This is a genomic window from Bifidobacterium asteroides (assembly GCF_003202695.1).
Classification (GTDB): Bacteria; Actinomycetota; Actinomycetes; order Actinomycetales; family Bifidobacteriaceae; genus Bombiscardovia; species Bombiscardovia asteroides_G.
The window spans coordinates 1-56621 of sequence record NZ_QGLL01000009.1; the positions used below are offsets into that span (position 1 = coordinate 1).

At 60.7% G+C, this 56621-nt stretch carries 57 protein-coding genes, 4 tRNA genes and 1 pseudogene; 11 read left to right on the forward strand and 51 right to left on the reverse strand.

Annotated features, from left to right (window positions below; genetic code table 11):
- Positions 1 to 58: 58 nt before the first annotated feature.
- The 30 genes from DKK75_RS06140 to DKK75_RS06285 form a co-directional block, all read right to left on the reverse strand.
- Positions 59 to 421 carry a hypothetical protein gene (locus tag DKK75_RS06140; RefSeq protein ID WP_110452574.1) on the reverse strand — a complete coding sequence of 121 codons (363 nt, stop codon included), beginning with the start codon at positions 419 to 421 and terminating at the stop codon, positions 59 to 61.
- Positions 422 to 911: 490 nt separating this feature from the next.
- Positions 912 to 2924 carry an ABC transporter ATP-binding protein gene (locus DKK75_RS06145; protein ID WP_110452575.1) on the reverse strand — a complete coding sequence of 671 codons (2013 nt, stop codon included), beginning with the start codon at positions 2922 to 2924 and terminating at the stop codon, positions 912 to 914.
- A complete protein-coding gene (locus tag DKK75_RS06150) occupies positions 2917 to 4722 on the reverse strand; it encodes an ABC transporter ATP-binding protein (protein ID WP_258333183.1) in 1806 nt (601 codons plus the stop codon). Before DKK75_RS06150 ends, DKK75_RS06145 begins: the two co-directional genes overlap by 8 nt.
- 335 nt (positions 4723 to 5057) lie before the next feature.
- Entirely contained in the window at positions 5058 to 5630 is a 573-nt protein-coding gene (locus DKK75_RS06155) for an adenylate kinase (protein ID WP_110452577.1), read from the reverse strand.
- Between the two features lie 251 nt (positions 5631 to 5881).
- Entirely contained in the window at positions 5882 to 7210 is a 1329-nt protein-coding gene (gene secY / locus DKK75_RS06160; protein ID WP_110452578.1) for a preprotein translocase subunit SecY, read from the reverse strand.
- Between the two features lie 184 nt (positions 7211 to 7394).
- Positions 7395 to 7859 carry a 50S ribosomal protein L15 gene (rplO, locus tag DKK75_RS06165; RefSeq protein WP_110452579.1) on the reverse strand — a complete coding sequence of 155 codons (465 nt, stop codon included), beginning with the start codon at positions 7857 to 7859 and terminating at the stop codon, positions 7395 to 7397.
- A 2-nt stretch (positions 7860 to 7861) separates the two neighbouring features.
- The gene (gene rpmD / locus DKK75_RS06170) at positions 7862 to 8047 is read right to left on the reverse strand and encodes a 50S ribosomal protein L30 (RefSeq protein ID WP_110452580.1); all 186 of its coding nucleotides are present in this window, start codon (positions 8045 to 8047) and stop codon (positions 7862 to 7864) included.
- Complete coding sequence (gene rpsE / locus DKK75_RS06175) at positions 8047 to 8808, reverse strand: 30S ribosomal protein S5 (RefSeq protein ID WP_110452581.1); 762 nt, start codon at positions 8806 to 8808, stop codon at positions 8047 to 8049. Before rpsE ends, rpmD begins: the two co-directional genes overlap by 1 nt.
- Entirely contained in the window at positions 8805 to 9176 is a 372-nt protein-coding gene (gene rplR, locus DKK75_RS06180) for a 50S ribosomal protein L18 (RefSeq protein WP_015022343.1), read from the reverse strand. The genes rpsE and rplR overlap by 4 nt, the downstream gene beginning before the upstream one ends.
- Before the next feature lies 1 nt (position 9177).
- Positions 9178 to 9717, reverse strand: a complete 540-nt coding sequence (gene rplF, locus DKK75_RS06185; protein ID WP_110452582.1) for a 50S ribosomal protein L6 — start codon at positions 9715 to 9717, stop codon at positions 9178 to 9180.
- A 16-nt stretch (positions 9718 to 9733) separates the two neighbouring features.
- Positions 9734 to 10132 carry a 30S ribosomal protein S8 gene (rpsH, locus tag DKK75_RS06190; RefSeq protein ID WP_024626787.1) on the reverse strand — a complete coding sequence of 133 codons (399 nt, stop codon included), beginning with the start codon at positions 10130 to 10132 and terminating at the stop codon, positions 9734 to 9736.
- 80 nt (positions 10133 to 10212) lie between these two features.
- On the reverse strand, positions 10213 to 10398 hold the full coding sequence (locus DKK75_RS06195; RefSeq protein ID WP_015022346.1) for a type Z 30S ribosomal protein S14: 186 nt from the start codon (positions 10396 to 10398) through the stop codon (positions 10213 to 10215).
- 1 nt (position 10399) lies between these two features.
- The gene (rplE, locus tag DKK75_RS06200; RefSeq protein WP_024626788.1) at positions 10400 to 10972 is read right to left on the reverse strand and encodes a 50S ribosomal protein L5; all 573 of its coding nucleotides are present in this window, start codon (positions 10970 to 10972) and stop codon (positions 10400 to 10402) included.
- Complete coding sequence (rplX, locus tag DKK75_RS06205; protein WP_110452583.1) at positions 10969 to 11304, reverse strand: 50S ribosomal protein L24; 336 nt, start codon at positions 11302 to 11304, stop codon at positions 10969 to 10971. The genes rplE and rplX overlap by 4 nt, the downstream gene beginning before the upstream one ends.
- Position 11305: 1 nt before the next feature.
- Positions 11306 to 11674 (reverse strand): 50S ribosomal protein L14, encoded by a 369-nt coding sequence (rplN, locus tag DKK75_RS06210; RefSeq protein WP_015022349.1) that lies wholly within the window; start codon positions 11672 to 11674, stop codon positions 11306 to 11308.
- A 79-nt stretch (positions 11675 to 11753) separates the two neighbouring features.
- Positions 11754 to 12020: a 30S ribosomal protein S17 gene (rpsQ, locus tag DKK75_RS06215; RefSeq protein ID WP_015022350.1), complete on the reverse strand. Its 267-nt coding sequence runs from the start codon at positions 12018 to 12020 to the stop codon at positions 11754 to 11756.
- Positions 12021 to 12022: 2 nt separating this feature from the next.
- Positions 12023 to 12286 (reverse strand): 50S ribosomal protein L29, encoded by a 264-nt coding sequence (gene rpmC / locus DKK75_RS06220; protein ID WP_015022351.1) that lies wholly within the window; start codon positions 12284 to 12286, stop codon positions 12023 to 12025.
- Positions 12286 to 12705: a 50S ribosomal protein L16 gene (gene rplP / locus DKK75_RS06225; RefSeq protein WP_110452584.1), complete on the reverse strand. Its 420-nt coding sequence runs from the start codon at positions 12703 to 12705 to the stop codon at positions 12286 to 12288. Before rplP ends, rpmC begins: the two co-directional genes overlap by 1 nt.
- A gap of 3 nt (positions 12706 to 12708) precedes the next feature.
- The gene (rpsC, locus tag DKK75_RS06230; RefSeq protein ID WP_110452585.1) at positions 12709 to 13554 is read right to left on the reverse strand and encodes a 30S ribosomal protein S3; all 846 of its coding nucleotides are present in this window, start codon (positions 13552 to 13554) and stop codon (positions 12709 to 12711) included.
- Positions 13554 to 13913, reverse strand: coding sequence for a 50S ribosomal protein L22 (rplV, locus tag DKK75_RS06235; RefSeq protein WP_110452586.1), 360 nt, complete (start codon positions 13911 to 13913; stop codon positions 13554 to 13556). The genes rpsC and rplV overlap by 1 nt, the downstream gene beginning before the upstream one ends.
- Positions 13914 to 13934: 21 nt before the next feature.
- Positions 13935 to 14213 (reverse strand): 30S ribosomal protein S19, encoded by a 279-nt coding sequence (gene rpsS, locus DKK75_RS06240; RefSeq protein ID WP_015022355.1) that lies wholly within the window; start codon positions 14211 to 14213, stop codon positions 13935 to 13937.
- A 15-nt stretch (positions 14214 to 14228) separates the two neighbouring features.
- Positions 14229 to 15059 carry a 50S ribosomal protein L2 gene (gene rplB / locus DKK75_RS06245; protein ID WP_110452587.1) on the reverse strand — a complete coding sequence of 277 codons (831 nt, stop codon included), beginning with the start codon at positions 15057 to 15059 and terminating at the stop codon, positions 14229 to 14231.
- 35 nt (positions 15060 to 15094) lie between these two features.
- Entirely contained in the window at positions 15095 to 15397 is a 303-nt protein-coding gene (gene rplW / locus DKK75_RS06250; RefSeq protein ID WP_110452588.1) for a 50S ribosomal protein L23, read from the reverse strand.
- A gap of 5 nt (positions 15398 to 15402) precedes the next feature.
- Complete coding sequence (gene rplD, locus DKK75_RS06255) at positions 15403 to 16077, reverse strand: 50S ribosomal protein L4 (RefSeq protein WP_110452589.1); 675 nt, start codon at positions 16075 to 16077, stop codon at positions 15403 to 15405.
- A gap of 4 nt (positions 16078 to 16081) precedes the next feature.
- Positions 16082 to 16735 (reverse strand): 50S ribosomal protein L3, encoded by a 654-nt coding sequence (gene rplC, locus DKK75_RS06260; RefSeq protein ID WP_015022359.1) that lies wholly within the window; start codon positions 16733 to 16735, stop codon positions 16082 to 16084.
- 16 nt (positions 16736 to 16751) lie between these two features.
- Entirely contained in the window at positions 16752 to 17060 is a 309-nt protein-coding gene (rpsJ, locus tag DKK75_RS06265) for a 30S ribosomal protein S10 (protein ID WP_006295278.1), read from the reverse strand.
- A 286-nt stretch (positions 17061 to 17346) separates the two neighbouring features.
- Positions 17347 to 20130: a bifunctional acetaldehyde-CoA/alcohol dehydrogenase gene (adhE, locus tag DKK75_RS06270; protein ID WP_309146229.1), complete on the reverse strand. Its 2784-nt coding sequence runs from the start codon at positions 20128 to 20130 to the stop codon at positions 17347 to 17349.
- A 286-nt stretch (positions 20131 to 20416) separates the two neighbouring features.
- Positions 20417 to 20908, reverse strand: coding sequence for a 30S ribosomal protein S9 (rpsI, locus tag DKK75_RS06275; RefSeq protein WP_110452591.1), 492 nt, complete (start codon positions 20906 to 20908; stop codon positions 20417 to 20419).
- A 20-nt stretch (positions 20909 to 20928) separates the two neighbouring features.
- Positions 20929 to 21378, reverse strand: coding sequence for a 50S ribosomal protein L13 (gene rplM / locus DKK75_RS06280; protein WP_046323307.1), 450 nt, complete (start codon positions 21376 to 21378; stop codon positions 20929 to 20931).
- Between the two features lie 203 nt (positions 21379 to 21581).
- Positions 21582 to 22214 (reverse strand): AbrB family transcriptional regulator, encoded by a 633-nt coding sequence (locus DKK75_RS06285; protein WP_110452592.1) that lies wholly within the window; start codon positions 22212 to 22214, stop codon positions 21582 to 21584.
- A 108-nt stretch (positions 22215 to 22322) separates the two neighbouring features.
- Between DKK75_RS06285 and DKK75_RS06290 the strand changes: the two genes are divergently transcribed.
- Positions 22323 to 22985, forward strand: a complete 663-nt coding sequence (locus tag DKK75_RS06290) for an IMPACT family protein (protein WP_110452593.1) — start codon at positions 22323 to 22325, stop codon at positions 22983 to 22985.
- 210 nt (positions 22986 to 23195) lie between these two features.
- Here DKK75_RS06290 and DKK75_RS06295 read toward each other — a convergent pair.
- Positions 23196 to 23285, reverse strand: a tRNA-Ser gene (locus DKK75_RS06295).
- 226 nt (positions 23286 to 23511) lie between these two features.
- Between DKK75_RS06295 and dinB the strand changes: the two genes are divergently transcribed.
- Entirely contained in the window at positions 23512 to 24783 is a 1272-nt protein-coding gene (gene dinB, locus DKK75_RS06300) for a DNA polymerase IV (RefSeq protein ID WP_110452594.1), read from the forward strand.
- Here dinB and dapC read toward each other — a convergent pair.
- The 4 genes from dapC to DKK75_RS06320 all read right to left on the reverse strand — a co-directional run bounded on the left by dapC (position 24767) and on the right by DKK75_RS06320 (position 29660).
- Entirely contained in the window at positions 24767 to 25933 is a 1167-nt protein-coding gene (dapC, locus tag DKK75_RS06305) for a succinyldiaminopimelate transaminase (RefSeq protein ID WP_110452595.1), read from the reverse strand. The two genes, dinB and dapC, sit on opposite strands and share 17 nt — an antisense overlap.
- 70 nt (positions 25934 to 26003) lie before the next feature.
- Positions 26004 to 26321 carry a ferredoxin gene (fdxA, locus tag DKK75_RS06310; RefSeq protein ID WP_110452596.1) on the reverse strand — a complete coding sequence of 106 codons (318 nt, stop codon included), beginning with the start codon at positions 26319 to 26321 and terminating at the stop codon, positions 26004 to 26006.
- A gap of 56 nt (positions 26322 to 26377) precedes the next feature.
- Positions 26378 to 27901, reverse strand: coding sequence for an amino acid permease (locus DKK75_RS06315; protein WP_110452597.1), 1524 nt, complete (start codon positions 27899 to 27901; stop codon positions 26378 to 26380).
- A gap of 529 nt (positions 27902 to 28430) precedes the next feature.
- The gene (locus DKK75_RS06320; RefSeq protein ID WP_110452598.1) at positions 28431 to 29660 is read right to left on the reverse strand and encodes an FAD-binding protein; all 1230 of its coding nucleotides are present in this window, start codon (positions 29658 to 29660) and stop codon (positions 28431 to 28433) included.
- A 352-nt stretch (positions 29661 to 30012) separates the two neighbouring features.
- Here DKK75_RS06320 and DKK75_RS06325 point away from each other — a divergent pair, with 352 nt between their 5' ends.
- From DKK75_RS06325 to DKK75_RS06345, 5 genes are all read left to right on the forward strand, one after another.
- Positions 30013 to 31077, forward strand: coding sequence for a uroporphyrinogen decarboxylase family protein (locus DKK75_RS06325; protein ID WP_110452599.1), 1065 nt, complete (start codon positions 30013 to 30015; stop codon positions 31075 to 31077).
- A gap of 50 nt (positions 31078 to 31127) precedes the next feature.
- Positions 31128 to 32318: an ABC transporter substrate-binding protein gene (locus DKK75_RS06330; protein ID WP_258333185.1), complete on the forward strand. Its 1191-nt coding sequence runs from the start codon at positions 31128 to 31130 to the stop codon at positions 32316 to 32318.
- 9 nt (positions 32319 to 32327) lie between these two features.
- Complete coding sequence (locus DKK75_RS06335) at positions 32328 to 34148, forward strand: ABC transporter permease (protein WP_110452600.1); 1821 nt, start codon at positions 32328 to 32330, stop codon at positions 34146 to 34148.
- Entirely contained in the window at positions 34145 to 35926 is a 1782-nt protein-coding gene (locus DKK75_RS06340) for an ATP-binding cassette domain-containing protein (protein WP_110452601.1), read from the forward strand. Before DKK75_RS06335 ends, DKK75_RS06340 begins: the two co-directional genes overlap by 4 nt.
- A gap of 141 nt (positions 35927 to 36067) precedes the next feature.
- Positions 36068 to 37399, forward strand: coding sequence for an O-acetylhomoserine aminocarboxypropyltransferase/cysteine synthase family protein (locus DKK75_RS06345; RefSeq protein ID WP_110452602.1), 1332 nt, complete (start codon positions 36068 to 36070; stop codon positions 37397 to 37399).
- 146 nt (positions 37400 to 37545) lie between these two features.
- On the opposite strand, the gene rpmG is transcribed toward DKK75_RS06345, so the two are convergent.
- The 13 genes from rpmG to DKK75_RS06410 form a co-directional block, all read right to left on the reverse strand.
- Positions 37546 to 37713, reverse strand: a complete 168-nt coding sequence (rpmG, locus tag DKK75_RS06350) for a 50S ribosomal protein L33 (protein WP_015022386.1) — start codon at positions 37711 to 37713, stop codon at positions 37546 to 37548.
- A gap of 46 nt (positions 37714 to 37759) precedes the next feature.
- Positions 37760 to 37833: transfer RNA gene (locus tag DKK75_RS06355), tRNA-Met, on the reverse strand.
- A gap of 4 nt (positions 37834 to 37837) precedes the next feature.
- Positions 37838 to 37909, reverse strand: a tRNA-Thr gene (locus DKK75_RS06360).
- Position 37910: 1 nt separating this feature from the next.
- Positions 37911 to 37992 (reverse strand) — tRNA-Tyr (locus DKK75_RS06365).
- 116 nt (positions 37993 to 38108) lie between these two features.
- Complete coding sequence (nrdF, locus tag DKK75_RS06370) at positions 38109 to 39104, reverse strand: class 1b ribonucleoside-diphosphate reductase subunit beta (protein WP_029678084.1); 996 nt, start codon at positions 39102 to 39104, stop codon at positions 38109 to 38111.
- Positions 39105 to 39273: 169 nt separating this feature from the next.
- Positions 39274 to 41469, reverse strand: a complete 2196-nt coding sequence (gene nrdE, locus DKK75_RS06375; protein ID WP_110452603.1) for a class 1b ribonucleoside-diphosphate reductase subunit alpha — start codon at positions 41467 to 41469, stop codon at positions 39274 to 39276.
- 51 nt (positions 41470 to 41520) lie between these two features.
- Entirely contained in the window at positions 41521 to 42018 is a 498-nt protein-coding gene (gene nrdI / locus DKK75_RS06380; RefSeq protein ID WP_110452604.1) for a class Ib ribonucleoside-diphosphate reductase assembly flavoprotein NrdI, read from the reverse strand.
- Positions 42019 to 42192: 174 nt separating this feature from the next.
- Positions 42193 to 43188 (reverse strand): class 1b ribonucleoside-diphosphate reductase subunit beta, encoded by a 996-nt coding sequence (nrdF, locus tag DKK75_RS06385; RefSeq protein WP_258333201.1) that lies wholly within the window; start codon positions 43186 to 43188, stop codon positions 42193 to 42195.
- Positions 43189 to 43253: 65 nt separating this feature from the next.
- Positions 43254 to 43742 (reverse strand): class Ib ribonucleoside-diphosphate reductase assembly flavoprotein NrdI, encoded by a 489-nt coding sequence (nrdI, locus tag DKK75_RS06390; RefSeq protein WP_110452606.1) that lies wholly within the window; start codon positions 43740 to 43742, stop codon positions 43254 to 43256.
- A 178-nt stretch (positions 43743 to 43920) separates the two neighbouring features.
- Positions 43921 to 45021, reverse strand: coding sequence for a histidinol-phosphate transaminase (locus tag DKK75_RS06395; protein ID WP_110452818.1), 1101 nt, complete (start codon positions 45019 to 45021; stop codon positions 43921 to 43923).
- Positions 45022 to 45167: 146 nt separating this feature from the next.
- Positions 45168 to 45461, reverse strand: coding sequence for a co-chaperone GroES (gene groES, locus DKK75_RS06400; protein ID WP_015022393.1), 294 nt, complete (start codon positions 45459 to 45461; stop codon positions 45168 to 45170).
- Positions 45462 to 45636: 175 nt separating this feature from the next.
- Positions 45637 to 47016 (reverse strand): hypothetical protein, encoded by a 1380-nt coding sequence (locus DKK75_RS06405; RefSeq protein ID WP_110452607.1) that lies wholly within the window; start codon positions 47014 to 47016, stop codon positions 45637 to 45639.
- A 76-nt stretch (positions 47017 to 47092) separates the two neighbouring features.
- Positions 47093 to 47746: a GNAT family N-acetyltransferase gene (locus DKK75_RS06410; protein ID WP_110452608.1), complete on the reverse strand. Its 654-nt coding sequence runs from the start codon at positions 47744 to 47746 to the stop codon at positions 47093 to 47095.
- Positions 47747 to 47825: 79 nt separating this feature from the next.
- Here DKK75_RS06410 and DKK75_RS06415 point away from each other — a divergent pair, with 79 nt between their 5' ends.
- The 4 genes and pseudogenes from DKK75_RS06415 to mscL all read left to right on the forward strand — a co-directional run bounded on the left by DKK75_RS06415 (position 47826) and on the right by mscL (position 50358).
- Complete coding sequence (locus DKK75_RS06415) at positions 47826 to 48503, forward strand: 5-formyltetrahydrofolate cyclo-ligase (protein WP_110452609.1); 678 nt, start codon at positions 47826 to 47828, stop codon at positions 48501 to 48503.
- Positions 48504 to 48604: 101 nt separating this feature from the next.
- Positions 48605 to 48811: an FmdB family zinc ribbon protein gene (locus DKK75_RS06420; RefSeq protein ID WP_110452610.1), complete on the forward strand. Its 207-nt coding sequence runs from the start codon at positions 48605 to 48607 to the stop codon at positions 48809 to 48811.
- Between the two features lie 301 nt (positions 48812 to 49112).
- Positions 49113 to 49184 (forward strand): annotated as a pseudogene (locus tag DKK75_RS08405) (hypothetical protein); the annotation flags it as partial.
- A gap of 646 nt (positions 49185 to 49830) precedes the next feature.
- Positions 49831 to 50358: a large conductance mechanosensitive channel protein MscL gene (gene mscL / locus DKK75_RS06430; protein WP_110452611.1), complete on the forward strand. Its 528-nt coding sequence runs from the start codon at positions 49831 to 49833 to the stop codon at positions 50356 to 50358.
- Positions 50359 to 50367: 9 nt separating this feature from the next.
- Here mscL and DKK75_RS06435 read toward each other — a convergent pair whose 3' ends face one another.
- The 3 genes from DKK75_RS06435 to DKK75_RS06445 are packed head-to-tail and all read right to left on the reverse strand — an operon-like array spanning position 50368 to position 55888.
- A complete protein-coding gene (locus tag DKK75_RS06435) occupies positions 50368 to 50601 on the reverse strand; it encodes a hypothetical protein (protein ID WP_110452612.1) in 234 nt (77 codons plus the stop codon).
- Positions 50601 to 54311 (reverse strand): helicase, encoded by a 3711-nt coding sequence (locus DKK75_RS06440; RefSeq protein WP_110452613.1) that lies wholly within the window; start codon positions 54309 to 54311, stop codon positions 50601 to 50603. The genes DKK75_RS06435 and DKK75_RS06440 overlap by 1 nt, the downstream gene beginning before the upstream one ends.
- Before the next feature lie 8 nt (positions 54312 to 54319).
- Complete coding sequence (locus DKK75_RS06445) at positions 54320 to 55888, reverse strand: variant leucine-rich repeat-containing protein (protein ID WP_110452614.1); 1569 nt, start codon at positions 55886 to 55888, stop codon at positions 54320 to 54322.
- Positions 55889 to 56621 lie beyond the last annotated feature (733 nt).

Consider the following 56621-nt stretch of genomic DNA (forward strand, 5'->3'; position numbering starts at 1 on the left):
GCGATCCGGCGCAGGGGAGCCAACAAGCACTGACAGGAAGAACGGCCTGGCTGGCCAGTCACTGAAAAGACCAGCCAACCAGGCCATGAACACCAGCAACAACGCTGTTCCCGCAAATACATGAGAACCGGCCGAATCCCCCAACCAGGGATCCGGCCGATTCTTTTATTACCTCGGGATCGATTCTCTGGCACGTGTTGAAATCCTTGGAGCCCAGATACCGGTGGGTGCTGGCCTGAAGGGCCCGTGCCTCCGGATATTCGTTCAGATTCTGCAGATCCAAGAAGACGAGCAGGAGCCGACCCTTCCCGCAACGGCATTCCAGCAGCTGCGTCATGGGTCGCAGGTAGGCGTAGCTGTCCGTCTTGGTGATGATGGACTGGTAGCGCTCGGACAGGACGATGGCCCGCTGGACAGCCATGGGCCACCACTGCCGGTCAGCGTACGAGTCAGTAGGAAAATCGGCGAAAACAGGTGATCGGCCTGAATGAACTACCCCATGGTGCCGCTCTGGTCCTTGAATATCTCCACTGAACAGAAGTCCGTGGAGATCGGATTCTTGTCCGGTTTTTCAATCCCATGAGATGGAATCGTAAGCTCTGTGTAACCTTTACTGTGCGCCCATAGTCATCAGCCACTTGTCGGCTCAGTAAAACTGTATATATTCGCTCTCGGTTCATAGGCGGAATCGGCCCTCAGAACTGTATGAATTATTTAAAAATACTAAAAATTGCTCCTAGGTCAGTACGTCTGACCAGCACTTGTTGGACTCGGGATGACTGGAGAAAATGGCCGAATACCTACCACGAAAGGGTCGGCCCATCGAAGGACCGACCCCTACACTGGCTTTCGCTTAATGCTGGATCATGCCTTCCTGCGTCTTCTTCCACCGTCAGGCATTCCTGGTGAGCCTATTCCAGTTCCAGGGCTCCGGTGTAGAGCTGGTAGTACTCACCATGCCTGGCTATCAGCTCATCATGGTTGCCGCGCTCGATGATCCGCCCATGATCCAGAACCATGATCACATCGGAGTTGCGGACCGTGGAGAGTCGGTGGGCGATGACGAAGACCGTTCGGCCGCGCATCAGTGCATCCATGCCTTGCTGGACCACTTCCTCGGTCCTGGTGTCGATCGAGGAAGTGGCTTCGTCCAGGATCATGGCCGGGGGATCCGCCACAGCCGCCCTGGCAATGGAAATCAGCTGGCGCTGACCCTGGGACAGTCCGCTTCCATCCCCCTCAAGAACCGTCTGGTAGCCCTGGGGAAGCATGCGGATGAAGCTGTCTGCGTTGGTCATCCTGGCCGCTTCGATGCACTCCTCGTCCGTGGCATCCAGGCGCCCATAGCGGATGTTGTCCAGGACGGTGCCGGTGAAGAGGTTGACATCCTGAAGGACGATGCCCAAGGAGCGGCGGAGGTCAGGCTTGCGGATGTTTTTCACATCGATACCGTCATAGAGGATCTGCCCCTGCTGGATGTCGTAGAAGCGGTTGATCAGGTTGGTGATCGTGGTCTTGCCGGCACCAGTGGCACCGACCAGCGCCACCTTCTGCCCGGGCTTGGCGAACCAGGTGATGTCGTGCAGAACAGGCTTGCTCGGATCATACCCGAAGCTGACGTCAGTGAATCGCACATCCCCCTGGAGGAGGGTGTATCGCCCGTCAGGGGATGTGATGGCCTGATCCTTGGCCTTCAGAGCCACATCGCGCGCATCGCCTGGAAGCTTCATGGCGGCCTCCAGCGAGCGCCTGCCATCGTCATCGGCCTCGCGCTTCCAGGCCCAATGCCCTGTTTCATGGTCGACGGGGGTCATGGTCCGGCCGTCCGAGGCCAGTTTGACGCTGACCAATCTGACCGTGCCCTGGTCGGACTCGACAGGCTGGTCCATCAGGTCGAAGATCCGGGAGGCGCCGGCCAGGGCCATCATGACCATGTTGAACTGCATGGAGACCTGGCCGATCGGGTTGATGAAGGAGCGGGAAAGGGTCAGGAGGGAGACGATGGTTCCCAGGGTCAGCGGCCCTGCCCCGGTCAGTCCTACGTTGCCCATGCCCGCGATGCCGGCCAGACCGCCGACGATGGCCAGGATGACATAGAGCAGGTAGCCCATATTGCCCACGACCGGCATAGTGACGTTGCCGTAGGTGTTGGCCTGGGCCGAGGCCTGGAAGAGCTCCTCGTTCCTCTCCTCGAAGACTTTGGCAGTGGCATCCTCGTGGTTGAAGACCTTGATGATCTTCTGTCCGTTGACGGCCTCTTCCACGAAAGCGTTCACCTGGCCCAGATAGCGCTGCTGGTGAACGAAGTACCGGCCGCTTCGGGTGACCAGAACCCGGACCACCACAATCAGGACCGCCGCGAAAACCAGTGTCAGAACGGTGAGGGGGATGGAAAGCCAGAGCATGGAGATCAAAGCGGCCAAGGCGGACAGTACCGAGGAGACCATCTGCGGGAAGGACTGAGAGATGGCCTGACGGAGGGTATCCGTGTCATTGGTGTAGCGGCTCATGGTGTCGCCGTGCTCATGGGTGTCGAAGAAGCCGATGGGCAGCTCCTGCTGGTGGGCGAACATCTGGTCGCGGATGGTCTTCAGGGTGCCCTGTTCCACCTTGACAATCAGCCAGTTCCAGAACCAGGAGCAGAAGGTTCCCACCGCATAGAGGCAGCCCATCAGGATCAGCGTCCTCATCAACGGTCCCCAATCGGGGTCAGCGGCCCCAACCAGCGGCAGAATATAGTGATCGATCAGCGGCTGAAGGAAGAAGGCCGATGCGGCCTGGGCTCCGGCGCTGATGATGATGCAGACCACGATCACCGCCAGCTGCCAACGGTAGGCCAGCAAATAGCTCAGGATCCGACGGGTCGTTCCCGGAGCGGCCTTGTCCAGGCGGGGCTTGCGGTCCTTGAATGATCCGTCACTCATGGTCCTTGTCCTCCTCGCCCTGGTTCCTGGTCTGTGATTCGTAGATGGATCGGTACTCCTGACATGTTCGCAGGAGCTCCTGGTGCGTGCCCTGGTCGAGAATCCTGCCCTCCTCCAGGACCACTATCAGGTCGGCATCCTCCACAGAGGCCAGACGCTGGGAGATGATGATCTTGGTGGTGTCTGGGATTTCCTGGCTGAAAGCACGGCGGATCAGCTGGTCGGTCTTGGTATCCACGGCGCTGGTTGAGTCATCCAGAATCAGAATGTCGGGTTTCTTCAGAAGGGCCCGTGCTATGCATAGACGCTGTCGCTGGCCGCCAGAGAGGTTGGTGCCGCCCTCGTCCAGGTAGGTCTGATAGCCATCGGGAAACTCCCTGACAAAACCGTCGGCCTGAGCCAGGGTGCAGGCGCGCACCAGCTCTTTGTCCGTGGCTTGGGGATTGCCCCAGCGCAGGTTCTCGGCGATGGTCCCGGTGAAGAGGACATTCTTTTGGAGCACCATCGCCACCTGGTCGCGCAGGACGGTCAGGTCGTACTGGCGTACATCCACCCCGCCCACCTGGAGGGACCCCTCGGTCACGTCGTAGAGACGAGGGATGAGCTGGACCAGGCTGGACTTGGAGGAGCCGGTCCCGCCCACGATGCCCAGGGTGGAGCCCGAGGGAACGTCCAGATTGATATGGCTCAGAACGGGACGTTCGGACCCATTCGAGTAGCGGAAGGTCACATCCTGGAAGCTGATGGAGCCGTCGGCCACCTTCATCACCGGCTTGGCGGGATCATGCACGGTGCTGACCTCGTTCAGCACCTGGCAAATGCGCTCCGCCGAGGCCTGGGATATAACGACCATGACCACGATCATGGAGACCATGTTCATCGCCATCATGATCTGGATGGCATAGGTGACCAGGGCGGTCAGATCGCCTGTGGTCAGCCCCAGAGCGGCATTATTTCCTGATGCCACAATCTGGGAGGCGCCCATCCAGGATATGACCAGCAGAGAGGCGTAGATGCAGAAGTTCAACAGCGCCGGGTTCAGGCTCATGATCCGCTCGGCCTTGCAGAAGGCCCGGTAGATGGCCATGGAAATACCGTTGAATTTGTGCTCCTCGTAGTCCTCCCGGTTGTAGGACTTGACCACTCTGATGCCCTGAAGGTTCTCGTCCACCACGTTGTTGAGATGGTCGTAGGTGTGGAAGACGCGCTCGAAGATAGGGTGAACCAGCAGGGACAGACCAATCAGACCGAAGCCCAGGATGGGAATGGCGATCAGGAAGACCAGGGATATGGGCTTGGAGATCTTATAAGAAAAGAGCCAGGCCACGATGACCATGATCGGCGCCCTGACCCCGACCCTGATGACCATCTGATAGGCGTTCTGCAGGTTGGTCACATCGGTGGTCAGCCTGGTGATGATGGATCCGATGGAGAAACGGTCGATGTTGGTGAAGCTGAAGGACTGCACCTTGGCGAACAGATCGCTGCGGACATTCTTGGCCAGTCCGGAAGAGGCGATAGCCGCATACCGACCGGACATGAACCCGGAGAACAGGGAGACGGCCGAGCAGGCCAGCAATATCAGCCCGAACTTGAAAATGGCCGGCATGGACCTCCCCGAGACTCCCTGGTCGATCAGGGATGCCATGATGGTCGGGATTACAATCTCAAGGACGCTCTCAAGAAAGACGAAGGCCGGAGCCAGAAAGCTGGCCTTCCGATATTCGCGCAAGGAGCGCAGAATGGTTCGGATGGTATGCTTCGAACGCGCTGGTTCCTGTTTATCCGATCTGACCACGGATGCCGTAGACCCCTTCAAATGGACCTCTTCTGTTTCTGAACTGAATGCTCTATCTTTTGCAGCCAATCACCGACATACAATACCCTCGAAAGAGGGTCTGAATGCACCTAGGCTATCATCCTGTCCGCCAGGGATGGGCGGACGCGCGGGGATTTCCGCCCTGCACAAAAAGAAGCTGTCACGCCCCTTGGGGTCATGCAGCTTCTATGCTCCTGCGAGTCTTACCAGCGAGTCTTATCAGTGTGTTGCGAACAAGGCATTCACAGTCTTGCTCATTGCCTAGCATCGGTTGATTGAGCCAGTGGCAGGCATCTTATCTGACAGGCTGTAAATTAGCGCTCGTCCAACTTGGTGATGATCTCCTTGGAGATCTGGTCGACCTCGCCCTGGCCATCCACTGCGACTAGAAGGCCGCGGGACTTGTAGGTGTTCAACAGGGGGGCAGTCTCCTTGGCATAGATATCCAGACGCTTGGCAATCGCCTCGGGGGTATCGTCTGCCCGCCCCTCTTCCTTGGCCCGCTTGGCGATGCGTTGCATGAGCACGTCATGGTCAGCATCCAGGGCCACCACAGCCGTCAGCGGAGTGTCCAGCTCCTGGAGCATCTGGTCCAGCGCCTCGACCTGGGAGGCCGAACGGGGGTAGCCGTCCAGAATCCAGCCCTGGGCGACATCATCCATACCAAGACGGTCCTTGACGATCTTGTTGGTCAGCTCGTCTGGCACCAGCTCACCCTTGTCGGTGTAGGCCTTGGCCTGTTTGCCCAGTTCGGTTCCGTTCTTCAAGTTGTAGCGGAAAATGTCGCCGGTGGAGATGGCCGGAATCCCGTAATGCTTGCTGAGCAAGGCCGCCTGAGTGCCCTTGCCAACACCTTGAGGTCCCATGATCAACAGTCGCTGTGCCATTCCCAATCCTTTGTTCAATGTTTGACGCTCTTGACTCTCCGGTCCCGGACGGTCTTAGCAGTCTTAGCCGCGCAGAACCCTCATTTATGTATGCTAGCGGCTACCTGACCCAATACAGCCTCCACTCGCTAAACCCATGCAAACTATCTTTCCGAGACAAAAAGAATCCGGCCCCATGCCACCAAGGACCAGGGCCGGACCTTCATCTGTTTTAGTCTGACACCACTTGCTGATGTTTGAGCGCAGTGTCCTCAGCCTTCCTTGTGGTCGCCCTCCAGAAGGAAGCCGGCGTATTGGAACTGCTCCGTCTGCGCCCTGGCCTGGCGCAGAGTATCCAGGCCGACGCCAGCGATGATCAGGATAGTGGTGCCGCCGAAGGGCAGCTTGGAGTTGATCTTCAGCAGCATGATCAGCACCGTGGGGATCATAGCTACAAAGAGCAGGTAGATGGCACCCACCGTGTTCAGCCGGTTCATTACGTAGGACAGATACCGACTGGTGGCACGCCCCGCCCTGATGCCCGGAATGAAGCCGCCATACTGCTTCATGTTGTCAGCCGTCTCATCAGGATTGAAGGTGATCGAAGTGTAGAAGAAGCAGAAGAAGACGATCATGACCGAGTAGAGCACGATGTACCAGACCGAGGTCGTGTTGGCCATGTTGTCGTTGATCCACTTGACCCAGCCCTGATCGGGCTTGCCGAACTGGGCAATAAGTGTAGGGATAGCCAGAATGGAGGAGGCGAAGATTGGTGGAATCACGCCTGACATATTGATCTTGAGCGGCAGATAAGTGGAGGATCCACCATACATCTTGCGACCGATCATCCTACGGGTGTACTGGACGGGAATGCGGCGCTGGGCCAGCTCCACGTAGTCGACCAGAATCAGAATGACCACCAGGACGGTCACGACAATGCCGAATTTGACCCAGTCGCCGTTCTTGCCGTTAGTCCCCCAGCCGATGTTCCAGAGCTGGGGCAGGAAGCCGGAGCAGATGGAGGTGAAGATCAGGACGGACATGCCGTTGCCGATCCCCTTGTCGGTGATCAGCTCGGCCATCCACATAATCAGACCGGTGCCGCCGGTCATGATCAGAACCATGACCACCAGATTCCAAACGGAGCTGTCAGGAATGACCTGCTGCTGGCACGCCCCATTGAAGAGCGCCCCGTTGCGGGCCGTGACCAGAATAGTCGTGGACTGCAGCACGGCCAGGCCGATGGTCAAATACCTGGTGTACTCAGTCAGCTTGGCCTCGCCGGACTGGCCTTCCTTGTGCAGGGCCTCGAAGCGGGGAATGACCACGCGCAGCAGCTGTACCACGATGGATGCGGTGATGTAGGGCATGATGCCCAGCGCGAAGATGGACAGCTGCAGCAGAGCACCGCCTGAGAATAGATTGACCAGGCCGATGAAGTCCTCATTGCCGGCCGTAGTGATGCACTTCTGTACGGAAGGATAATCCACGCCTGGGGTAGGTATGAACGACCCTATGCGATAGATGATGATGATACCAAGAACGAAGAGGATTTTCTTCCTCAGCTCCTTGGTCTTGAAGGCCTGGATTAACGTCCTCACCTAAGTTCCCTCCCTACGCGCCCGCGCGTTGGTCCCGGTGCATCGCACCTTCTTGCTCCGACCAGCTTAACCGATGGCTCCGTCAAATTCCGACGGCACCCGAGTCGGAAACGAATTCCGGCCCCGCCCGCTTGGAGCGGGGAGGGCCGGAATCATCTGCCTTGCGGTCTGTCCCCTCTGAGCATCAGTCTTCGGAAACGGATCCGCCTGCGGCTTCTATCTTGCTTTTTGCCGATGCCGAGGCCTTGACGCCCTTAAGGGTGAAAGCAGCCTTGACGTCGCCGTCACCCAGGATCTTGACAGGATGGCCCTTGCGGACCGCTCCCCTGTTGACCAGATCCTCGACGGTAACCTCGCCGCCCTTGGGGAAGAGCCCTTCCAGAGCGCCCAGGTTGACCACCTGGTACTCCTTCTTGAAGGGGCTCCTGAACCCGCGCAGCTTGGGCAGCCTCATGTACAGGGGCAGCTGGCCGCCTTCAAAGCCCGGGCGGACCTGGTAGCGGGCCTTGGTGCCCTTGGTGCCACGACCGGAGGTCTTGCCCTTGGACCCCTCGCCACGACCCACACGGATGCGGTCGCGCTTGGCGCCCGGAGCCGGACGCAGGTCATGCATCTGCAGGATGGTGGGCTCTTGCTTGTCGCTGGCCATAATCAGTCTGCCTCCTCTACGTTCACCAGGTGGCGGACCTTGTCGGCCATCCCCCGGTAGACGGGGGTGTCCTCACGCAGGACTGTCTGGCCGATTTTGTGAAGGCCCAGAGACCTGACGTTCTCCTTCTGGCGCTCGGTGGCATGAGCCACGCCCTTGACCAGGGTGATCTTGATCTGCTTGGTCATCACTCACCTGCCTTCGACTGCTCGTCAGCCTTGGCCTTGGCCTCTTCGCGCTCCTTGCGCTCGTCGGCAATGCCGGCTGCACGTGCACGCAGGAGGGAGTCAGGGGCGACCTCCTCCAAAGGCAGACCGCGGCGTGCTGCGATCTCCTCGGGCTCCTCAAGTTGCTTCAGAGCAGCCACAGTGGCCCGCACCATGTTGACGGCCGTGGCCGACCCCATGGACTTGCTGAGAATATCGGTGATGCCAGCGCACTCCAGGACTGCGCGAACCGGACCACCGGCGATAACACCGGTGCCTGGTGCTGCAGGCCGCAGGAGAACAGTTCCCGCCGCATCGTGGCCGATCACCGGATGGGTGACAGTGCCACGGATCCGGGGAACAGTGAACATGTGCTTTTTGGCGTCCAGCTGACCCTTGGAGATGGCTGCGGGAACCTCGCGGGACTTGCCGTAGCCAACGCCCACGGTGCCTTTGCCGTCGCCCACGACCACCAGGGCCGCGAAGCTGAAGGTTCGCCCGCCCTTGTGAACCTTGGACACACGGTTGATGGTCACGACCCTGTCGAGCATGTCGTCACGGTCATCGCGGTCACGACGACCACGACGGCCATCCCTGCGGCCGTCACGGGAACCGCCCCGACGACCACCGCGGCGATCATCGTTCCGGTCGTTCCGGTCCCTTCTGCCACCCTGGCTGGACTGAGCGTTTGTTGAATCTTCAGTCACCTGGGTTGTTTCCTTTGTCGTTACGTTGTCGCTCACAGTGCCAAACCTCCCTCACGGGCGCCTTCCGCAACCGCTGCGACCCTTCCGTGGTACTTGTTGCCACCACGGTCGAAGACCACGGTGGTGATGCCAGCCTTCTTGGCCTTGGCCGCAATCTGCTCGCCCACCTTGCGGGCGGCTTCGGTCTTGGTGCCCTTGAAGGAGCCATAGTCCGAAGCCATAGTCGACTCGCTGACCAGGGTGACGCCCCTGGTGTCGTCGACGATCTGGGCGATCATATTGCGGTTGGTCCGAGTGACCACCAGACGGGGACGCTCTGCCGTGCCGGAGACGTGCTTGCGCAGACGGGCATGGCGGCGCAGACGGGCGATCTTCTTGCCTTTGCCTAGTATCGAGACCGTCATATCACTTACCAGCCTTTCCAGCCTTGCGCAGGATGTGCTCATCGGCGTACTTGATGCCCTTGCCCTTGTAAGGCTCGGGAGCACGCAGGGCGCGGATATTGGCCGCAGCCTGGCCGACAGCCTGCTTGTCGATGCCGGAGACGACCACTTCGTTGGCGTTCGGCGTCTCGAAGGTGATGCCCTCCGGGGGGTCGACAGTGATGGTGTGCGAGTAGCCCAGCGAGAACTCAAGGGACTTGCCCTTGGCAACCACGCGGTAGCCGGTGCCGACGATCAGCAGGTGCTTGCTATAGCCCTTGGAGACGCCTTCGACCATGGAAGCCACAATGGAGCGGCTCAGTCCGTGCTTGGCCTTGGTAGGGCGGTCCTCGTCGGCGGGGGTCATGATGATCTCATTGCCCTCGACCTTGCCGGTGATGCCCTCAGGCAGCGTGTACTCGTCGGAGCCCTTGGGACCCTTGGCGGTGAATTCCTGGCCCTTGAAGGCCACCTCCACACCTGCCGGAACGGCGATGGGGAGCTTACCAATATGCGATGCCATGTTCAGCTCTCCTTTCTCACCATACGTAGGCGACGATTTCGCCGCCGATGCCCCTATCGAGGCATTCCTTCTGGGTCATCAGTCCCGAGCTCGTCGAGATGATGGCGATTCCCAGCCCGCCCAGGGGCATAGGCAGGGAATCCGACTTGGCGTAGCGGCGCAGGCCGGGCTTGGAGACGCGCTTGATTCCCTGAATGGACTGGCGTCCATCGGGACCGTACTTGAGCGTGATCTCCAGATCCTGCCCGACGCGCGCCTCCTTGGCGCGGTAATCGGCGATGAAACCTTCGCGCTTGAGAATCTGCGCGATGTTCGCCTTGAACTTGGAGTACGGCATGTCGACTGTTTCATGCTTGGCCGCACTCGCATTACGCAGACGCGTCAGCATGTCTGCGATGGGATCTGTCATTGTCATGTGGGCTTATGCCCTTCCTCGCCGTGGTTTCCGCCACCGGGCAGCAATCTGCCCCGGCCGCGGACCTTCAGCGTCGATCTTTACCAACTGGACTTCGTCACACCCGGCAGCTCGCCGCGATGGGCCTTCTCGCGAAGGCAGATGCGGCACAGGCCGAACTTGCGATAGACGGAATGAGGACGACCGCAGACCTGGCAGCGCGTGTAGCCACGCACCTTGAACTTCGGCTTGCGTGCCGCCTTGTTTCTCAGAGCGGTTTTTGCCATATCAGTTCTCCTTGAAGGGGAAGCCCAGCTGCTTGAGCAGCGCCCGGGCCTCCTGATCGTTCTTGGTGGAGGTCACCACGGTGATATCCATACCACGCTGGTGATCGATCTGATCAGGATCGATCTCGTGGAACATGGACTGCTCCGTGAGACCGAAATTGTAGTTGCCCTGGCCGTCAAACTGACGGTCGCTGATGCCGCGGAAGTCGCGGATGCGGGGCAGAGCCAGGGTCAGCAGTCGATCCAGGAACTCCCACATGCGCACGCCGCGCAAGGTAGCGAAGGCGCCGATGGCCTGTCCCTCGCGCAGATGGAACTGCGCCACGGACTTCTTGGCCTTGGTGATCTTGGGCTTCTGGCCAGTGATGGCCGTCAGGTCCTTGACCGCACCCTCGATCAGCTTGGAGTCGCGTGCAGCGGCTCCTACGCCCATGGAGACCACGACCTTCTCGATCCTGGGCACCTGCATGGGGTTGGAGAACTTGAACTCCTTCTCCAGCTCGGGCACAATGCTCTCGCGATACTGCTGCAGCAAACGAGGGACTGCCGGTGCTTCAACGGTGGTATCGCTCATGACAGCTCCTTGCCTGACTTCTTAGCGAAGCGGGTGCGCACGACCTTGACCTTGCCGTCACGCGCCTCCTCCTTGATGTTCACGCCGATGCGGGTCGGCTTCTTGGTCTCCGGGTCGATGACCATCACATTGGAGCGATGGATAGGCGCCTCGGTCGGGACGATGCCCGACTCCTGACCCTGCTGGGTTGCCCGCACATGCTTCTTGACGATCTGTATACCCTCGACGATCAGACGGTCCTTGGGCAGAATCCGCAGGACCTTGCCCTCCTTGCCGCGATCCTTGCCGCGGATGACCTTGACCTGGTCGCCTGTCTTGATCTTGGCTACCACTTCAGATCACCTCCGGTGCCAGGGACACGATCTTCATGAAGCGCTTGTCGCGCAGCTCACGACCAACCGGTCCGAAGATACGAGTGCCGCGGGGCTCACGACCGGTGCCGAGGATGACTGCCGCGTTCTCGTCGAACTTGATGTAGGAGCCATCGTGACGACGATGCTCCTTGACCGTACGGACGACGACCGCCTTGACGACCTCGCCCTTCTTGACCGACCCGCCGGGAATGGCATCCTTGACGGTGGCGACGATCACATCGCCAATGCCGGCATAGCGTCGCTTCGACCCGCCGAGCACGCGGATGGCCAGGATCTCCTTGGCACCCGTGTTGTCGGCGACCTGAAGCCGCGATTCCTGCTGAATCATTGATTCTCCTTAGCCGCGCTGGTTCTCCGCAGACACCCCACGCCAGGGCGGGATGAAATGCGGAGCCTGGCCGAACTTGTTACTTGGCGCGCTCGACGATGGAGTCGAGACGCCAGCGCTTGGTCTTGCTCAGAGGACGGGTCTCCATGATACTCACGAAGTCGCCCACATGGGCCTCGTTCTTCTCATCATGGGCCTTGACCTTGCGGTTGCTGCGGACGACCTTGCCGTACAGGGGATGGGTCGAACGCTGCTCCAGCTCTACGGTGATGGTCTTGTCCATCTTGTCGGACACGACATAGCCGCTGCGAACCTTGCGGAAGTTGCGCTCCTGCTTGTCAGCCATGCTTACTTCTCCTCAGCTTTGCTCTCGGCCTTTGCTTCGGCGGGCTCCTGGCTGATGCCCAGCTCGCGCTCGCGCAGGACGGTGTACATCCTGGCAATGTCGTGCTTGACGGCCTTGAGGCGGGAGGTGTTCTCCAGCTGACCGGTGGCCGACTGGAAGCGCAGGTTGAACAGCTCTTCCTTGGACTTCTTCAGGAAATCCTCGATCTCCGCATTGGTCTTTTCATTCAGATTCTTGATGGAATACTCGGCTGTTCCGACTGACATCAGATGTCACCGCCTTCACGTGCAATAATCCGGCACTTCATGGGAAGCTTGTCAGTAGCGCGGCGAAGGGCCTCACGGGCCACATCCTCGCTCACGCCGCCGATTTCGAAGAGCACCCGGCCAGGACGGACATTGGCCACCCAGAACTCGGGCGCACCCTTGCCGGACCCCATTCGGGATCCCAGGGCATGCTTGGTCAGGGGGCGATCCGGGAAGACCGTGATCCAGACGCGGCCACCACGCTTGATGTACCGGGTCATAGCGATACGGGCCGCCTCGATCTGCCGGTTGGTCAGGTAGGCCGGAGCCAAGGCCTGGATGCCGTAGTCGCCGAAAGCGATCTGGTTGCCGCCCTTGGACATGCCCGAACGGCCTGGACGATGCTGCTTGCGGTATTTAGTCCTCTTTGGGATAAGCACGGCTCACTCCTTTGCTTCGGTTGCGACGGGGGCCGAGGCGGTCTGCTCCTGAGCCGCCGCCGGCGGCACGGCCACACCGCTGTTCTGCTTGGCTGCATCCTGCTCGCGGCGGGTGCGTCCCTCGGAGGGACGGACGCCACGACGTGGACGACGATCGCCGCGCCGACCGGGACGGTTGTTCTGCTGAGCCTGCTGCTCCTCGAACTGACGCTCGGTCATATCGCCCTTGTAGATCCAGACCTTGACGCCGATGCGGCCGTAGGTGGTCCTGGCCTCAAAGAAGCCATAGTCGATCAGGGCGCGCAGAGTCTGCAGGGGCACACGGCCCTCGCGGTAGAACTCCGACCGGCTCATCTCGGCTCCGCCCAGACGGCCGGACAGCTTGATCCTGATGCCCTTGGCACCGGCCCGCATGGCGTCCTGCTGAGCCTTGCGCATAGCTCGGCGGAAGGTGACGCGGTTGGTCAGCTGCTCGGCAATGCCCTGAGCCACCAGCTGGGCATCGATGGAGGCGTTCTTGACCTCGAAGATGTTCAGCTGGACCTGCTTGCCGGTGATCTTCTCCAGCTTGGCGCGCACGCGCTCAGCCTCGGCTCCGCGACGACCGATGACAATGCCCGGCCGGGCGGTGTGGATGTCGACGCGCACACGGTCACGGGTCCGCTCGATGACGATCTTGGAGACGCCTGCGCGCTCCAGATCCTTGTTCATCTCCTTGCGGATCTTGTCGTCCTCAAGTACGAAGTCGCTATAGCGCTCCCCCGCCTTGTTGGAGTCGGAGTACCACTTGCTGCGGTGCTCCTCGGTGATGCCGAGTCGGTACCCAAACGGGTTGATCTTCTGCCCCATTATCGGGCTCCTTCCTTGTCGGCCACCACGACGGTGATATGGCTGGTCCGCTTGTTGATGCGGGCCGCACGACCCTGGGCGCGGGCGCGGAACCGCTTCAGGGTGGTGCCCTCATCCACGTAGGTCTCCCGAACCACCAGCTCATGCTCGCGGAAGGGCTGGTTGGCCTTGTCCGCCTTGACACGCGCGTTGGCGATGGCGCTCTCCAGGCACTTGCGGACCGGAACGGCCGCGTCCTGGGGGGCGAATTTCAGAATAGTCACGGCCTCGGTCGCCTGCTTGCCTCGGATGAGGTCGACGACGCGGCGAGCCTTGCGAGGCGTCACGCGAACGTGACGTGCAATTGCCTTAGCTTCCATGTGTCTCTACTCTCCCTCGCCTCAGCGGCGTGCTTTCTTGTCGTCCTTCACGTGACCCCTGAAGGTCCTGGTGGGGGCGAACTCGCCGAGCTTGTGGCCGACCATGGCCTCGGTGACGAAGACCGGGACATGCTTGCGACCATCGTGCACAGCAAACGTGTGCCCGATGAAGTCCGGGGTGATCATGGAACGACGGGACCAGGTCTTGATGACGTTCTTGGTGCCCTTCTCGTTCTGCTCGTCGACTTTCTTCTGCAAGTGGGCGTCGACGAATGGGCCCTTCTTGATGCTACGAGTCATCTTTCCGACACTCCCTTACTTGCGGTTCTTACCATTTGGACGACGACGCACAATCATCTTGTTGGAGGCCTTCTTGGGCCTGCGGGTGCGGACCTCGCCCTTGCCCCAGGGAGACACTGGCGGCTTGCCGCCGCGAGTGCGTCCGCCATGCGGGTGGTCGACCGGGTTCATGGATTCACCACGGGTGATGGGTCTGCGTCCCATCCAGCGAGCACGTCCAGCCTTGCCTAGCTGGATGTTGGCGTGATCGTTGTTGCCGACCTCGCCCACCGTTGCACGGCAGCGGGAATCGACGTTGCGAATCTCACCGGAGGGCATACGCAGCTGGGCGTACGCCCCGTCCTTGGCCACCAGCTGGACGGCAGCACCGGCCGAGCGGGCGATCTTGGCGCCGCCCAGGGGCCGCAGCTCGATGGCGTGGACGATAGTGCCGGTGGGGATGTTGCGCAGAGGCAGGTTGTTGCCAGGCTTGATGTCGGCCTGAGGGCCGGTCTCTATGACATCACCCTGCTTGATGCCCTGCGGCGCAATGATGTAGCGCTTCTCGCCATCTGCAAAGTGCAGAAGGGCAATGCGGGCCGAGCGGTTGGGATCGTATTCGATCTCAGCCACCTTGGCGGGCACGCCGTCCTTGTCCCAGCGGCGGAAGTCGATGAGGCGGTACTGGCGCTTGTGCCCGCCGCCGCGGTGACGGCTGGTGACGCGACCATAGGAGTTGCGTCCGCCGGTCTTGCTCAGCTTGCGAACCAGCGACTTCTCGGGCTTGGAGCGCGTGATTTCGGCGAAGTCCGAAACCGAGGCGTTGCGACGGCCCGCGGTCGTCGGCTTGTATGTACGGATAGCCATAATCTAGTTCTTCCTTAACTTTTCTCGGCTAGCCTTCAGTTGTTGGTACCGAAGACATCGATCGACTGGCCCTCGGCCACCTTGACGATGGCGCGCTTCTCGGCGTTGCGACGACCCCAGCCCGTACGGGTCCGGGTTCGCTTGCCTTGCCGATTCAGGGTGTTGACCGATGTGACCTTCACATTGAAGATCTGCTCGATGGCCTGCTTGATGGCGACCTTGTTGGCATCAGGGTCCACCACGAATGTGTACTGGCCGCGATCCGAGTTGGCGTAGCTCTTCTCGGAGACGACCGGACGCAGAATGATGTCGTGCGCTGGCTTGTGAATAGCTGCCATGAAATTCAGGCCTCCTTGACGGTCTCGGACTTGGCGCCGCCCTTGACGGCCAGGAAGGCATCGAAGCCATCCTTGCTGAAGACGACATCCTCGGCAGTGACCACATCGTAGGTATTGAGCTGATCGGCGAAGAGAACGTGGACGGTGGGCAGGTTCCTCACGGAGAGCCACTCGTTGATGTTCTCACGGGACAGCACGACGGTGGTGAATCTGTTGTCGACCAGAGGCAGCAGGGCTGCCTTGGCGGCCTTGGTGGACGGGGTCTCGCCAATGCCGAAGTCGACCACGTGCACACGTCCGGCGTTGACCCGGTCGGACAGGACGTAGCGCAGGGCTGCAGCCTTCATCTTCTTGGGGGTGCGCTGGAAGTAGTCACGCGGCTGCGGACCGTGGACAATGGCGCCGCCGGTCCACTGGGGAGCGCGGATGGAGCCCTGACGAGCACGACCGGTGCCCTTCTGCTTCCAAGGCTTGCGGCCGCCGCCGGAGACGGTGGACCGGGTCTTGACCGAATGCGTGCCCTGGCGGGCTGCAGCCAGCTGGGCGACGACCACCTGGTGGATCAGCGGCACATGCGAGCGGACATCCTCCTCGGCGATGCCGAAGATCTGCTCGGGTGCATCCACGGTCCCGGTGTTCTTGCCCTGGGCGTCGGTGATGTTCAGAGTCAACTTAGCCATGGTTTCAGGCTCCCTTCACTGCCGAACGAACCAGGACGATGGCGCCGCGAGGCCCGGGCAGGGCACCCTTGATGGCGATGACGCCCTTCTCGGCATCTGCGGAGACGATGGTCAGATTCTGGACGGTCGAAGTGTCGTGACCCATGCGGCCAGCCATCCGCTTGCCCTTGAGGATGCGGCTGGGCGTGGCGCAGGCGCCCACTGAACCGGGACGACGCTCGTTCTTGTGCGAGCCGTGGGTGCGGCGGTAGGACTTGAAGCCCCAGCGCTTGATGGTGCCAGCGAAGCCCTTGCCCTTGGTGGTGCCGGTCACGTCGACCTCGCTGCCCTCAGGCAGCAGGTCCAGGCCCAGCTCCTGGCCGGGCTGATAGCTGTCGGCATCGGCGGTGCGGACCTCGACCAGGTGACGACGCGGGGTCACTCCGGCCTTGGCGAAGTGCCCAGCCAGCGGCTTGGTCACCTTGGTGGGGTCGATCTGCCCGTAGCCGATCTGGATGGCCTGGTAGCCGTCCTTCTCCTGGTTCTTGACCGCGGTCACCACGTTGGTGGACACGTCCACCAAGGTCACCGGGACGAAGAAGCCGTTCTCGTCCCAGACCTGGGACATGCCCAGCTTGCGGCCCAGGAGAGCCTTGCGGTTCCTCTGCTCTTCAGCCATGCGGTTTCCTCCTCCCCTACAGCTTGATCTCGATATTGACGTCCGCCGGCAGATCGATATGCATCAGCGAATCCACAGCCTTGGGCGTGGGATCCACGATGTCAATCAGGCGCTTGTGGGTGCGCATCTCGAAGTGCTCGCGGGAGTCCTTGTACTTATGAGGAGAACGGATGACGACATACACGTTCTTCTCAGTCGGCAGCGGAACGGGGCCAACCACAGTTGCGCCCGCGTTCGTCACCGTCTCGACGATTTTCTTCGCCGATTGGTCGATGACCTCATGGTCATAGGACTTTAGCCTGATGCGGATTTTCTGTCCCGCCATTGCCGTCCGCCCTTTCTAGCGATCTATGAACTGATTACCCAGTCTGTTTCGAGGGCACGGAACGACGGCCACGAGGAGACATTTCTCCCGACAGGCCTCAGCCGGATCCATGCGCAGCCGTGGAGAATCCCGTGGGGATGGGACTCCTCGCTGCACCCGCTATTGTGATTGACAAAATGCGAGCCCAAAACAGGCAACTTTCTTATTAAAGCACGAGGGTTCCCCTAGAAGAATCCGGGCGTGTCGCGCCACTTCCAGGTAGACCCTCGGCGTAATTATGCCCCCTTCAGGCCCGCTGCGAGGCCTCCTGGACTACTTCCTCGCCCTGTCGGGAAACCCTCAACCGGCGGCCCTCCTCCTGGCTTACCCCATAGTAGGCGGCCACGGCAATGTCCTTCATGTCCTCAATCAGCGGAATGCGGGGGTTGGCGGGCGTGCACTGGTCCTCATAGGCGCGCATGCCGATCTGATCCAAGGACTGCCAGTAGAGGTCCTCGTCCACTCCGGCAGCCTGGAAGGAGGAATCCATGCCCAGGCGTTCGTCCCTGTATGATTCCACGGCACTGGCCAGGAGCTCCACGCCCTCCTCGGGAGTAGCGGATTCGATGCCCAGCACATGGGCCATCTGCCTGTAGCGCTCCGGGGCCACATACTCGCTGTATTTGGGCCAGCTGGTCGGCTCGTCCGGGATCCGTCCATTATAGCGGATCACATAGGGCAGGAGGATGGAGTTGGCCCGCCCATGGGCCACATGGCAGAGGGCTCCGATGGTATGCGCCATGCCGTGGCACATGCCCAGGAAAGCCGACCCGAAGGCCATGCCGGCCATGGTTGCCGCATTGTGCATCTTCTCCTGGGCGCGTACCTTGGCCTCGCCGCCGGCGGTGCCCACGGCAGGCTCCAGGTTGTCCCAGATCAGCTTGGCTGCGTGCAGGGCCATGGCGTCGGTGTAGTCATTGGCATAGACCGAGACGAAGGCCTCCATGCAGTGCGTCAGGGCGTCAAAGCCCGAGTCGCAGGCCAGCCGCTTGGGCTGGGTACGGGCCAGAACCGGGTCCACGATGGCCACGCTAGGGGTCAGGGCGTAGTCGGTGATGGGGTACTTGTATCCGGTCTTATGGTCGGTGATGACCGCGAATGGCGTGACCTCCGACCCCGTGCCCGATGAAGTGGGAATGCAGACCAGCCTGGCCTTGGTGCCCAGGGGCGGAATTTTGAAGGCCCGCTTGCGGATGTCGAAGAACTTCTCCCGAACATCGGCAAAGGAGATCTCCGGATGCTCATAGAGCAGCCACATGATCTTGGCTGCGTCCATGGGGCTGCCGCCGCCCACGGCAATGATGGTGTCGGGGCCGAACTCATCACGCATCATGGCTGCGCCGCGCTCCACCGTCTCGACGCTGGGCTCCGGCTCTACGTAGTCGATGATGCGGAAGGTGACCGGCTCAGGCCGAGACCGCAGCTGATCGATGACCTTGTCGACGATCCCCAGCTGCTCCATGACCTTGTCGCAGACGATGACGGCCCGGCGGATGCCGAACATGTCGCGCAGGTAGCGGACGGAATCGGGCTCGAAGTAGGTTTTGGCCGGCACCTTGAACCACTGCATGTTATTGTTCCTCCGCGCGATCCGCTTGATGTTGATCAGATTGACCGCCTGGACGTTGCCCGAGACCGAATTGCCCCCGTAGGAGCCGCAGCCCAGGGTCAGAGAAGGGGCGATGGCATTGTAGATGTCGCCGATGCCGCCCAGGGAGCTGGGCTGATTCCAGATGATCCGGCAGGCGTGCATGCGCTGGCCATACTCGCGCACCAGCCTCTCATCATCGGTGTGGATGGCTGCCGTATGCCCGGCGCCGTAGCGCAGCATCTGCTCGCAGAGGGTGAAACCCTCTTCCTTGTTGCGAGCCTTGAGCACGGCCTGCACCGGAGCCAGCTTCTCCAAGGTCAGGGGTTCCATGGGGCCGACCTGGTCGCATTGGGCTGCCAGGATGGTCGCATCCTCAGGTATCTCGAAGCCGGCCTGACGGGCGATGAACTGGGGGGACTTGCCCGGAACCTCGGAGTTGAGCCTTGGAGCGGGAGCGTCGACACCGGCATGGGCCCGCACGCCGAACATGTACTCCTCCAGCCTGGCCTTCTCCTCAGGGTTGACGAAGTAAGCCTTGCGCCGCTTCATCTCCTCGATTACCCGGTCATGCACATCCTGATGGGCGATGATGGCCTGCTCCGTGGCGCAGATCATGCCATAGTCGAAATGCTTGGACAGGATCAGGTCGTTGACGGCCCGAGGCACGTTGACTCTGCGGTCCACATATGCAGGGGCATTGCCGGCTCCTACACCCAAGGCAGGCTTGCCCGAGGAGTAAGCGGCCTTGACCATGCCGGGACCGCCGGTGGCCAGTATGGTGGCCACGCCTGGGTGCTGCATCAGGGCGCCGGTGGCCTCCACTGAAGGGTGCTCGATCCACTGGATGCAATCCTGCGGAGCGCCTGCCTCGATGGCTGCGTCGCGGACAATACGGGCCGCCTCCACCGAGCAGCGCTGAGCATAGGGATGGAATCCGAAAACGATGGGACAGCGGGTCTTCAGAGCCAGGAGCGATTTGAAGATGGCAGTCGAGGTGGGGTTGGTCACCGGAGTCACGCCAGCCACGACTCCTACCGGCTCGGCTACCTCGATGATGCCATCCACGTCGTTCTCCCTGATGATGCCCACAGTGCGCTGCCTGGCCAGGTAGTTGGTTACGTGCTCGCAGGCGAAGATGTTCTTGGTAGCCTTGTCTTCCACCAGGCCGCGTCCGGTCTCCTCCACGGCCATCTGCGCCAGGGACAGGTGCTTGTTCAGGGCTGCGATCGAGGCCTTGGCCACGATCCGATCCACTTGGCCCTGGTCGAGCTTTTCAAAGGCGCGTAAAGCCGTCTGCGCTCGGACGACCAGGGCGTCCACCTCCATCCGGGCTAGTTCACCGCTGTCGGCCCGGCCGCCTCCCCTGCTAGCCTCCGACTCTTTCACTTGATATTGATGCTTCTGCTTCTGCGTTCCAGCCAAGATACTGGCCCTCCTCATGTTCACCGGATTCCGATGAGGACCAGCAGACGGTCTCAGACCATGATGGTCCACAAAGGACATCCGTCATAACGTGACGAAAATCACAATATAGACCGGAGGGGGAACCATTGAGCTCCAGGATGAGCGAACGTTCGCTTGTCGCGTGTCGTGTGGGAATTCGTGGTTTTTCTGGTCATTTTGCGCACTCCAACGTGCGCTTTGCCGTTCGCTTCGGACGAGGGCGTCAAGACATGAAAAATCCCCGAGGTCCATGAGAGCCTCGGGGATATAGAAACTGCGAGCGTCAGCGCTTGGAGAACTGCGGGGCGCGACGGGCCTTGTGCAGACCGGCCTTCTTGCGCTCCACGACGCGGGCGTCACGGGTCAGGAATCCGGCCTTCTTCAAGGCGGGGCGGTTTGCGTCCCGGTCAATGGCGTTCAAGGCGCGTGCAACGCCCAGACGGACTGCACCGGCCTGGCCGGTCACGCCGCCGCCCTCGACGCGCACAACCACGTCGAACTTGTCCTCGAGCTTGAGCAGCACGATGGGCGAGTTGACCTCGCGCTGGTGTAGCTTGCTGGGGAAGTACTCCTCCAGCGTGTGCCCGTTGATGCTCCACTTGCCAGAGCCCGGAATCAGACGAACGCGAGCGACTGCCTCCTTGCGGCGACCGGTGCCGTAGCCCGGCTCGATAGCGGAGGTGCCGGTGCCTGCACCGGCGTTGGTTTCGGAAGTGTAGGAAGCGCTGGTCTCCTCGGCATCAAGAACCGCGGAGCTGTTGTTGTTGTCAGCCATGGTGATTATCTCCTCTGGTCCTACTTGGCCTGCTGGGCGACCTGATGGATCTTGTACTCAATGGGCTGCTGCGAGGTGTGAGGATGCTCCTCGCCTGCGAAGACCCGCAGCCTGGTCAGCTGGACCTTGGCCAGCTTGTTCTTGGGCAGCATGCCCTTGACCGCCGTCATGATGATGCGCTCGGGATTGTGCTCCATCAACTGTCCGTAGGAATCGCGACGCAGACCGCCAGGACGGCCTGAGTGGGTGTAGAGCACCTTGTCGTTCTTGTTGCCCGTCAGCACCATCTTGGACGCGTTGATGACGATGACGTTGTTGCCGGAGTCGGCGTAGGGCGCATAGGTGGGCTTGTTCTTGCCGCGCAGCAGATCGGCCACCTGGGCTGCCAGACGCCCCAGCACCACACCGGAGGCGTCGACGATATACCAGTCATGTGTCAGATCGGCTGGTTTCGGGGTGAAAGTCTTCACGATTCAACCTTTTCCTTGCATTGTGTTTCGGGCTCTCCGCGCCGCATGCTGCCATGCTGGCGGAAAGCCGTGTATTCCGTGGGCTCCCTGAAAGTCCTAGACGGCGAGTGGGAAAAGCGCTTTGAGGACCCCTTAGGGAAACACAACAATCCATTATTGTAACGCCTGAGTGCTGTTCGTCAAAATTCGCGTCGGCCCCAGTCTCAGCGGGAGTCGGCTGCCCGTGCCACCTGTCCGTCCGGGTCCTTGCGCAGGGCCTCAAGAGTCGCCTGCCCGGTATTGGGATTCAGGGCCACGGCCCGGCGAACCATGGCTGCCAGCACATGGGGGGCGTCCTGCTCATCACGAGTGCCCAAAGCTGCCAGAAAATCCAGGGTATCGGCATCGGTGCGCTCGTCCTGGGCGCCCTCCAGACGCATCTTCCAGGAGGTCATGGGATTGGTCAGCGCGGCAGCTCTGACACCGGCGTCCTCGTCCTTGGTGAGCAGACCGGCCAGCCAGTTCTTGTCGTCCTTGTTGGCGGCCACCGCCCGGCGGACCTCCGGGCTGGAATCCTGGGAGAGCTTGACCAGAATGTTGGGGAAAGGCATGGTCTGCGCCAGATATACCCTGTCTTCCACCGGCGTGTGCTCGTTGCCGGCTACAGCTTCCAGCAGTGCCGTGAAACGGGAGAAGGCAGCCTGGTCGGACCTGTCAGGCAGGGGGCTGCGGGCGAATTCGTGCAGCTCGGCCGTATCCGTGGAATGCCTGAGCCTTTCATAGAAAACGGTCAGGGCCTCGTGGGGCTTGCCGGATGGCGGGGATTCGGTTTCCGGTTGGTCCTGGGGATTGGTCATGCGGCCAGCTTAGGTCGCCTCCTTGATATCAGACTCAGCCCAGGACCCCCTCTAGCATGGAGACAGCGCAGGGCACTGAGGAAACGAAAGGCATAGGAGGCAAGCCGATTGCTCACCATACTGGATACGCCGCAGAAACCGGCCACAGGCTCCCTGGCCGAGAGGAAGTCGGAGTTCATCGGTCAGGCATGCCATGTGGAGGAGCAGGAGGCAGCCATGGCCTTCGTCCAAGAGGTCCGCTTGCAGAACCCAAAGGCCCGCCACGTCTGCTACTGCGCGATCTGGGGACCGGAGGGCCGCACCAGCGAACGCATGAGCGATGACGGAGAGCCCTCCGGGACGGCCGGCAAGCCCATACTTGAGGTCATGCGTCGGCAAGGGCTGACCGACTGCGTTCTGACTGTGACCCGATACTTCGGAGGGGTCCTTCTAGGGTCGGGTGGATTGATCCGGGCCTATTCCTCAGCAGCTTCGCTGGCGCTCAAGACGGCAAGATCTGCACGTGTGCTCCCGACCCAGCGATTCACGATCACCGTGGACTATCCCGAGTACGATCCCCTGCGCCGTCTGATCCGGACCTCTGGAGGGCACGTGGAGACCGAGGACTTCGCTGATCGGGTCCAGCTGACTTACGACCTGGAGCCAGCAGCGGTGTCGGTCTTTCATAGTCGGCTGGACGACCTTCTGCAGGGCCGGGCCCAACCGAGTGCATTGGGCGAAGGCCGCAGGCTGATCCCCCTGTCTAAGGGCCAGGCTTTGTCTGCCTCGTGACCTCCCGGACGGCCCATGCAGCCCTTGTTCAGCTGCGGCTTTCCCTGCCAGGCAGACTCATGCCGCACGCCGTCGGTCCACTGCCAAGCGGACTGATGTCGTTCCAGGACTGAACTCCGCAAGGGATATGGGAGTAAACACCCTTAGTAATGAATCCCGTAATAATGAATAAGACCGATGATCGTGCGAAATCAGCGATCATCGGCCATCTGGCGGAGACGAGGAGATTCGAACTCCTGGACCGCTTGCGCAGTCAACACCTTAGCAGGGTGCCCCTTTCGGCCACTCAGGCACGTCTCCATGCTGGCTCTCAAACCAGGGACCTGACCCCAAAGTTGTGAGAACAAAACAATAGGATACCATGATTGACTGATCTGACTCGCCGGAACGGGAGGATCCGATGCGGCAGGGAACAGACTCGTTCATTTCCGTGGATAAAAACCAGGAAGATGACTCTTGCTCCAGAAGCCGCATTCGAGAATAATGTATTGCACTTTCCTCCGGGGTCACCTTATATCATGGAGCTATGAGTACAGCACCAAGGCTTGCGGCCGCCAAGAGGGACTGGGGGCATGACGAGACCGGCTGCACAGTGCTGCATATTGACATGGACGCCTTCTACGCCTCCTGCGAAGTCGCCCGAAACCCCCGACTACAAGGCCGACCGGTCATCATCGGCACCGGACGACGATCAGTGGTCTCCGCGGCCAGCTATGAGGCCAGGGCTTTCGGCATCAACTCGGCCATGCCCCTGGCACGCGCCAGAAGACTGTGCCCACAAGGAGTCTTCCTCCCGGTTGACATGGCCTATTACCGAAATATCTCACGACGAATTTTTGATGTGATTTTCTCACAAATCACCGATCAGATCGAGCAAGTCTCAGTGGATGAATGCTACATGGATGTGTCAGGGGCGCTCATACGCTGGGGCAAGCCCACCGCCATAGCCCGGTGGATCCGAGCCAGCGTGGCACGTCAGTTCCACGTGACCTGCTCAGTGGGCATCGCTACCAACAAGCTGGTGGCCAAGATGGCCTCGACCAACGCCAAGCCCGACGGCATGCTGCTGATTCCCAAGGCCCGGCAGGCCGAGTTCGTCCAGCTGATGCCCCTGCGCGGCATTCCCGGCATCGGCCCTGCTCTGGAGAAGCGGCTCAACGCCTGGGCCATCAAGAATGTGGCCGACCTGGCTAGCATGAGCGAGCGGGATCTGACCCGGGCCACAGGCTCGAACGTTACAGCCAGGAAGCTGACACAGGCCTCCCACGGGCTGGACGACGATCCGGTTCAGCCACGAGCACCTGAAAAATCCTTGGGCGCGGAACGCACCTTCCTGCACGATACCACCAGCATGAAGCAGGTCTGCGACCTCCTGCACGTCTGCAGCAACGAGGTGGCCACCGGGCTGCGAGCGCATGACCTGATCGCTCGGACCATTACCGTCAAACTGCGCTTTGATGATCTGCGCTACATGACCAAGGCCCACACTTTGGAAACGCCGGTCAACTCGGCCAATCGCATTTATCCCCAGGCCGTCTCACTGCTCAAGGCCATGCTAGGGCTGCCCGAGGGCGTGCCCATGGACACCTCGCTGCCTCGGCTGATCCGCCTTGCCGGTGTCAGCGCATCCGGTCTGAGCAGGGTGGAGGATACCCCTATCCAGCCATCCTTGGATGACATCATGCGCGAGAGCAAACGTCGCACCGGCAGCGAGTCCCAGCGCCTGGATCAGGCAGAGGCCACCATGGACTCCATCAGGAACCGCTACGGCAAGGGTTCAGTCAGCATGGGTCTTTAGCCGCAGTACGCAAACGCGCCAGAGCCAGCTCCAGCTGCTCGTCAGATATGGTGGATGAAAATCGCAAACGGCGACCATCCCCGTAGAACTCCCCAGGACTGGCCAGGATCCCCATACGGGACAGGTCAGCCATATCGGCCCAGCAATCGCCCGAACGGGCTTGCGCCCAGATATAAAGGCCGCCCTGAGGCATGGCGGCATCGTACCCGTAAGTTGTCAGAGCGTGGGCCAAGGCTCGCAGGCGACGGGCGTAGACCTCGCGCTGGGCCACCACGGCCTCCCTGTCCTCCAGAGCGGCCCGCATGGCCCGCTGCACCGGGCCTGGCACAATCAGTCCCACCTGTTTGCGGCAGGCGGTCATGGCCTTCACCAGGTGAGCGTCTCCGGCCAGGATGGCTGCCCTGTAGCCGGCCATATTGGACTGCTTGCTCAGCGAGTACAGGCAGAGTATCCCGCTGGCATCGCCACCACAGACTTGAGGCTCCAGGATGCAGGGCGAGGCCGGGATCGGCGCATTCTGCCCGGCTTGTGTGGGGCTTGACCAATCCAGCATGGCATAGCACTCGTCACTCAGGACCGTAGCCCCTATCGAACGGGCCGCCCGCACGATCTTAGCCAACGCGGCTCGGTCTATGACCTGACCACTGGGGTTGCCTGGCGAATTGATCCATATTGCTCGCACGCCAGGCAGATCCACCCATGAGTCCGTATCAGCCGGATCATCCACGGTCGTCACCTGGGCCCCGGCCAGCTGGGTTCCGATGGCATAGGTGGGATAGGACACCGCTGGTTGCACCACCCGGTCCCCCGGGCCCAGATGCAGGAGGGAGGCCATGAGCGCCACCGCCTCCTTGGACCCTACTGTGGGCACCAGGTCCGCACCCAGAGCATCAAGATCGACCCCACGGCAACGACGGAACCATTCGGCGGCAGCCCGCCTCAGGAGACCATCACCGGTGGTTTTCGGATAGCCTCGGGCCTGGTCATCATCGGCAGCAGCCGCCAAAGCCTCCCTGACCGATCTGGGCACCGGGTCCACCGGCGAACCCACCGAGAGGTCGACCAGACCGCCGAGGCACTGCTCAGCACGCCGCCTATAGGGATCAACTCTTGACCAGTCGTAGGGGGATTCAAAAGAGTGAAAACCCATGACCCGTCCTTCTCTTATGAATAGGCCGCGGCGGGATGACTCCCATCCGCGGCTGGTCAGCCTTATTCAGCTACTTGTTGGGCGGCAGGGCCGCCACACCCTCCGGATCGTGATCGTAGGGGCCGACCGCAGCAGCGCCGCCGGCATCGCCCACCTGGGCGAAGAAGTCCGTCGCAGCGTCCTTGTACCAGGCCCACTCTTCAGGCAGGTCATCCTCGTAGAAAATGGCCTCCACCGGGCAGACCGGCTCGCAGGCACCGCAGTCCACGCACTCGTTGGGGTTGATGTAGAGTGAACGGACGCCCTCGTAGATGCAGTCCACCGGGCATTCGTCCACGCAGGCCTTGTCCTTGACGTCCACGCAGGGCTGAGCGATGACGTAGGTCATGGGTTACCTCCTGAGTATGCGAATATCCACTCTACACTGCCGCACAGACCCTCACGTCAGTCAAGACCGGCCTGGGTGGCCTCGGATATCTTGTCGCTAAGCTGATGACGCCCGAGCATGGAATGCCGATAGGAATAGCCGAAGTAGATGGCCAGACCTGCAGCCAGCCAGACCACGAACCGGATCCAGGTCAGCACAGTCAGGTTGAGCATGAGCCAGAGGCAGGCCAAGGCGATCAGAATGGGAACCCAAGGATTGCCGGGCATCTTGAAGGACCGAGGCAGATCCGGCCGACGCTTGCGCATGACGGGCAGGGAGATGGCCACCAGCAGGAAGGCCGAAAGCGTACCGATGTTGACCATGTCGGACAAGACGTCTATTGGGAAGCAGGAGGACACCACGGCCACCACGATGCCGCCCAGGATCTGAATGCGTGCCGGGGTGCCATGACGGCCGGTGCGGGACAAGGAACGTGGAAGAAGCCCGTCGCGGCTCATGGCGAAGACGATGCGGGTCAGCCCCAGCAGGAGCACCATGACCACGGTGGTCAGCCCCACCACGATGCCGAAGGAGATGATCTTGGCGGCCCAGGGAGCTCCGACCATCTCGAAGCCGGTGGCCAGGGAGGGATTCTTGGCCTTGGCCAGATCCTTGTAGGAGACCATGCCGGTGGTGACGACGGCGACCAGGATGTACAGGGTGATGACGATCAGCATGCCCAGGCCGATTCCGCGAGGAATGGTCTTATGAGGCTCCTTGGCCTCCTCGGAGGTGGTGGCGACGATATCGAAGCCCACGAAGGCGAAGAAGACCAGGGCAGCGCCTGAGAGGATGCCAGGGACACCGTAGATGGTGGGCTGCATGCCTGAAGCCCACTGCCAGAGAGGCTGTCCCATGATGCCTGGCACGCTGGCCCCCGGGACCGCCGAAGCCGGCTCGGAAGGCGGGATGAAAGGCCTGTAGTTGTCCATCTTGACGTAGAAGAAGCCCACCACGATGACGAAGACCACGATGCCGATCTTGAGAACGGTCAAGGCGCCGTCGAACCGGGCTGAAAGCTTGGTGCCCAGGACCAGAAGGACCGTGAAGAGGGCAACGACCACCAGCGGGGCCAGGTCCACATCCAGGCCGCCTACATGGAAGCTGGAGCTGAAAGAGGTGCCGCCCATCAGATGGATGAAGTCGTTCAGGTAGACGCCCCAGTACTTGGAGATGACCGAGGCGGCCATGAGCATCTCCAGAATCAGGTCCCATCCGATGATCCAGGCCACCAGTTCGCCCATGGTGTTGTAAGTGAAGGTGTAGGCCGAGCCTGAAACCGGGATCATGGATGCAAACTCCGCGTAGCACATGACGGCTGCCGCGCAGACGATGCCTGCGATGACGAAGGAGATGATGACGGCCGGACCCGCATGGAAGGCCGCTGCCTGGGCGCCCACCGAGAAGATGCCGGCGCCCACGGCCACTGCGACGGCCATGATGGCCAGGTCCCAGGTAGTCAGCGTCCGCTTGAGCGACCTGCCCTCTTCCCCGGTCTCTGCCAGAGTCTGTTCAACAGATTTCTTCCTGAATAATTCCATCCTGCTCCCAATCGAGACTCATCGTGTCACAAACCTCTCCGGCCCATAACTATAGGAGATGAGGGCACACAACTTCGCACTTTGCTCATTTCGGGATATTGCCCGCTGGAAAACCTTCCGGGATCGGCGACTCGAATATGGCGCGACAATCCGCCAACACACAGGAAAACACCCCAGCCGTTACGACCAGGGTACCCACTGGATGCAGCCAGACTCTATTCAGTCGGACCATCCTTGAATATGGCGTGTCCTGCATGCCGTTACCCTCATTGCAGGTCTGCTCGCCGTTGACCGCTGCAAGGACCTTCTTGCGAAAATCATGGAAAACCTGCTCTCCGGGCTCATCCAGAGGACGGCCGGCGTCAAAGTCAATCCAAGGATGTTCTCAAGCTATGTGATAGAGAAATGGCCGAGGAATATGTTGCCGGTTGTTGCTTGTCCTGGCATTTTGATGGCATTTTTAAAAAAACAGGCCCTCGGATCCTTGCATTGATCCGAGGGTCGGAAGAAACGGAGCTTGAAGCAGGGGCTACCAGGCCAAGTCAATACCCGGAGTGACAGGTTCGGGAGTCAGACGGATGCCAAAAGTGGAATCCACGCCTTTCTGGATGGCACGGGCCAGGGCCACCATGTCGTCCGAACCGGCACCTCCCCGGTTGGTCAAGGCCAGTGTGTGCACGTCAGACAGAGCGGCAGCCGACCCTTCCTCCAAAGCAAACCCCTTGTGGAAGCCTGAATGATCGATCAGCCAAGCCGCTGAGGTCTTGATCAATGACGCACCAGGAACTGGATAGCGAGGAGCATACGTCGGCAGGGCATCTGAGGCCTCAGGGCTGATTATCGGATTGGTGAAGAAGCTCCCGCAGCTGTGGCGGTCAAGCAGCACCCGTTCGCCTCTGGGCCCATGAAGGTCATCCTGAACCGCAGCCAAGGCCTCTTCCAGGTCGGGGGTCCGACGGCAGGATCCCATCCAATCGGTCAGGTACCGGTAGGGATCCTCCAGCATCCCCTTGCCTGCTCTGACGGCAAGAACCGCCTGACGGATCCGCTCAAGGGGAAGGGTTGCCCCGGGCTCCACGCCCAGCACCCTGGCCAGCTGGGCGGAACCCACCTGAGCGGCGGACCCGTGTCGCAGAACCAGGGTGACAGATAGAACCGCGTAACGAGGCGACGGGAAGAACCGCGCATCGGGCACGGCAGGTGCCTGGTACATGGTCTGCTTGAGCAGGGAGGTCCTGTACCCGAAAGCGAGATCAGAGGCTCTCAGATAGGCAGTGACCTTGTCCTGGCGGTCCCAGACCTCGACCGAGTCGACAAGGCGTCCGACTTCCTGGCCGTAAGCGCCAATATTCTGCACCACCGAGGCCCCAACAGTCCCGGGGATGCCGGATAGACCCTCTACCCCGATCAGATGCATACGCACGCAGTAGGAGACCAGATCATCCCAGTTGGTCCCAGCCGTGGCATTGACGTGAACGACGGGAACGCCGCCATCAGGCGGAGCCACTTCGTCGGGGACGCTGATGTCCTGACGGGCGTCACGCACAACCACGCCGGGAAAGTCCTGGTCAGAGGCCAGCAGGTTGGATCCCCCGCCGATCAGGCAGAGGGGCAACCCCTTGGAATCCGCGCCCTCTACAGCCTCGATCATGCCCACACGGCTTCGGGTCTGAACGAAAGCGGCCATGCTCCCGCCAACACCCACAGTGGTGATATCAGCAAAGGTCGGGGTGGTGTCTCTGGAGGATACATCAGACATGCAGTTCACTGTATCATCGTCACCTTAGAAGACCCTCAGCTGAACCGATGCCAGGACTGCAATGCTCCCTGTCGCCCTTGGCGAGAATCGATCGGCCATGAAGACCTGATCTCGCCCGTCCTTATCAAGTTTTCCTATACCTTTTGCAAGACTCGCACAGGTTCAGGGAACGATTGGCGGCGATAGATATTACCTATATGCCGGATCGTTGACCAGCCTGCTACCTGGAGGTTTTATGTGACAAGGCTTTGGAAAGGGGAATCGCCAAAGCCCGGTTTCCGGACGAAGCACCGGGAATATGTGGGCGCCTGACCGGGCGTCCGTAAGACACAAACCAGGAAATGAGAAAGAAATGACAGAAGACAGACGGACCCAGTTCCATCAGATAGCCCGTGGTCCTGGCAACCAAGCCTGGCTGACCTCCGCTTGGCAGCACCACGTCGGACACGAGTACGGTGCCGAGAATTTTGCCGCAGCCACCTTGGATTTCGTCCGCAAGTGGGATTGGGACTGGGTCAAGATCAACCCGAGGGCCATATATTATGCCGAGGTCTGGGACGCAGTCTACGACAAGGATCACTATGATTGGCTGATCCCGCGCACCGTCCGTACCGCCATCCAGGAGACAGGGGATATCGCCCGCATCGACTACCGCGACCCCGAAACCAACAAGGTGCTCCAAGAACAGATCCAGGCCGCCAGGGCCATCCGAGAAGGCCTGGAGGACCGAGCAGTCATCGGCACGGTCTTCTCCCCGCTCTCAGTCCTTCTTCAATTAGCTGATCTTCCCCTCTATCCCGAGGGGCAGGGCTCCGCGCAGGAGGACGACAGGGATCTGGACAGACAGACGCTGATCTTCGACCAGCCCGAGGCGGCCAAGCGGGCGCTGGACAACATCGCCCGAACCCTTGCCGACTATGCAACCGTGCTGGTCAGCCCCAAGGAGCAGGGCGGGGCCGGCCTGGACGGCATCTTCTTCGCCGAGACCGGTCTGGCCAGCCATGGCTACTTCAACCAGGCGCAACTGCAGGAATGGGCCAAGCCCTATGACCGGATCGTGATCCAGGCGGTCAGACAGGCCAATCCGGAAGCCCTGGTCCTGGTGCATACCTGCCGGGAGGACGCCCATCCCGAAGAATTCACCGATCTGAATCCCGATTTTCTCCACTGGGACCAGTTCCGCTCAGGCAATCCTGAAATCAGCACCGACTTTCCTGCCGTACCCGTGGGCGGAGCCGACTTCGAACTCTTCAACCCAGGCGGCGATGTGAACCAGATCCGCGAGGAATTGGACCAGACCATCCAGGCCCGTCAAGGCCGTCCCTTCCTCCTGGCACCCTCATGCACCATCCCGACGCCCGCCGATGAGGAGGCCCTGCGCGTGCTGAGCGGAACCCGGGCCCCCAAGGAACTCTGAAACCACAAACAACCCACCGACATCAACCGTAAAACTCCAAGGGAGACATCATGGTCATCACATCAGAACAGCACCCGCAGCATCGTGGCACCATCAGGGCAATGGTTGCCCTCATGATCACCATGGCCATGGCCGGGGCGCTGTCGGCCTGCGGATTGGGAGGCGACCAGGGCTCCTCTGCAGGATCGTCGGATCATGTGACCGTCGCTGCCATTTACCCTAAGACCGGTCTCTACGCCGAGTACGGAAAGATGTTCCAGCAGGGCTTTGACCTGGCCAAGGACCAGGTCAACAAGAAGGGCGGCATACAGGGCAAGCGCCTGGACATCGACTACTACGACACCCAATCAGATGCCAAACAGGATGCCGCCGTCGCCCCAAAGATCGCCTCCGATAAATCAGTCATCGCCGTTGTGGGCGACTACTCCTCACCTGCCTCATCAGCCGCATCGCCCATCTTCCAGCAGGCTGGGCTGGTCCATTACGGCTTCAACAACTCCTCGCCGACCTTCACGAATTCGGGTGATCATGTATGGACACCTCAGATATCGCAGAAGACCTACCAGGAAGTCAATGCCGAAGCGGTGTCCAAACGAGCCAAGAAGATCTCCGTCGTCTATATAGAAAACGACTGGGGGAAGGAATCCTTCCAATACTTCAAGGAGGCTGCGGAACGGCTTGGGGTGCAGATCGTCTACCAATCCTCTTATCTGCCCGATTCCACGGACCTGACTCCGATACTGATTCCGGCCAAGAATGCTGCCCCCGAGGCAGTGGTGGACATCGGCTACGGGCCAGACGGGGCTCTGATCGCCAACACCCTGCGAGACAAACTGGATTATAAGGGACCCTTCTTCGGCGGTCAGGAGACCAAGGAGTTCCTCTCCTTGACTGGAGAGAACGCCCAAGGGGCCATCATTACCGGTGTCTTTTCGGCGACAGGCACCAAGGATGCGAAGGCCAAGGCTTTCGTCAAGAGCTTTGAGGATCGGTATCACACCGTCCCTGGCAACTTCGAAATCACTGCCTACCAAGCCATCAAGGACCTGGCCTACGCGGGAGAGAAGACCAGCCCCACCAGGGAGGGCATCCAGGAGGCCTTAGGCAAGGTCAAGGACTTCCCGCTCTACCAAGGCCAGGGAGGAACTTTTCAGTTCAACACCCAGACTCGACGGGCGGATACGATCAAGCCCATCCTCCTTCAGGTGGATCAGGGCAAATTCAAACAGATCGAGGAGTGAGCAGCGATCATGGTCGAGACGCTCTTTTCCGGACTCATTCACGGCGGCGTATACGCCCTGGCCGCCGTGGGTATGTCCCTGGTCTTCGGAGTGACCAATGTGGCCAACTTCGCACAAGGGTCGCTGGTAGCGGTCGGCATGATGACAGGATGGTGGGTGGGCTCTACCCTAGGCTGGGGGCTCATCCCCACCATTCTGGCTGTCGTCCTGGTCACAGGCCTGGTCGGTCTGGTCACCAACCTTCTGGTCATCATCCCCCTGGAGGGCCGGCAGCCAATTGCAGCCCTCCTGGGCACCGTTGGCCTGGGACAGGTCCTGGATAACGGAATGCAGCTGATCTTCGGATCTCAGACCAGGGCCTTCCCCCAGCTGCTACCCACCCACAACCTGCATGCGCTAGGCATCAGCTTCGGCACCTCCGACCTGGTCATGGGTCTGGTCGCCCTGGCCAGCATGGCTGCGCTCTGGGCCTTCTTAACCTACGGCAGGACCGGACAGGCCATCAGGGCCACCTCCCAGGATCCCCAGGCCGCATTGCAGATGGGAGTACCTGTCACCTCCATTCGCACCATAGCCTTCGTCATCGGCTCGGTCCTGGCTGGTATCGCCGGAATTTTCATCGGTCTGTTCAAGACGAACATCAACCCTATGGACGGCAACGCCATCGGCATGACGGCCTTCGTGGCCGCCGCTATCGGCGGGCTGGGCTCCATCCCCGGAGCCATTATCGGCGGCCTGGTACTGGGTTTGGCCGAGGCCGTAGGCGTAGGACTCTTTGGCGATGGCGTGCATGATCTGATCACCTTCGGCACCCTCCTGCTGGTTCTGATCCTCGAGCCTTCCGGCTTCCTGGGTCGCAAAGCAGACATGGGCAAGGAGCCCATGACCGGAACCCTCCCGGAAGCCGCCAGACCCATCCGACTGCCGCTTTGGGCCAATCTCGGCCTTGCAGCAGCCGCTCTGGCTACCCCCTTCATGTTCTCCGACCATCTGGCTGGCATCGGGACTCAGGTTGCCATATACGCCATTGCCGCAGTAGGCCTGACGCTGATCTCGGGCTCGGCCGGGCAGACCATCCTGGGCTTGGCGGGACCTGTGGCCGTAGGGGCCTACGCCTCGGCTCTCTTGACCATGCGCCTGCATTGGCCCTTCACGCTCTCCCTGCTGGGTGCGGCCGTCATCGCCGCTCTGGCCGCGTCCCTGCTGACGTTCCCAGTTTGGAAACTTAGTGGCCACTATGTGGCTATCGCCACCATAGGGGTGGGAGCAGTCATGGTCGCCATCATCCGCATCTGGGAACCTCTGACCAGGGGATCGCTAGGTCTGCAAGGCATTCCCCTGCCAACATTCCTGGGCAAGCCGCTCTACACCCAGCAGATGCAGTACCTCCTGGATCTGGTCATCCTTCTTCTGGTCCTTGCAGTGACCTCCCGGATCCGGTCCTCACATCTGGGCCACGTCTTCGAAGCCATCGGCGAGGACGGGCAAGCGGCCTGGTCCCTGGGAATCAGGACCGGGGCCTACAAGGCACTGGCCTACGCCCTGGCATGCGGTGCGGCGGGTATAGCAGGCGCCCTGCTGGCGCACCAGTACACCTATATCGACCCGACCCTCTTCAACCCGACCATGTCGACCCTGATTCTGACCATCATCGTCCTGGGTGGCATGAAGTCCCCGACCGGAGCCGTGATCGGCTCCCTGATCCTGGTAGGGGCTCCCGAACTGCTGCGCATCCTGCCCGAGGTGAGAATCATGGCCTACGGACTCGTCCTGATCATCTTTATCATCTGCAGGCCACAGGGTCTGTTCTCAACCAAAAGGAGGGCATGATGACGGGCAGCCGGCGCATTCCCGAACCTGCAAGCGACAATCCTGATCAACCCCTGCTCAGCGTGCGCAATCTAGGCAAGAGCTTCCAGGGGCTGCAGGCAGTGGCCAATGTGAACATGGACCTGGCATCCGGCCAGGTGATAGGCATTATCGGCCCCAACGGATCAGGAAAGTCCACGACCATCAACCTGATCTGCGGCTTTCTCAAGCCTGACTCGGGCCAGATCAGTCTGAGGGGACGCACCGTGACCGGCCTGCCCGCCACGGCCATAGCCGAGCAGGGGGTGTCCCGAACCTTCCAGAACGGCAGGGTCTTTCCGACCATGAGCGTTGAGGAGAACGTGGCCGTAGGATTCCATAGGCGCCTGGAAGCTCGCAGACCCTTTCGCCGTCTGGAGAAGTGGCCCATCCTGCGATGGATCCCCCTACTGGCGCAGACCTGGCTGACGCTGGTGCCCGGTCCCGCCTGCCGCAGGGAGACGGTCCTCGAGCGCAAGGCCGTCCAGTCCGAGATCGACAGATTCAGCGAGCGCCTGGAAGAGCATCGGACGCAGGCCGCCTACACGCTCTCCTACGCGAACCGGCGACGCACCGAGATAGCCAGAGCCCACGTCAGCTCCCCCAGCATCCTGGTTTTGGACGAGCCCACCGCAGGGATGAACCAGTCAGAGACGGCCGAGGTGCTGCAACAGCTCCTGGAACTCAAGGCCCAAGGTCAGACCATGCTTCTGGTTGAGCACAAGATCGACCTGATCGAAGCGCTTTGCGACCGGGTCATCGCCATGGACGGCGGTCGGATCATCGCCTCCGGCCCTCCCAGACAGGTCAGCGCCGATCCCCGCGTCATTACCGCATACCTGGGCGACCGCAGACCCCGCAACGATGCCCCTATGAACGGGCAGGCAGATGTTCTGGCCCGGCAGAATGCCCTGACTCCCGCCACCGTTGCAGAACAAGCCGATGGTCGAGATCATGACGGCGCGGAAACCAGTATGAAGGCCAAGGCAGAGGCATCCGGCAATAATGAGGAAAAGCCGTCAGCCGATGGGGACCGGGCCTTGCTTTCACTGGATGCCATCGATGTGAGCTATGGCCCGGTCAAGGCCCTGGATCATGTCAGCCTTCGCGTTCCCCAGGGGGGCATCGTCTCCCTTCTGGGCGGGAATGCTTCGGGCAAGTCCACAACCATGAAGACCATCCTGGGCCTGCTGGCTCCAAAGGAGGGAACCATCCGTTTGGATGGACAGGAAATCACCCACACCCCCACCAAGGATCGGGTCCGCTCCGGAATCGCCTCGGTCCCTGAGGCCAGAAGAGTCTTTGCAGCCATGAGCGTGGAGGAGAACCTGCGCATGGGTGCCTACACCCAAAGGAAGCGCAATCAGATCGATCAGGATCTGGATGTCATCTATCAGCGATTCCCACGCCTGGCCGAACGCCGTGGGCAGCAAGCCGGCACTCTTTCAGGAGGCGAGCAGCAGATGCTGGCCTTCGGCAGGGCCCTGATGAGCCATCCCCGGCTGATATGCATGGATGAGCCGACCATGGGCCTCTCGCCCAAGCTGGTCGACCAGGTGCTTGAAGAGATCGCCTCCCTTCGTGACCAGCTGGGCATCTCCATCCTTCTGGTCGAGCAGCAGGCCGAGCTGGCCCTGTCCATTGCCGACTACGGGTACGTGCTGCAGAACGGTCTGATCCGTCTGGAGGGGCCCGCCCGACAGCTCTTGACTGACGAGCGTGTCCGCCAGGCATACCTCGGCAAGGCCTCCAATAACTGAAACCGGTTCGGAGGAGACCTCCCGATAGCAGGCGATAAGGAACGCCTATGAGCAGAGTCTTGCCTGCGACCTAGAAAAAAAGTTTCGATAGTGGGCTATAGAGGGATTTGCAACCGGATACAAGCAGAGGAACACACCCGCATGAGCAAAGGATTCGCAACAAAAGCCGTCCATGACGGCTATGACTGTCAAAGCCTGGGCGGAGGCGCGGCCAGCATCCCCATCTACCAGTCGGCCGCCTTTGACATGATCACCGCTGACCGGGGAGATGCCCTGGCCGCTGGCAAAATTCAAGGATTCTCATACTCCCGCCTGGCCAATCCCACGGTCAAGGTCCTGGAGGACCGCCTGGCCAGCCTGGAGGGAGGCAAGGGGGCTGTGGCCATGGCCTCAGGGATGGCTGCCGTCTCATCGGCCCTCATGTGTGCAGCCGAAGGCGGCGGGAGGCTGATCTCCCCTGTCGATCTTTATGGAACCTCCGTGGACGCCATGAAGACTTTCTTCCCCAACTTCGGCATTGAAACGGATTTTGTAGACGACATCAATGACCTTGACGCGGTGGAATCCCTGATCCAGGACAACACCAGGGCTATCTTCGCTGAGTCCGTGGCCAATCCGTCCACAGCCATCGCTGACATCCCCGGCCTGGCTGACCTGGCCCATCGGCATGGGCTGGCCCTGATTATCGACAATACAGTGCCCACGCCGTATCTGCTCAACCCGATCGACTTCGGTGCCGACATCGTCGTCCATTCGACTACCAAGGGGATCAGCGGCCACGGCAATGCCCTGGGCGGGATCATCGTGGATGCAGGGCGATTCGATTGGGGCAACGGCCGCTTCCCGCAGATGAGCCAGCCCGAACTGATCATCAGCGACGAGCGACACGGATCCATGGTCAGCTTTCTGGATGCCTTCGGCAAGATGGCCTTCCTCCACAGGGTCCATACCAAGTACCTGCACACCTTCGGGGCTGTCATGAGTCCCTTCACCGCCTACCTGCAGCTGACCGGCCTTGAGACCCTGGCCCAGCGGGTCGCCGCCGAGGTGAAGACGGCGACAGCTCTGGCCCGCCACCTGCTGACCATCCCCCAGGTGGAGCAGGTCAACTATTCGGGAATTCCCGAGGGTCGGCACCAGGGCGTTGCCACCTTGCAGGACCGCCTGGCCTCGACTCTGCTGCCTAAGGGCGTGGGCACGATCCTCTCCTTCAAGGTCCAAGGTGGCTACGAGCAGGTGAAGCGCATCGTAGACTCAGTGCGTCTCATGAGCTACATGCCCAACATCGGCGACTGCCGCACACTGATTGTGGACCCGGCCAGGATCACCCACAGGGAAGTTCCGGGCCCCTACCGCCTGAGTGCCGGCGTGGGCGACGACCTGATTCGAATTTCCGCAGGCCTGGAGAACCCGGATGACCTGGTCGCCGACTTGGATCAGGCCTTTGCAGCCGCCTACCGGAATAATCTCTGAAGGCTGCATACCCCCTACATCGCCAAAACCCGTTCTGCTCCCAAGGCCATCCTTGGACAATGCGGAGCGGGCATATATGCAGATTTGCATAAAGAGGAACCCGACCATTTGGTCGGGTTCCTATGAAGCCAAAAGACGGAAAGAACTCAGCGGGTCTCCCGATGCAGGGTATGCTTGCCGCAACGGGGGCAGAACTTCTTGAGCTCCAGACGGTCAGGAGTGTTACGACGGTTCTTGGTCGTAATGTAATTACGCTCCTTGCACACGGTGCACGCCAGCGTAATGCCAGGACGAATATCTGCGGCTTTTGCCATGGTTCACCTCTATAGTCGTTGCACGACCGACGTATGTCGGCCACAGTAGCGAGGAAGAGACTCGAACTCTTGACCTTACGATTATGAGTCGTACGCTCTAGCCAGCTGAGCTACCCCGCCAGAGAGCCTCGGGTGAGAATCGGACTCACGACCTCTTCCTTACCAAGGAAGTGCTCTGCCACTGAGCTACCGAGGCGTGGCGGATAGAGGATTCGAACCTCTGAAGCATTACGCGGCTGATTTACAGTCAGCTCCCTTTGACCGCTTGGGAAATCCGCCATGCCGCACTAGAACCGGAGCTCCGTACGGCAACTTGCCTATGATGACATGTTTTTTTGTTTTTCGCAAGTCCCACTCCGACGTCGTGTCCCTGGCGTCAGAGCGGGGCGGGCAGGTCAGAAATCCCAGTCGTCGTCGTCCGTCTCCACGGCCTTGCCCATGACATAGGAGGAGCCCGAGCCGGAGAAGAAGTCGTGGTTTTCGTCCGCATTGGGGCTCAGCGAGGCAATGATGGCCGGATTCACATCAGTGGTGTCTGAGGGGAAGAGTGCCGGATAGCCCAGGTTCATCAGTGCCTTGTTGCCGTTGTAGCGCAGGAACTTGGTGACGTCCTCCACCAGGCCCACCCCGGAATACAGGCTCTCGGTGTATTCAACCTCGTTGTCGTACAGGTCTCCCAGGAGCTCGTAGGTATAGTCGCTCATGGCCTGACGCTCGGAGTCGGAGACCTTGGCCAGCCCCTTCTGGTACTTGTAGCCGATGTAGTAGCCGTGAACGGCCTCATCGCGGATGATCAGGCGGATCAGATCAGCCGTGTTGGTCAGCTTGGCATGGCTGGAGAAGTACATGGGCAGGTAGAAGCCCGAGTAGAAGAGGAAGGACTCAAGCAGGGTGGAGGCCACCTTGCGCTTCAGGGGATTGTCGCCCTCATAGTAGTCCAGGACGATCTGGGCCTTGCGCTGGAGGAACTCGTTGTGCTCGCTCCACTCGAAGGCGGCGTCTATCTGGGGCGTGGAGGCCAGGGTGGAGAAAATGGAGGAGTAGGACTTGGCATGGACCGACTCCATGAAGGCGATGTTGGTGTAGACCGCCTCCTCATGGGGAGTCAACGCGTCCGGGATCAGGCTGACGGCACCCACGGTCCCCTGGATGGTGTCCAGAAGAGTCAGCCCGGTGAAGACCCGCATGGTCAGGGTGTGCTCCTCCTCGCTCATGGCCTGCCAGGAGGGCAGATCATTGCTGACGGGAACCTTCTCGGGCAGCCAGAAGTTGCCGGTCAGACGGTCCCAGACCTCCAGGTCCTTCTCGTCCTCCAGACGGTTCCAGTTGATGGCGGAGACCCGGTCGATCAGCTTCAGCGGCTGCCGGGGAATGGAAATGGGTGGGACCATGGTTGATTTGCTCCTTGCTGGATGAATGTGGACAGTGCGACGCGGATCGTGACCGGACCGTCAGTCTACCGCATGGGCGGACCCGAGCTGTGGACGCGGACCCGAAAGGGCCGGCACCGTTGCGAGAGACGGTGCCGGCCAGGTTCTCCAATGCTTCAGGACATGCTCCTTAGAGCATGCAGCTGACGCAGCCTTCGACCTCGGTACCCTCCAGGGCCTGCTGGCGGATCCTGATGTAGTAGAGGGTCTTGATTCCCTTGCGCCAGGCGTAGATCTGGGCCTTGTTCAGGTCGCGGGTGGTGGCCGTGTCGGGGAAGAACAGGGTCAGAGAAAGCCCCTGATCCACATGCTGGGTGGCCTCGGCATAAGTGTCCACGATCTTCTTCCAGCCGATCTCGTAGGCGTCCTCAAAGTAGTCCAGGTTCTCGTTGGTCATGTAGGGGGCCGGGTAGTAGACGCGCCCGATCTTGCCTTCCTTGCGGATCTCGATCTTGGAGGCAATCGGGTGGATGGAGCTGGTGGAGTGGTTGATGTAGGAGATGGACCCGGTCGGGGGGACGGCCTGGAGGTTCTGGTTGTAGATGCCGTCCTTGAGGATGGCCGCCTGAAGCTCCTTCCAGTCCTCAACCGTGGGGATATGGACCTGGTACTGGTCGAAGAGGTCCTTGATCCGCTGGGTCCTGGGCTCCAGGGAACGGCTGCCATCGGTGTACTTGTCGAAGTAGTTCCCCTGGCCTGCCGGCTTGGCGTAGTCGGACTTGGCGAAGGAGGCGAAGGCCTTCCCCCGCTCGACGGCCAGGGCGTGGGAGGCTCTGTAGGCGTGGTAGGCCACGGTCATGAAGTACATGTCCGTGAAGTCCAGCCCCTCTTCGGATCCGTAGTGGATGCCCTCGCGGGCCAGGAAGCCGTGGAGGTTCATCTGACCCAGGCCGATGGCATGGCCTTCGTCATTGCCCCGCTTGATGGAGGGGACGGCCTCGATGTTGGTGTGGTCGGAGACGGAGGTCAGGGCCCGCACCGAGGTCTCGACCGTATCGGCCAGGCCGCCGTCCATGGCCTTGGCGATGTTAAGGGATCCCAGGTTGCATGAGATGTCGCGACCGATATGGTCGTAGTTCAGGTTCTCGGAGTAGGTGCTGGGCTCCTGGACCTGCAGGATCTCCGAGCAGAGGTTGGACATGGTGATCCGGCCGTCGATGGGGTTGGCCTTGTTGACCGTGTCCTCGAAGAGGATGTAGGGATAGCCGGACTCGAACTGGATCTCGGCCAGGGTCATGAAGAAGTCACGGGCATCGATGTACTTCTTGTGGATCCGCTTGTCCTTGACCATCTCCTCATAGTGCTCGGTGATGGGAATGTCCGCGAAGGGCTTGCCGTAGACCCGCTCCACGTCGTAGGGCGAGAAGAGGGCCATGGGCTCCTTGCGCTTGGCCAGCTCGAAGGTGATGTCGGGGATGACCACGCCCAGAGCCAGGGATTTGATGCGGATCTTCTCGTCCGCGTTCTCCCGCTTGGTATCCAGGAAGCGCATGATGTCGGGGTGATGGGCCGACAGATAGACGGCACCGGCACCCTGGCGGGCACCCAGCTGGTTGGCGTAGGAGAAGGAGTCCTCCAGGAGCTTCATGACCGGGACCACGCCGCTGGACTGGTTCTCGATATGCTTGATGGGCGCGCCCATCTCACGCAGATTGCTGAGCAGAAGAGCCACGCCTCCGCCCCTCTTGGACAGCTGCAGGGCGGCGTTGACGCCGCGGGAGATGGATTCCATGTTGTCTTCGATGCGCACCAGGAAGCAGGAGACCGGCTCGCCGCGCTGGGCCTTGCCCAAGTTCAGGAAGGTAGGGGTAGCGGGCTGGAAGCGCCCGGAGATGATCTCATCCGTGTACTTCATGGCGGCCTGCTCGTCCCCGTCGGCCAGCTCCAGAGCCACGGCCACGCAGCGCTGCGGGAAGTCCTCCAGGTAGCGCTTGCCGTCGAAGGTCTTCAGCGCATAGGAAGTGTAGAACTTGAAGGCGCCCAGGAAGGTCTCGAATTCGAAGCCGCTTTCGGCAGCATGCTGATAGATCCTGTCCAGGAACTCCGGGGTGTAGCGCTCGAAGACCTTCCGGTCGTAGTACTCGTGGTCCAGAAGATAGGCGATCCTCTCGGCCGTTGAGGGGAAGGTCATGGTGTTGGTCCGCACGTGCGTGTCCATATACTGACGCTCGGCCTCGCGGTCCTTGTCGAACTGGATCCTGCCGTCCTTGTCATACAGGTTCAGCATGGCATTCAGGGCATGGTAGTCGTGAGCCGGATCGAAGGTCTCCTCATCCTCGGATGCGGTCCTATCCAGGGCCAGGGACGTGTCCTCATTTGCTCCCATCAGGTGTCCTTTCATGAGTATTGCGGTGATAGTGCGTGTAATGAAATTGGCTCAGGACTCTGGGTGGCTGCGGAAGAAATCCACAACCCCGCGGCGAACCTTCTTCTGGTCCTCCTTGGTGCCCATAAGCTCGAAATAGTAGAGGAAAGGCACATTGCACTTGCGGGAGATGATGTCCCCCGCCATGCAGAAGGCCTCTCCAAAGTTGGTGTTGCCCGAGGCGATGACCCCGCGGATGCCGGCCCGGTTGGCCGGATCGTTCAGGAAGCGCTTGATCTGCGGCATGACAGCCTTCTTGGCTGATCCGCCCCCATAGGTGGGGACAATCAGGATGTAGGGCTGTCGAATGTTGAGCGGCGGGTCCTTGGGCCTCAGAGGGATGCGGAAGACGTCTATCCCCTCGTCATCCAAATGGCAGTTGGCGATGAACCGGGCGGTGTTGCGTGAGGCCGACGAGAAGTAGACCACAGCCCCCAGTCGCTGACCTTGGGCGGCGAACTCTGGAACGCTGAGCTCCGAATCAGTTCCGGCGGTCTGCTGTTGCTCCATGCTTCCTCCTGATCAGGCATCCAGAACCTGTCTTGACGGTGGTGCCCGCCTCGAAGACGGATCTGTCAGGACCCGCCCAGCGCGAGCCTGAACTACTATATGTGCTATTGATATTGAAAACAGTGAGCATATATAGGGTTTTCTGTGCCCAATATCACACCGGCTCCAACTCGCCTAGAAGTCCCAGTCGTCGTCGTCCGTGGATTCGGAGTGCCCCATGACGTAGGAGGAGCCCGAACCCGAGAAGAAATCATGGTTCTCGTTGGCCGAGGGCGACAGGGCCGCCAGAATCTCCGAACTGACATCGGTCTGGTCGGCTGCGAACCGGGCCGGGTAGCCCAGGTTCATCAGCGCCTTGTTGGCATTGTAGCGAACGAAGGCGAAGACGTCGTCTACGAAGGGGAAGCCCTGATAGATCTGCCCGGAATAAACCATCTCCAGATCGTAGAGCTTGTCCAGCAAATCATTAGTGAACTTCTCCAGCATGGCCTGGTCGGCCTGGGTCCTCTCCTCCAGACCCCGCTGATACTTGTAGCCCGAATAATAGCCATGGATGGCCTTGTCGCGCAGGATCAGCCGGATCATGTCGGCCGTGTTCATCAGCTTGGCATGACTGGAGAAGTAAAGGGGAAGGTAGAAACCAGCATAGAGCATGAGCGAAGAGAGCATGGTGGAGGCCACCTTGCGCTTCAGGGGGTCCTCGCTGACATACTCGTGCAGGACCGTGTGGACGCGCTCCTGGAGGACGTCGTTGGCCACAGCCCAGCGATAGGCCTTGTCTATCTCCTCACTGGAGCAGAGGGTGGAGAAGACCGAGGAATAGGAGCGGGCGTGAACCGACTGCATGAAGGCGATATTGGTGTATATGGCCTGCTCCTGCTCGGTGCGAGCATGATCGATCTGCACCAGCTCTCCGATAGTGGCCTGGGTGGTGTCCAGCATGGTCAGTCCGGTGAAGACTCGGACCGTAGTCTGGCGCTCATGATCGGTCAGGGTGTTCCAGGATGGGATGTCGTTGGACAGCGGCACTTTCTCAGGCAGCCAGAAGTTGGAGACCAGACGGTTCCAGACCTCCAGATCCTTCTCATCGGTGATCTTGTTCCAATTGACCGGACGAATCCTGGCCTCGGGGCTGACCCGGTATTGGGGCGGGGTGATGGACTTGCGCATCATCTCGTCGTCGGCATAGACACCGACCTCTGACTTGGTGCTCTTTCGGGTACCTTCCTGCTGGCTCATGACAAAACCGCCTTTCGTGAATCAGTCGACTGCCGCTGAAGCTGCACTCCCATTCCTGCCAGGATGGCCCTGACTGCTTGAACATCCTCCGAGGTGCCCAGTAGCTCGAAGCGGTAGAGCTCAGGGACGCCGCATCGGCGGGCTATCAGCGGACCGGCCGCGCAATAGGCGCTGCCGAAGTTTCGGTTGCCCGAGGTGACGACCCCGCGGATCAGCCCGCGGTTGATCGGATTGTTCAGGAAGTGGATGACCTGCTTGGGCACGGCCCCCTTAGCTGACCCGCCGCCATAGGTGGGCACCAGCAGAAGGTAAGGCGCATCCATGACGAGCATCGGCTGGCGCCGCTCGTACAGGGGGATGCGGAGAGGCTCCTCCACGCCCAACCGCTGCACAAAACGGTGGGTGTTATTGGAGACGCTGGAGAAATACACCAGCCTGGAGGCGCCATCGGGAGGATCGTGCCGATCCACATCTGCTAAGGACATAGGGACTGCTGCTCCTTGGTAAACACTATATATTGGATTGGTTTGGCCAGCCAACCACAATATATAGGTTTATCCAAGACGACACAAGCTCATCCAAGCAAAACCGCCTCCGCTGTGACATTCCATACAACAGCGAAGGCGGCAATCAAATGCATTTACGTTCGAGCCGATGCAACATTCAATCGGGGATCGGATCTTGCGACAGACCTTCTCGGCGCAGGTCGGCGCAGACCTCCAAAACCCGATCGTTCGCCTCCCGCTCCCCCACGGTGATGCGGATGCCCTCGCCTGGGAATGTTCTGACCGACAGGCCGGCATCTCGGAAACGCTGATCAGCCTGCGCGGCGGCCCGGCCCAGAGGCAGCCAGTAGTAGTTCGCCCGAGGTTCAGGGATATTCCACCCCTGATCCTGCAAACCAGCCAGTATTCTGGCCCGCTCCTGCTTGAGCGCCTGGACCCGTTCGGACAGACGGTCCTGTGCGTCCAGGCTGGCCATTGCCGCCGTCTGGGCCACGTCGCTGACGCCGAAGGGCAGGGCCACCTTGTTCATGCCGGCAATGATCGGCTCGGCAGCCACGGCATATCCGATTCGCAGACCTGCCAGTCCGTAGGCCTTGGAGAAGGTCCGGGCCACTATCACATTCGGATGCTCGCGCATGAGCGCCAATCCGTCGGCTCGATCGGGGTCGTCGTTGAACTGTACATAAGCCTCGTCGAAGAGCACCGGCAGGTCTGCAGGCAGCGCTTGCAGCAGACGCTCAGCCTGGTCATGATCGACATTGGTCGCAGTCGGATTATTGGGATTGTTGACAATGACCAGTCTGGTGTGGTCGTTGACTGCGGCAATCATGGCCTCGATGTCATGCCGTCCCTGCTTATCCAGGGGCACGGGTACCCCGGTGGCGCCGGCCATGGTGACGATGATGGGATAGGCTTCGAAACTGCGCCACGGATAAACCACCTGATCGCCATGACCGGCCACCAGGTCAACCAGCTGGGTGATGACCTCAGTGGATCCGCATCCCAGCTGAATGCATGCGGGATCCACTCCATGCAGATGGGCCAGACGCTCAACCAGAAGGGTGCCACGCATGTCCGGATAGCGGTTCAGGTGACCCAGAGCCTGCTCGAAGACAGTCTGGAGCACGCCGGGCAGGGGCGGGTATGGGTTCTCGTTGCTGGAGATCTTGTAGCTGGTCAACCCGGGAATGGCAGGTGCCGGGCTGCCCTGCCGGTAACCGGGCAGGGCATCAATGCTGGCGCGATGACGATAGTACATGGACACCATGCTAGCGGCCGCCGTATGCCCCTGAGGCATCTGGTCCGCTGCACGGTCCTCCTGAGACACGCGAACGGCCCCCAGTCCTGCTAAAGGACCAGGGGCCGCCATCACCACCGCGTGCGGCGGTGCAGAGCCAATGTCTTTTACTTGAGGATGGCCAGAACGTCGCGCGCGGACACGATCAGGTAGTCCTCGCCGCCGTAGTTGACCTCGGTGCCGCCGTACTTGGAGTACAGAACCTTGTCGCCGACCTTGACATCCATGGGGATGCGCTCGCCCTTGTCATCACGACGGCCGGGACCTGCTGCCAGCACCTCGCCCTGCTGGGGCTTCTCCTTGGCGGTATCGGGAATGACCAGCCCGGAAGCGGTCTTGGTCTCCGCCTCAGCCTGCTTGATGACGATCTTGTCTTCCAACGGTGTGAGTGAAATCGACACTGTGGACCTCCTACATCTTGTGAGAACAGCCAATGAACCCACGCCGGAACGTCGATGAGAGGCTGACGAACACTCACCACGCATTCCTTTGCGCTACATGTCATAGTAGCGCGAAATTAGCACTCTGCCAACTTGAGTGCTAACGCTGGTGGTGAAAGAATGCTCGACGATAGATTCAGGGCTTGGCTGCCGGACGACGCCGGGCCAATATGGCATCCACGCCGATGGACAGGGAGTCCTCGCTGCGGTCAGGCGCCTCGACCTGGGCCTGCATCTCCTGCTTGTGAAAGTTATCAGGACGCCCGTCGGCCTTGGTCCGATCGGACTGCCGCTTTTCGGGGGGACGAGCAACGGAGACCTGCCTGGTTGACTTGATCTCCAGGCTGTGAGGACCCTCGTCCTCGTTATTCATGCCGTCCCTGTCCGATCCCTCGCCACCGGCCGATCCCAGGGAGAAGGAGATCAGATCCTGGCTCGCCGCCATGCCGAAGGCATCCAAGGCCGGAGAAGGACTGATTCGTTCGAGTTCATTGGTGGCATCCTTCTGGGTGCTTGCTGAGGACGACGCCGCAGATTGGGAGGTCGGAGCCGACGAGACTGGGTGCTCACTGCCAGCAGGTGCCGGGGCTGATTTTGATTTACCTGAGGAGGCTGCGGATTGCACAGCTGCCGGCTGCGGCGAAATCGGCCGGGCGGCGGACTTGGAAGCAGCGGACCTGTCGACCGAAGACTTGAGCGCTGCAGGCTTGGAGGCTGCCATTGAGGCCTTTGCGGTTTTAGCAGTAGCCGGTTTGGAAGCCGTCTGTTGGGAGACTGCTTGCTTGGCGGAACCAGCGGAGCCCTTAGCCTCGCTACTGCTGACTACCGGCTTTGCAGCCTCGGCGGAATTGTGCTGCCTGGCCTTGAGGGCTGCTCGCTGATCGGCTTTGGCCTGGACCAGCGTTCGACGAATCTCGCCCTGATCCATCACATCCGTAGCCGTTTCAGTGCGGGCTTCGCGCTCGGCCTGTCCAGACCTGCCGGGAGTCTTGTCCGCAGTCAGGCTGGCTGCCTGCTGACGACGCCGACGATTGCGCCGCTGGGCCAAATTACGTTCCCAGGCTCGTGCCTGGGCCGAGGCATGCGCGCCAGCAGCCAACACCGCTATCAACAACGCCACGGGAATCAGAGTGAACCAAGCGCTGTAGTCCATAGGGAGGGAGAAACCGGCCACCAGCATGGCGACAATTAACAGAGCAGCAACCAGGATGCGGCGACGGCGTATGGCTGCACGGCGCAGCTGTCTGATCTGCCTGATCCGCTGGACCTGACTTCGTCGGTTGCCATCCTGCTGCCCTTGCTGCATGACCAACCCTTTCACTGTCCTCGACTGCCTGTCGCAGAACCTCATGCCGTCTTCTCCACCCACCATATGCAAGGAGGTGGAAAGCCTGTCCTGGCGATGCTCCGAGGCCCGCTTCATGCCCTTGCTGGTGCGAAACGGCAGCCAACCCAGCACCAGAATCACCGCAATCACCAAAACCACGATGCTGCTGAGTGATTCATAAGCCATCATAGGTACTACGTTAGTTGACGGTATGCCCCAAGCGGCAAGTCAAGCCCAGCGTGTCGGCCATGTCCGCCGCTCGGGTTCACACACTGGCAAGCAGATCCGGATCGAATTGGTCGCTGATCAAGGCAAAGGTCAGGTGGTCCCGCCACTGTCCATTGACGTACATGTAGCTGCGGCGCAGCCCCTCAGATTCCATATTCAGTTTTTGGACTACGCGCAGGGACCGCTTGTTTTCGGGCAGAATCGCCACCTCTATCCGGTGCAGATGGGGCCCGCTCCCATTCCGGAAAGCCCAGTCAGCAAGCATATCCAGGGCCAGGGGTGCGAAACCATGGCCAGTCCAGTCCTGATCCACCCAGTAGCCCGCCGTCGCCATGCGCATGGATCCGTAGCGGATGGCGCCCAAGGAGATCTGCCCCACAATGCTCTGATGGAACTCCATCAGGAAGACCGCTTCGGTGCCCTCCTGCCGTGCACGCTCCAGCTCCTGCATCCACTGGGTGTAGGTCATGCCGGGTCCGTGGCGAGGATCCCCGGATTCCCACGGGGCCAGCCACTCCCTGTTCTTCCATCGAACCGCATTCCAAGCCGCCTGGTCGTCCTCGCGGATGGGCCTCAGCAGGAAGTCCCCATGTCCTAGGGGCGGATCCAGACGATCAGGCAGATCCAGGGCATGCTCCGAACGTGTCCGGGAACCTTGCCATACCTGACGGAAAGTGTGCAGAACCGACATGACTCCATATTCTCACTGAACGACGATCGAAACAGACAGGCGTCCATGAGAGAGAGCTCCTGCTGGTAGAACTGAGGACATGAACGAGCAGGAAATCATCGACATGGACAAGCAGGATCAGCGTAACCGTCTGCTTGGAGCCCGCAGGCGCATCAACCGGGGTCAATGCATGGACGCAGGTCGCAAGCTGGCCGATCTTCTGGCTAGCCAGGTGCTGCCCAAGGTCGAACGCCCCCGGTGCCGCCAGCCTTTGACAGTGGCTGCCTTTTCCTCAATTCGAGGGGAGATAGCCATGGATCCCAGCCTGGACCTCCTGCTGCGCCGGGACCATCAGGTGCTCATCCCCATGTTGGGCACGGGCAAGCAGGTGGGCTGGGGACGTCTGCGATCACGACAGGATCTGGATGACATGAAGCGGATTCCGGGCTGGCGGCCGGATGAGCCAGATACATCGGCCCAACCGGCGCAAGCCCTGAATCAGGCCGATCTAATCCTGGTTCCGGCGCTGGCCATCGACCATGCCGGCATTCGTTTGGGACGAGGCGGCGGCTGGTATGACCGAGCCCTGACCCTGCGTGCGGATCGAACTCCAGTGGTAGGCATCTGCTGGCCAGACGAATTCGTTGATGCTCCACTGCCGCGCATGGACCATGATCTTCCCGTGGATGCCGTTCTGACGCCCGAAGGCTTCACGCCTACAGCCACAGGCCTGTCTCGAAGCCCCAAGGCAGACCATAATGGGGATGAGCAAGGCTGACGAAAGGCCCGGCCCCGATCCTTCTGGTCGAAGCCAGCACTAGGATATTGGGTGTTGAACCAATCGTCGAGCGAACCGACCATCAGCGGAGGGAAAGAACGGTGCCCACCTATCACTATCGTTGCAAGAGCTGCGGATACGACTTCACCAAGGAGCAGTCCTTCAACGACGAACCCATCACCATCTGCCCCAATTGCGGGCAGCAGCAGGTCCGCAAGATCTTCTCCGCAGTGCCCATTGAGTTCAAAGGCCATGGTTTCTACCGAACCGACGGAGCCTCATCCTCCTCTTCAAGCTCCGACAAGTAGCCAGTAGACCGAAAGGCACATTCGACCACATCGACCATGCCGATCCATATGCAGGCCGGCATCCTGGCAGGCTGGGAGCATGGTCGATTTTTCTATTTTCACCCGCAAAGGCACACCCTCATCCGCCGCCGGATCCCTTAACCGTCGGCGGCGAATTTTTCGACTGCGGCGCATGGGAGCCGCCCTGGCATTAGGACTGGCGGTCTTCTGCACCCTGCAGATCCTGATCCAGGTCCAAGGCCGCCTGCCTGTACTGGTCGCCGCGCAGCCTATTGCACGTGGTTCGGTCATAGAACCTGCCATGGTTGAGACGCGGATCCTGCACAGCAGGGAGCAGCTGCCCGGCCTGATCTCCTCGTTTGGACAAGTACGCGGGCAGCGACTGACCATTAGCGTTCATAAAGGGCAGCCGCTGACGACAAGCATGGTCAGCGGACGACCAGCACAGCCGCCCGGGACCACCCCGGTGACCGTCCTCCTGGCCGACGATCCGGGTGACCTGCAGGCTGGCGACCAGGTGAGTCTGCTAGCCTCGGGGGACTGCCCGGCTGGCGCCGACCCGCATCCTGCCCAGCCGAGTTCTCAGTCACAATCCTCCGCGCAAGACCGACAGGGTTCTGACGAGAAGCCAAGACTTCACCAAGTCCAGCAAGTCTACGACGCACGCACGCAGACATCCGGGCAGACCTCAGGCGGCGGGCGCTGCATGATAGCTGAAAAGGCACTGACTCTGCAACCGGCTCAGGCCATCGACAAGGATCGAACCGATCTAGCAGGACGGGAGAGCAGCCAAGTCCGGCAAGGATCCCAGTCCGTCTTCGCCCTGGATCCCAGTCAGGCTCTGCTTTTGCTATCACTGGATCCATCTACACCAGTCATTGCCATCCGCTCCGACAGAACCTCTGCACCGACACCCTCCAATCATGTCGGAAAACCGAAACCATCCTGGGCCCGCGATAATGGAGGAAGAAGGAGGCATGGGGTTTCCATGCCTTACCACAGCTACGGAAGGATGCAGGATGGCCTCGATCAATCAAGCGGCGGCCAAGGATACCGCCGAAGCAGTCCACAAAATCTCGCAGATCAGCAACAAGGGCATGCTGGGCGAATTCAAACAGTTCATCTCGCGTGGGTCCATGGTGGATATGGCCGTGGGCGTGGTCATGGGTTCAGCGGTGACCAGCGTGGTCAACGCCATCGTCAACAATCTGATCAGCCCCCTGATCGCCATGATCTTCGGCAAACCAGACCTGTCGGGGCTCCTGACCATCAGCTACCGGAACGCCACCATCTCCTTCGGCGCCATTCTGACGGCCCTGCTCAACTTCCTCTTGATCGCCATCGCCGTTTACTTCTGCATCATCATGCCCATCAACAAGCTGCGACAGCTGAGCCGGGCGGCCTCCGGCATCAAGGACCAGCCCAACGCACCCAGCCCTCAGGACCAGAGTCTGCAGCTGCTGCGTCAGATCGCCGACGACATCCACCAGTCGACGGGTGCAGACAGCCAACAGCCTGGAAGCGGACTGCCCAAGGGCCAGAACTAGAACCGGCAGTCAGTCATCACGCTCGTTGGGGAAGAGTCCCCAGTGCGGCGGCAGCTCGCCCAGGATTCGCCGGTCATCCCCATCAATGCGATCCTGCGCACAAACCCGGTCCTGGGGATCCTCCTCGACGCCATCAACATCGAACCGTTCCCTGCCGGGGCGAACCACCCGACGATGCCGACGCGCAGGCGGAGATGCGGATTCGTCGACCTGATTACCACGGTCTTGCCAAGCTTGTGCCATCAACGCGCCTGCCGATAGATATCGGCAAGTCGGGCAACGATCCTGTCAGCCTCCTTGTCAGGATTGACAAATGCCGAGACGCTCCAGACCGTCATGACCGACCACCCAAGATACTGCAGATCTTCGGTGGTGAACCGGTGGCGCTCCCGGGTGGACTGGGTGTGCATGAACTCGGCATCGTCAGTCAGCACAGCCAAAGCATAGGGCTTGTTCTTGAGCCCGACCACCAGCGGGATTCGGGGCGCCTGGTCGTACCCATAGCCCAGGGCTACGTCCAGCCCCCGGGTCCGCAGCCGCTGGGCCAGATCCCGGAAGAGCACGTTGGTGGACTGTTCGTCCTGCTCGGGCCGTACCGATTCAGCGTCGGGATGCTCGGCCCAGATCAATAGCTCCTTGAGCAGACGCGGCCCAGGCTGATGAAGACGATCATCCTCCAGATCTTCAGCAGAGAACGCCGCAACGATGTCCAGATTCCGATCCGGCAGCGCAAGGGAATCCAGCAGCATGCCCTTGCCCCCTTCGCCTTCCAGATCGCCGAATTGCTGCAGGAGGCGGCCGTGGGCGGTCTTGGCAAAGCCTAAGGTCAGGATCGCGTCCGTTGCCCGCGCGCCGCAGACCTCGTCAATGCCGACGATGCGCACATGCCGCAGGAACTTGGCGAAAGCCCTGTCCTTGGCTGCTGCAGACTTGAGCTCGGCTCCCAGCCGAGAGCGATGGGTTGCGGACAGCGTGATCACAGTCAGCAGATAACTGCTAGGAACCAGAGAGAAGGATCTCGCCTTGCGTCTGAGCATGTCGACAACAGCAGTGACCTCCTGTTGGCTGGACTCGACCAGCCCGGTGGCCATGACCGGGACACCAGCGCCATCCACCCTGGTCAGGGTTACCCTGCCAGGCTCACGGCAATCGGGCACAGGTGCCGACAGATCCCCATACCCGTGATCCTTCAGAAAGGATTCCAATTGAATGGAGCGGCGCGAAGTACGAGCTTTGACGGTGACCGGGACCAGATGATCGACCAGCTGCAAGAGGCCATCTGATGTGACGGTAGGTCGGTGAGCGATGACGGCCGCCTGCCGGGCGCGAGCCAGCACGGTCAGCACCTGAATGGAAGGCATATGGGCCCCGGCGTCGATGATGACCGTATCGGCCAGCTGTGTCGGGTTGGTCCTAGTCGCCAGCGTGGCAGGGGTCGCGATGATGATGGGCTTGGCCGCCGAAAGTATGCCAGGGTGGGCCTGTTGGAAGACCGCAAGGGAGGCACCGGGGTTTCCGGCCAGCATGGTATGCAGCTGGTTGGCCTCCTGGGTGCGCGAGAAGAGCAGCTCGGACAGGCGCTTCTCGCTCTCTTGGGCAACCATAGGTCCTATGCTGGCCACATGCTGGGCATCCACCTGGCTGAAGCGGTCGGCTGCGTTGGATAGGGCGGAACCATCCTGGTTGGAGATGATCTGCGAAGAACGCATGATGTCGTCAAAGACGGTGGTCCACCAGGCCAGCTGCAGCTCGGCCCGTACCGCCTTGCCCTCCACCTGGCGATTGCGCAGGTCCTGGACCAGGTCCGCCAGCCCCGCCTTGCTGAATTCGCCCTCCAAAGTGCAACGCTCAGGCAAGGTATCCAGGGCTGTATGGTCGTCGAAGAGGGCCTTGAGCCGTTCCTCCGCCTTGTTGAAGTCCATGGTCTCCAGATCGCCGCCTGCCGGAGTCGAAGCCAGAACGGTATCCAGAGCCGTCATATCACGGATCAGGGATTCCTGTGTGTCGATGATGACATCCAGCTTAGGCGGCAGAACCGGCCAGCCGCCATGGGGCACAAAGGTCCGCCACTGCTCGGCCTGCTTGGAGACCACCACCAGCGACTTATGCAGATCCTCGACCTGAGCACCAGGCCTGAGCAGTCTCTTGGCTTCCTTGACCAGACGTCGGCGTTCCCAGAATCCCAGATTGGATCCGTTGGCCTTGCGATCATCCTTGGACTTGGTGGCTTCAATCATTGCAGGAATATCGCGTTCGAAGATAGAAGGCTGGAAAACATCCAGCACCCGGCGCAGGTTCTTGAGAACCACCACCTGCCGCCCCCAATCCTTGACGGATGCCGGCACAGGGAACCCACAGGTCTCTACAGTTGATTTGACCTGCTCACGGGTTTCCGGCAGAAGCCGCTGCAGAAGACGAACCACACGAGAGTACGCGTCCACAGCCTCGTTCTCGTTGATCAAGGTGGCACCGAACCAAGGAGTGTCCTGGGGGCCAATGACGAATTCGCCCAGCTTGGCAGCCCTCTCCAGCTTGTCTGCCCAGGTATCCAACTCGGGCTGCAGGTTGTGGGCCGTGGCCGCGCCCAGACGGACACGGGTGGCAGGATGCGTAGGCATATTGGCAATATTGGCCAGATTCTGAATGGTCTGATAGGCCGAAACCCCCCAGCTCGAATCCACCCCGTGCAGGTCCCCCAAGTAACGGGCCAACCTGGAACGGACACCAACAAGTTCGTCAGCCACCTGGTCGAAGTGTTCGCTGGCCTTGCCGGGTTTGAACCCCACCGCATCGATCAGCCGCTGATCTAGGCTCCTGCCCAGCTGGTCGTCGGTCAGGTCAAGGGCCATGCTGGCCATTCCCGCAGCATCCAGACAATGTTGGAAGCGCCGCTTCTCCTCCACCACGCAGGGCACATAGAGCACGGTTCTGCCAGCTGCAACACAGCGCGAGGCAATGGCCAAGGCATCCTCAGCGCTGTGGCGGCCGGTCTGCTCATCCACAAGCACGCTGTGCCCGGTCGCCACCAACTGGGCGGCATAACGGACCTGGTTGTCCACATCTCCTGCCTCGAACTCGCTGTGAGGGTCGGCATCAAAGGGGCTATAGCCGGGCACAGGTCCGCCCTTGATCCGCTCGGAGGCTAGCTGGTCGCCAGCCAAGGCATCCAGCAGGTCGTTGCCGGTGGACCCCGCGGTCATCCGGTCCAGAATCCGAAGGCTTTCACCCAACAGCTGGGCCGATGGCTCGATAAAGCATCCCAGAACGATTTTCCGTTCGATGATGAAGTCGCTGATATGCGGCGTGATCAAGGCCGTCATATCCTTGAACAGCGATGAAGTTTCAGGTGTGCCGCCCTGATAGTGGGAGGCGGAAAACAGGCGGTCCGGATCCAAGGTGATGCCCCGCTCGCGCATGGCAGAGATCAAGGCAGGATTAAGGCCCACTTTACCAGTGAATCTGATGGAGGCTCTGGATGCCCCCTGCGTGCTCTCGTCAATACTCACGGGATAGAGCAGCACAGGCATGTCGCACCCCTGCCAGGCAGCAACCCCCACCACCATGGAGAGCTGTGCAAAACCGCTTGCACGTTCCTTGGCGGCCTGATCATCCAGAACCCGCTCCATGCGCCGATGGGCGGCACGCAGCATGCCGCGGTCTCGGAAGAGCGCATCCAGATGGACCTGGCCGCTAGCGAAGAGCTGGGCAATTCCTGAAGGATGCGCATGCGTCAGGTCCATCTGCGCGGCCAGCTGCGACACATTCTCCAAAGGTGTCAGTCCCACTTGGTTCTGATAGTCCTGGCGCCATCCTCGAATTCGCTCCAGAGGAGTCAACGGAGCCTTGACCTGTTCGGCTGCGCGATCGGACAAAGAGCCGGCCGTTGATGCTTGTGCATCTTCAGCCCCTGTGCTCTGTTCCGATATCCCGGTGCTCATTACCGTATCGCTCATCCCTTCACTCACTCCCGCACCGTGTTCAGATATTTGTGGTACCCGTCATTGTTGCGCAGGGCCGCGTCGATGTCGCGATCGCCCTGAGCCTCCAGCCAAGCGTAAAGATCATCATAAAGAGACGGGTTCATAGCCAGGAAAGGCAGCAGCTGCCGATGCTTGGCCATGGCGAACTGCAGAGCGAAGTCCCCTGTGCGCTTGGCATCATCGGAGCTCATCCCGTCTACTTCGATGGTTTCCCGGTCATGGTCATAGTCACCCTTGGAGATCCGCTCGAAGACGGATCCGGGCTCAAAGGCCGGCTGATAACGCTGGGCGTCTTCATCCGGCTTATCCGCTGGCTCAGGACGCCGGGCCTGCTCCGATGCCTTCTTGGACAGGCGGGCCAGCTCCACAGCCCCTAGCGGAGTGAACCCCTGGACCGAGTCAGTTTCACCCCATCGGCCTTGTCTGGACTGGCCGGCTGCATAGCCCTTACGGCCTGAAGCCGAGCGACCATCGCGATCAGTGTTGTCATCGCCGCCTTGTTCAGTGGTGGGCTCAGCTGAACGGGAATGACGAGCATCAGCGAAAAGGTTGCGGTCGGCCGGCTGGCTGTTCTCCTCTTGCGTACCGACCAGCGGCAGATCCTGCTTGGATTCGTGCTCCTGCGATGGCAGAGATCGGCCGACTTCGGCACGAGAGCCCTGGGCCTGGGAGTACTTTCCAGGCCGGTCAACCCCACGATCTTCGAATTCCCTGCCATCCGGCTGAGCGGCATGAGCACCGTGATGGCCTGATGCCTGAGCGTCTGCCACGCCGGTATCAACAGGTCTTTCGGCGCTCTGACCCTGCTGGGCTGAATCGGGATGCTGCGCTTGTGAGCCTTGCGAATCTGCGGGTGCTGATTTATCAGTCAAAGGCGACGACGGATTATCCTCCAAACTGCGAGCGACGTGCGCAGGCTCTGAATGATCTTGCGAAATTCTGCTGGCCTCCTGGGACGAATCGTTTGCCTTGGCGGCCCCCAAGGCCATGTCGTGCAAAGCAGCGACCCGGTTGCGGACCCCATCAGCCTTGAAGATGCCAGTAGGCTCACCGGCGCGCATATCCAGAATATCGTCGACGGACATGTCAGCGGCATCAGGCTCCACCATGCCACGGGGCTGTGCGGAGTATGAAAAGAGGTCAGACACATGGAACGAGGAATTGGTCTGATCCTCTTCGGGATTGCTGATTCGCACGAAATCGACAGGAACATCGCCGAACTGGAATCGAGCCGAGCTGCCGGACAAGGGGAAGGCGGCATCCACAGGCAGCCTGACCAAGGATCCATCGGGCTGGACCAGATAGGAGCCGTTGGTGGAACCCATGTCGCGCAAGGTAGCCAGACCGTCCTGATCTATGGCGAAAACGGCATGCCGTTTGGACATGGATTTGGTGCTATCGGACACCTCCAGACGACGCCGACCGTCATCAGCCAGCGGACGCAGAGGCTTACGGCCAATCTCGACGGTCTCGCCGGGCTTGAGCCTGGTTTCTTCCGCCCCATGTAACTTGATTATCCACACCTGCCCCGGTCGCCGATCGTCACTCACGTTTTCGACCTCCCAAATCTGCAGCCGACTTCACTCGGTACTATCGCCTATTCTGTCATGAAACCCAGAGATAGAGTTGATTGCGTGCCGAATTGACTGATAACGGACACATGAGAGGCTTGCAGACATCACAGCGCAGCGAATTCTCCCCGCTGGGCCAGAGTCCAGGTCATGGCCGGCCAGGAGGGGCGTTGGAGGGTTCGTTCTGCACCGTAACAGCCCGGATAGGGATGCCTATGGCTTCCATCTCTTTGATGTAGCGGGCGAAATAACGAGCATGGACCCCCTCTATGGCTCCTCAAGTGGATCATAGCCGTTGCCGGTCCACTCGTTGAAGCGCAGATGGCCACCCTTTGTCAGGGTTGAACATGTCGTCCAGAAGGGCGTGTCTTTGCTGTACGGTCTGACCGCCCCCAGATCAGCGAGGCCGCGACATCGCTGATGGCGGCCACGGCCCTGATTCAGTGCTGATGACGCTGGCAGGGATCAATGACGATGGGCTCGGCGCTCATGGGCTTCTCCCCATTGGAGGGGCTTGCAGGGGCCGGCGTCGATCGGTCAGATCTTCCGGAGGCCACGATCCTGAGTAAAAGTTATGGTCATGATCGCCCTATCGCTGTCATACCTGGGCATCGGCGTCACGGTCGATAGGGCAGGGGCTTAGCTTAGCAGCGGTTCCAAACATGAACACACTGTCTGGATCAACTTCGATCATCGCAATTGGATAGTTGCG

Bases quoted from the DNA above. Each gene is read 5' to 3' on its own strand.
- DKK75_RS06140 (WP_110452574.1), bottom strand. From the start codon at position 421: ATGGCTGTCCAGCGGGCCATCGTCCTGTCCGAGCGCTACCAGTCCATC.
- DKK75_RS06145 (WP_110452575.1), bottom strand. From the start codon at position 2,924: ATGAGTGACGGATCATTCAAGGACCGCAAGCCCCGCCTGGACAAGGCC.
- DKK75_RS06155 (WP_110452577.1), bottom strand. From the start codon at position 5,630: ATGGCACAGCGACTGTTGATCATGGGACCTCAAGGTGTTGGCAAGGGC.
- rplO (WP_110452579.1), bottom strand. From the start codon at position 7,859: ATGGCCAGCGACAAGCAAGAGCCCACCATCCTGCAGATGCATGACCTG.
- rpmD (WP_110452580.1), bottom strand. From the start codon at position 8,047: ATGACCAAGCAGATCAAGATCACCCTGGTCAAGGGCGTGGCTCATGCC.
- rplR (WP_015022343.1), bottom strand. From the start codon at position 9,176: ATGACGGTCTCGATACTAGGCAAAGGCAAGAAGATCGCCCGTCTGCGC.
- rplF (WP_110452582.1), bottom strand. From the start codon at position 9,717: ATGGCATCGCATATTGGTAAGCTCCCCATCGCCGTTCCGGCAGGTGTG.
- rpsH (WP_024626787.1), bottom strand. From the start codon at position 10,132: ATGACAATGACAGATCCCATCGCAGACATGCTGACGCGTCTGCGTAAT.
- DKK75_RS06195 (WP_015022346.1), bottom strand. From the start codon at position 10,398: ATGGCAAAAACCGCTCTGAGAAACAAGGCGGCACGCAAGCCGAAGTTC.
- rplE (WP_024626788.1), bottom strand. From the start codon at position 10,972: ATGAGCGATACCACCGTTGAAGCACCGGCAGTCCCTCGTTTGCTGCAG.
- rplN (WP_015022349.1), bottom strand. From the start codon at position 11,674: ATGATTCAGCAGGAATCGCGGCTTCAGGTCGCCGACAACACGGGTGCC.
- rpsQ (WP_015022350.1), bottom strand. From the start codon at position 12,020: ATGGCTGACAAGCAGGAGCGCAACTTCCGCAAGGTTCGCAGCGGCTAT.
- rpmC (WP_015022351.1), bottom strand. From the start codon at position 12,286: ATGTCAGTCGGAACAGCCGAGTATTCCATCAAGAATCTGAATGAAAAG.
- rpsC (WP_110452585.1), bottom strand. From the start codon at position 13,554: ATGGGGCAGAAGATCAACCCGTTTGGGTACCGACTCGGCATCACCGAG.
- rplV (WP_110452586.1), bottom strand. From the start codon at position 13,913: ATGGAAGCTAAGGCAATTGCACGTCACGTTCGCGTGACGCCTCGCAAG.
- rpsS (WP_015022355.1), bottom strand. From the start codon at position 14,213: ATGACTCGTAGCATCAAGAAGGGCCCATTCGTCGACGCCCACTTGCAG.
- rplB (WP_110452587.1), bottom strand. From the start codon at position 15,059: ATGGCTATCCGTACATACAAGCCGACGACCGCGGGCCGTCGCAACGCC.
- rplW (WP_110452588.1), bottom strand. From the start codon at position 15,397: ATGGCAGCTATTCACAAGCCAGCGCACGACATCATTCTGCGTCCGGTC.
- rplD (WP_110452589.1), bottom strand. From the start codon at position 16,077: ATGGCTAAGTTGACTCTGAACATCACCGACGCCCAGGGCAAGAACACC.
- rplC (WP_015022359.1), bottom strand. From the start codon at position 16,735: ATGGCTGAAGAGCAGAGGAACCGCAAGGCTCTCCTGGGCCGCAAGCTG.
- rpsJ (WP_006295278.1), bottom strand. From the start codon at position 17,060: ATGGCGGGACAGAAAATCCGCATCAGGCTAAAGTCCTATGACCATGAG.
- adhE (WP_309146229.1), bottom strand. From the start codon at position 20,130: ATGAGGAGGGCCAGTATCTTGGCTGGAACGCAGAAGCAGAAGCATCAA.
- rpsI (WP_110452591.1), bottom strand. From the start codon at position 20,908: ATGGCTGACAACAACAACAGCTCCGCGGTTCTTGATGCCGAGGAGACC.
- DKK75_RS06285 (WP_110452592.1), bottom strand. From the start codon at position 22,214: ATGACCAATCCCCAGGACCAACCGGAAACCGAATCCCCGCCATCCGGC.
- dinB (WP_110452594.1), top strand. From the start codon at position 23,512: ATGAGTACAGCACCAAGGCTTGCGGCCGCCAAGAGGGACTGGGGGCAT.
- dapC (WP_110452595.1), bottom strand. From the start codon at position 25,933: ATGGGTTTTCACTCTTTTGAATCCCCCTACGACTGGTCAAGAGTTGAT.
- fdxA (WP_110452596.1), bottom strand. From the start codon at position 26,321: ATGACCTACGTCATCGCTCAGCCCTGCGTGGACGTCAAGGACAAGGCC.
- DKK75_RS06315 (WP_110452597.1), bottom strand. From the start codon at position 27,901: ATGGAATTATTCAGGAAGAAATCTGTTGAACAGACTCTGGCAGAGACC.
- DKK75_RS06320 (WP_110452598.1), bottom strand. From the start codon at position 29,660: ATGTCTGATGTATCCTCCAGAGACACCACCCCGACCTTTGCTGATATC.
- DKK75_RS06325 (WP_110452599.1), top strand. From the start codon at position 30,013: ATGACAGAAGACAGACGGACCCAGTTCCATCAGATAGCCCGTGGTCCT.
- DKK75_RS06330 (WP_258333185.1), top strand. From the start codon at position 31,128: ATGGTCATCACATCAGAACAGCACCCGCAGCATCGTGGCACCATCAGG.
- DKK75_RS06335 (WP_110452600.1), top strand. From the start codon at position 32,328: ATGGTCGAGACGCTCTTTTCCGGACTCATTCACGGCGGCGTATACGCC.
- DKK75_RS06340 (WP_110452601.1), top strand. From the start codon at position 34,145: ATGATGACGGGCAGCCGGCGCATTCCCGAACCTGCAAGCGACAATCCT.
- DKK75_RS06345 (WP_110452602.1), top strand. From the start codon at position 36,068: ATGAGCAAAGGATTCGCAACAAAAGCCGTCCATGACGGCTATGACTGT.
- rpmG (WP_015022386.1), bottom strand. From the start codon at position 37,713: ATGGCAAAAGCCGCAGATATTCGTCCTGGCATTACGCTGGCGTGCACC.
- nrdF (WP_029678084.1), bottom strand. From the start codon at position 39,104: ATGGTCCCACCCATTTCCATTCCCCGGCAGCCGCTGAAGCTGATCGAC.
- nrdE (WP_110452603.1), bottom strand. From the start codon at position 41,469: ATGGGAGCAAATGAGGACACGTCCCTGGCCCTGGATAGGACCGCATCC.
- nrdI (WP_110452604.1), bottom strand. From the start codon at position 42,018: ATGGAGCAACAGCAGACCGCCGGAACTGATTCGGAGCTCAGCGTTCCA.
- nrdF (WP_258333201.1), bottom strand. From the start codon at position 43,188: ATGCGCAAGTCCATCACCCCGCCCCAATACCGGGTCAGCCCCGAGGCC.
- nrdI (WP_110452606.1), bottom strand. From the start codon at position 43,742: ATGTCCTTAGCAGATGTGGATCGGCACGATCCTCCCGATGGCGCCTCC.
- DKK75_RS06395 (WP_110452818.1), bottom strand. From the start codon at position 45,021: ATGTACTATCGTCATCGCGCCAGCATTGATGCCCTGCCCGGTTACCGG.
- DKK75_RS06405 (WP_110452607.1), bottom strand. From the start codon at position 47,016: ATGATGGCTTATGAATCACTCAGCAGCATCGTGGTTTTGGTGATTGCG.
- DKK75_RS06410 (WP_110452608.1), bottom strand. From the start codon at position 47,746: ATGTCGGTTCTGCACACTTTCCGTCAGGTATGGCAAGGTTCCCGGACA.
- DKK75_RS06415 (WP_110452609.1), top strand. From the start codon at position 47,826: ATGAACGAGCAGGAAATCATCGACATGGACAAGCAGGATCAGCGTAAC.
- mscL (WP_110452611.1), top strand. From the start codon at position 49,831: ATGGCCTCGATCAATCAAGCGGCGGCCAAGGATACCGCCGAAGCAGTC.
- DKK75_RS06435 (WP_110452612.1), bottom strand. From the start codon at position 50,601: ATGGCACAAGCTTGGCAAGACCGTGGTAATCAGGTCGACGAATCCGCA.
- DKK75_RS06440 (WP_110452613.1), bottom strand. From the start codon at position 54,311: ATGAGCGATACGGTAATGAGCACCGGGATATCGGAACAGAGCACAGGG.